We start from the raw sequence: 41269 nt of genomic DNA, 5'->3' as shown, positions 1-41269 counted from the left end.
TCGCATCCTGTCAGTCGCCGCGCAGGGTGAGCACCTAAAGACCATGTTAGTCACATTTTCGCGGAACAGAACAAGCTGCAACGCTTTTCAGGCGCTCGTGACTCTGGGGAGGGGATTGCTGGACATGGGCATCACATCCGATCGCGAGCGCTATGAAGCCGCGTTGAAGCGAAATCGAGATCTGATGGCGCGATCGAGAAACTTGAACGCGCTCGCTGTGCATGAAGCATGGATTAAATTCTATGCGGGACTATTGCAGGTCCGATCACCCCGCTGAGTGTCTTCTGCTTGACTGTCTCGCCGGGCAGCTTCTGCAAGAGGCGCCCCCGTCCTGGTCGTTGAACAAGGTGGCGCACGCTCGATTGGGTAGTGGGGGCCTTATGCTCGAGTACCCCGCAGCACCGGCGAATGCTCGACTTAAGAATCGGCGATCCGGCTCAAGCTGACAGGTGATCATTGATGCAGCATGATCGCCATCTAACAAAATAGTACCGCCACCCTCCCCACCGATAACGGCGGAGCCTTGGTATTCGAAGATAGGTGATGCATAACTCTGCACGGGCCCAGCTCACCGACACACGTTCCAGGCCCGCCGGAGAGTAGCATGGCGTTTCGTGACATCATTCTGCAGATGAACAGCTATCCCGAACCGACTCCGGCTTGGGCTGTGGACAATGCGGCGGCTCTCGCCAGTAAGCTTGGCGCCAAGCTTTCGGTAGGGGTGTGCCAAGTCCACATTCCTCCTGTCTCGAATTGGCTGGCCAATCAGCTGATCAATGCCGCCGGGATGATCGCTGCCGAGAATCAAAAAAGTGCGGAAAATGCAAAGGCGCTGCTTTCTCATTTCTCCGCCGCTGTCGATGAAGGCATGAGAGGCGAGGCACTGCTAGTGGAATGCACAGGTATGATGACCACCTACTGGCAGCTTGCCAGAAGAGCGCGCGCCTATGACCTTCTTGTCGTCCCCGTCTATGGGCACGAACGCGCATTATCCTTAGAAGGCCTGACCTTCGAAACAGGTCGCCCGCTTCTTCTGCTGACCCAAGGAGCGCAGAACGGGCAGTTCGATCATGTGGTAGTCGGCTGGGACGGGAGCGCGACCGCCACTCGCGCTCTGGCGGACTCGCTTTGCATCTGCGCCGCGGCAAAGACGGTCAAGATCATAGTCATCACTGGCGAGAAGGATTTAACGCCGACCACGCCAGCTTCAGACGTCATTCGTCATCTTGGGCGCCACGGCATCGCTGCCCAGGCGATCGAAATACCGGCCGCCGAGCGTGATGCTGGGCAGGCACTCCAAGCCTATTGCATGGAGGCGGGGAGCGACTTGCTGGTCATGGGTGCCTACGGGCATTCGCGGGTTCGGGAGTTTGTCCTGGGGGGCGCAACCAAGTCGGTGCTCGAACATCCTACGCTTCCCATTTTTCTCTCACACTGACCCGGGATCTCGGTACCGCTCACGGCACGGGCCTGCGGCTCACCGGCACATCTGACCTGAGGTGGAGAACTACAGTGATCGATCCAAAGTCTGCCAAAGCGCGCCTGGAGGCGCAGCTCTCGGAACTTGAGCATCGCCAGAGAAACATTGCCGCGGATCTTGCTGAGCCGCTGGATCCGGATTCATCAGAACAAGCCGTTGAGAAGGAAGACGATGCCGCGCTAGAAGCCCAGGCCACCTTGATCGCGCAGGAGATCGGGTCCGTGCATCGTGCGCTTTCGAGAATTGAGAAAGGAACCTATGGCGAATGCGTGCGCTGCGGCGCCGATATCGCGCAGCAGCGCTTGGAGGCCCGCCCCGAGGCGGCCTTGTGCATCGAATGCGCGCAGAAAGATAGCCGATCAGCATGATGGCGGGAAGGATATAACACAAACCCTTTGTACAGACCGATTTCCCGACGCCAGTCTGCCCTCCCGGGATAACCCCCCACAGTCGCTGGTCTCGATCACATGGCCTCGTCGCCCCTGTTAGTGCAAATGACACCGTCGGTCGGGCGGCGAACCAGCAAAGGGCTCACCGCACTATAAGTACGGGAATGTCGCTGTGGTTCACCACCTCCGATGCCTTACTGCCAAGCATTAACCGCCCCAGTCCCCTCCGCCCATGCGAAGCCATGACGATGAGGTCACAATTACGTTTGTGCGCAGCCGCAATAATTGCCTCGGCTATCTCTGCGTCAGGAACATGGAGCGTTTCGGCCTCCACTCCGAGACGTTCAGCAGACTGCCTCGCGGCAGCAAGAATGCTGGCTGCCGCCATTTTCTGGCCTTCCGTATATTCGCTCAGCGCGGCGCCACTCCAAGCAAAATCATAGCTCGCGCCGCCTGAATATACTGGGAAGCGTTCGGTTACCGTGATGATAGTAACTTCGATCCCCAAGGCCTTCGCCAGGGCAAGGCCATGATCAACACCCTTTTGTGCGAGATCTGACCCGTCCGTTGAGATGAGAATCCGATTATACATGGCACTCGCCTTTCAATAGATCAATCAACGCAGTCGCCAAATTCATTCGTCTTTCAGTCTTCGTCAAGCTGAGACATGGCACAGTGGTCGCACCCCAAAATGTAAGCCAGTTTCGGCAATTGTCCCTATTAGGAGAAGGCGGGTCTTTCCGGTATTCTACGTAGGTGAGGGTTGGTGAAGGGCGCAAGGCCAGAGGCAGCGAAGATGGATATCGCCGTTTTCAGTACGCGGTCTTATGACCGTACATTCCTTGAGGCAGCCAATGCAAAGGCCGGAAATCCGCACGATCTCAGGTTTTTCGAGGCGAGCCTCACCCTGCCAACCGTTCCACTCGCTGCAGGGGCAGCGGCCGTGTGTTGCTTCGTCAACGACCGGCTTGACGGGCAGGTTATCGAAGCGCTCTCCCGCCTTGGCGTGCGTCTCGTCGCCTTGCGCAGCGCAGGCTTTAATAACGTCGATTTGAAAGCCGCAGAGAACGCAGGGATTTGTGTAGCACGTGTTCCCGCCTACTCTCCCGAGGCGATCGCGGAGCATACGCTCGCGCTCATTCTTTGCCTGAACCGAAAAATCCATCGCGCCTATGTTCGCGTTCGCGAAGGTAATTTCGCACTTGATGGACTCCTCGGCTTCAATCTGGCCAGCCGGACTATTGGGATCATCGGCACCGGTAAAATCGGTTGTGCGCTTGCCAAGATCCTCTCAGGTTTCGGCTGCAAGGTCATGGCGTACGACCCGTTTCCCAACCCCTTGCTGGCAGGCACGGGGCTGGAGTACATCCCGCTCGGCGATCTTCTTGCAACTTCGGACATCGTCAGCTTGCATTGCCCGCTAACACCTGAGACCCATCACATGGTTGATAAAGCAGCGATTGCTCGCATGCGGGACGGCGTGATGCTCATAAACACCAGTAGAGGCGGGGTAGTAGACACGCGAGCGCTGATCGAGGCTTTAAAGGCCGGCAAGATTGGTGCGCTTGGTCTCGATGTCTACGAAGAAGAAGGAGATCTGTTCTTCAGGGATCTGTCAGGGCAAATGCTTCAGGACGACGTATTTGCGCGACTACTGACTTTCCCCAATGTGCTGATCACCGGCCATCAAGGTTTCTTCACACAGGAAGCGCTTGAAGCGATCGCGGATGTGACCATCGAGAATGTCACCAATTTCGAGGCATGTGGGAGAGCCCTTCATCCGATCGGCACAGAGCGACTGGCGTAGCTGCCTCCTTGTCGCCGCCGCCAGTCGGGCCTGCGCGCCTCCTTGCCCCTGGCTTTTTCGGTCTTTGCTGAAGCCGACCCTGGCCACTGGACCCTGCTTGATTGTGAAATTGAACTAAAGGGAGCCGGACGTCTTCGGCGTCGAACTAATCTGCTTACTGAACACTGAATGTTTGGTGGCGAGCAGCGCCACCGAGGCCAGCGCCGCTGAGCGGTTGACAGCATCGACATAGGCGAGATTCCCGATCACGCTCAAGCCCTTGAATGGGTTGCCGACCACGTCCAGTTCGACACCGCGTGAGCGCGGTTCATCATTGTCGTCGGCGACGATCAGCCATCGCTTTACAGCCTCTGCGGCATCGCCGCCCGGAGCAGCGGCTCGCGACCCTGCCGGTGCAGCGCGCGGCGTTGAACGCCGGCACGCTGGATCGGCCCACTAGCTGCTCGGTGTGCGGCTTTTATCCGCGCGAGCAGCCGGGCACGACCAACCGCGTGTGGATGCACAACGAGGATTATGGCGATCCGCTCGCCACCTATGCGATTTGCCGCCGCTGCCACTGGGCGCTGCATGAGCGGTTCGATGATCCCGCGTCCTGGCTCGCCATCGTGGCGCGCCATGGCACGGGCGGCCAATGGTTCGCGCATCTTAGCATGGACCCGGCGTCCAAGTATCTGCCGTTCCGCGAAACCTATCCTCAGGGTCTCCCCCTTCCCTAGCCGTGTTCCCATCGGCGCGGAGAATGTCTCGACACCGCTCTCTTTCCACTCGACTTCGCTGCCGAACGGAGCGAACGCTGTGTGCAGGACGACGCGGCCGAGAACGAGGCCGCTGCCCCGGGAGCTGCCAGGCCACGGGGCTTTGGGTGGTGGGAGCGGCAATGCCGCCGCTCCTCAACCGGAGACCACCCATGAACAGCCTTGTCCGCCTCACCGACATCCAGCTCGTCCTGCTCGCCACCGCCGCCCAGCGGGAGAATGGCAGCCTGCTGCCGCCGCCCGACACGCTGGGCGATGGGCCCGCTCGCATTCGCAAGGTCGTCGAGCAGCTCATCCGCCGGGGGCTCGCGGAAGAGGTTGCGCTCCCCTCGGGCGCCGATGCCTGGCGCACGGAGGGCAAACGCTTGATCGGGGTCGTGATCACCGACGCCGGCCGCGCCGCCATCGCGGTCGAACCGGAGGAACCGGAAACACCCGCACCGGAATTGACCTCGCCAGAAATGACAACCGACGCCTCGGCCGCCGCCGACGCGGAGGAACATGAAGACCCTGCCCCAACTCCAAGCACAGGGAACGAAGCGGCCACTGGCGACAACCCCACCGAACCGCCGAACGCCGCTCCACAGCTCCCCGCGGCCCACACCAAGAGCGCCCTTGTGCTCGACATGCTGCGGCGGGACCGCGGCGCCACCCTCGATGAACTGACCAGCGCCACCAACTGGCTGCCCCACACGACCCGGGCCGCGCTCACCGGCTTGCGCAAGAAGGGTCATACGATCGACAAGCACAAGCGCGGCGAGGTCAGCTGCTATCATCTGGGGAGCCAAGCCTGATGAAGCTGGAAGCGCGGATCGCTGCCCTGGCGGCGATGAAACCGACGCAGGTCAAGGCTGAGTGGCACAAGGCGCATGGGGTAAAACCGCCACGAATCGCCGCCAGCCTGCTCGCCCGAGCGCTGGCGCATGATCTGCAATGCGCCGCGCATGGGGGACTGGCCGAACGGGTGCGCGAGCAACTTGCGGGTGCGGGAGTGGCGCGGGCTGCTCCCGCGCCCAAGCTTGCGCCGGGCACGCAGCTCGTGCGTGAATGGGGCGGGACCAGCCATCATGTGCTGACGGAGGAGAAGGGCCGCTGCACCTATAAGGGCAAGAGCTTCGCTTCCCTCTCCGCTGTCGCCCGGCACATCACCGGCGCGCACTGGTCTGGGCCTCGTTTCTTCGGGGTGAAGCCATGACCCAGAAAAAACGGCTGCGCTGCGCCATCTACACCCGTAAATCGACCGAGGAGGGACTGGACCAAGCATTTGATAGTCTCGACGCGCAGCGCGAGGCTTGCGCCGCCTATATACAGAGTCAGAAGAGTGAAGGCTGGATACTGCACCCCACCCTCTACGATGATGGCGGCTTCTCCGGCGGCAGCATGGAGCGCCCCGCCCTCGCCCGGTTGCTCGCCGACCTGCGCGAGGGCAAGGTCGATATCGTCATCGTCTATAAGGTCGATCGCCTGACCCGCAGCCTCAACGACTTTGCCCGCATCGTCGACGTGTTCGACGCGGCTGGCGCGTCGTTCGTATCGGTCACCCAGCAGTTCAACACCACCACCAGCATGGGACGACTAACGCTCAATGTTCTGCTCAGTTTTGCCCAGTTCGAGCGTGAGGTAATTGCCGAGCGTATCAGAGACAAGATCGCCCAGTCGAAGGCCAGAGGCATTTGGATGGGTGGCCCCGTGCCGCTGGGCTATGATGTTGTCGATCGGAAACTCGTGCCCAATGTCAAAGAAGCCAAGATCGTAGAGCATATCTTCCAGCGCTATCTGGCGGTACCATCGGTCATGGCGCTGATGGAGGAGCTGAAGACTGAGGGCATCGTCACCAAGCGGCAAACAATGCGCGACGGTTCGGTGCGCGGCGGACAGCCCTTCGTGCGCGGTCCTCTTCATCATCTGCTCGCCAACCCGATGTACATCGGAAAGATCCGTCATTGCGACCGGGTCTATGACGGCGAGCATCCGCCGATCATTGATCAAGCGCTTTGGGATGCGGTGCAGGCGAAACGCGCGGGGGCGATCGGCGTCCGCCGTGAGCGCGGCAATAGTGAGCATCGCAGCCTGCTGACCGGCATGATCCGCGATCATGTGGATCGGCCGATGTCGCCCAGCCATGCCGTGAAGCAGAAGCGTCGCTATCGCTATTATGTCTCCAGCATGACAGCGGTGGTTGATGACGCGACGATCAAGGCTCCCGCCCTGCGGCTGCCTGCCGCCGAGCTGGAACAGGCCACTATCGATGCAGCCGCCTCGCTCATTGCCGATCAGCGAACCATTATGGCGCTGCCAGAGGTTGATGCGCAGAGCACACGTCGGCGGATCGATGCTGGTCCAGCGCTTGGGTCAGCGATGCAAGGCGGACGGAAGAATGAAGTTCGGCAGTCGCTTCAAGCTCTCGATCTTGCGATCATTGTCCGCCCTGACGGAATCGAAGCCTCGATCAGCCGCCGACGTCTTGTTGCGTTGCTGGATGGCGCGCCGCCGATTGCCGAAGATGATGGCGCCCGCCTGCCGCTCCTCATCGAAACGGCGCCTGATAAGCGCGGGCGCAATCTCAAGCTCGTACTGCGATCGCACGAAGAGCGAAAGCCGAACCTCGATCTGGAGTTGGTCGCTCTGATCCGCAAAGCCGAAGCGGCTCGGCTGCAGCTTTTCGCGCAAACTTCCGTCACGAACGATCGGACGGCCGAACGGGTCGCCCGCCTGGCATTTCTCGCTCCCGACATCATCACGGCCATCCTGGAAGGCCGGCAGCCGCCATCGCTAACGCCCAGGCGTCTCATGAAGCATGCTGCAATTCCGCTCGACTGGAAAGATCAGCGCAAGGCACTCGGCTTTCGATAGGCCGCTCACAAAACCCGGTGCCACTCGAAGAGGCCCCGTGAGACGCGGGGCCTTTTTTATGGTTCTGGGGCCGAAAGGTGCGTCTCAGTGGCACCCGGTTCGTCACCGCCTCGGCGAAATGGCGCGGAACTGCGCCATTCTGGAGGTCACGCCGAGACCATGCCCAATAGGCCTCGCAATGTGAAAATGCGTGGTGCGCCCAACAGGATTCGAACCTGTGGCCTTCGGATTAGGAATCCGACGCTCTATCCTGCTGAGCTATGGGCGCGCGCTACAGGCTCTATTGCGGGAGAGGCCCCTGGTCAATTCTTCGCTGTAGGCGGGACGACCGGGAATGGCAGGGGTGCTACGTCCACCCCTTCGGCAAGCAGGGCGCGGGCTTCCTCTGGCGCGACTTCGCCGTGGATGCTGGCGCGGTCCTGCTCGCCATAATACATGGCCCGCGCCTGATCGGCGAAGTCGCGGCCGACCCAGGTCGATCCTTCCAGCACCTTGGCCTGCGCCTGCGCCATCGCCTCTACCAGAGCGCGCATCCGTGTCTCGTCGCCGGGCATGACGATCGGCGCCGACGCTTCGGGAGCAGTTGCGGGCGCGGATGGGCGGCTGTTCCCCTTGGGCGAGACGGCCGGCGCCATCAGCGCCTTGCCCACCTGCACGTCGCCGCACATCGGGCAGGCCAGCAGGCCGCGCGCTTTCTGGTCTTCATAGTCGGCGCCGGAGCCGAACCATGCCTCGAACACATGGCCTTGCGCTTCGCATTTAAGGTCGAATACGATCACGACACTGTCACATCCATGGGCAGAATACGCCGGTTGGCGAGCGCGGGAACGCGCTGGCGCACGTCCTCTATGCTGGAGAGGTCCAGTTCCGCAAGAGCAAGACCGGCCTCGCCTCCCATGTCGAGCAGCACTTCCCCCCAGGGACCGACGATCAGACTGTGGCCGTAGGTGGTACGCCCGTCGGCATGATGCCCGGTCTGCGCCGCCGCGATGACGAAGCACCCCGCCTCGATCGCCCGCGCGCGGAGCAGTACGTGCCAATGCGCCTCACCCGTGGGCACGGTGAAGGCGGCAGGCATCAGCAGGATCTTCGCGCCGGCGTTGGTAAGCGCGCGATAGAGATCGGGGAAACGCATGTCATAGCAGACGGACAGACCCATGCGGCCCCAGGGCGTGTCGACCGCGACCAGCTGCTCGCCCGGCCCATAGACCGATGACTCGCGCCAGCTTTCGCCGGTGGCGAGATCGACATCGAACAGATGAATCTTGTCATACCGAGCACGGATTTCGCCGCTGTCGTCGATCATGAAGCTGCGATTGGCCCAGCGCCCGTCCGACCGCTCCTCCTTGAGCGGGATCGAGCCGAGATGCACCCATAGCCCGTGCTTCGCCGCCGCGTCCCGCACCTGCGCCAGCACCGGGTCATCGGCTTCCCGCCGCAAGGTAGCCGCCGCCCGGCCACGATCCCGGTCGAGATAGCCCGCCATCTCCGGCGTGAAGAGGATGTCCGCGCCTTCCCCTTTTGCGCGCGCGGCCACCTCCGTCATGGCGGCGGCGTTAACGGCGGGATCGATCCCGCTCGTCATCTGGAATATCGCCGCACGCACCTGTTCAGAGCCCCAGCAGCCGGTCGAGCTTACCCTGCCGGTCGAGAGCGGCCATGTCGTCGCTGCCGCCGATATGGCGACCGTCGATGAAGATCTGCGGCACGGTGGTCCCGCCATTGGCGCGGTCGAGCATCTCGGCGCGCTTGGGGCCGCCCATGGTGATGTCATATTCCTCGAAGTTGATGCCCTTGCCCTGGAGCAAGGACTTTGCCCGCGCGCAATAGCCGCACCAGGCCTTGGTATAGATTTCGACCTTCGCCATATTCTCGATCACTCCTTGGGCGCCGAAATTGTGGCTCGGCACGCTTTTGTCAATCGGCCTCGTCGGGCAGGACCCGCGCCCAGCACAGGAGATGAACGCTCGTGGCGCCGCTGCGTTTCAGCGCCCGCGCGCACGCTGCCGCTGTCGCCCCGCTGGTATGCACATCGTCGATCAACAGCACCGCTCTGCCCGCCAGATTGTGATCCGGCTCCACGGCGAAGGCGCCGCGCACGGCCTTGGCCCTCACGCGGGGGTTCATGCCGCGCAACGGCTGGGTGCGCCGGGTGCGCCGCAGAGCATGATTGTCGACGGCAAGTCCCGTCAGCCGGCCAAGATGCTTCGCGATCAATGCCGACTGGTTGAAGCCGCGCCACCACAGCCGCCAGCGGTGGAGCGGCACCGGGATGATGACGGGCAGCTCTGCGGTCGGGGGCACCCGCCGCGCCATCTGCCCGGCGATCAGACGCGCAAGGCCGATCCGCCGGCCATATTTGAGCCGGAGCGCCACCGCACGGGCGACATCGCCATAGGCCAGCACGGCCCGGGCGCTGTCGAACGGGGGCGGCTCCGCGATGCAGGCGCCGCACTCGGCGCCCTCCCCCCGGTCATAGTCGAACGGCACGCCGCAGCGGGCGCAACTCGGTTCGCTCAGGAACCGCATCCCGCTCCAGCAGGACAGGCAGAAGCTATGGTCGGCCTCCACAATCACGCCGCAGCCGGGGCAGCGCGGCGGCAGGGCATAGTCGACCGCAGGGCGCAGCGCGGCCTTCAACAGGGGAACGGTCTTGCTCAGGCGGGCCATGCTCATGTTCGCCCTTGTTCCCGCTCCTTGCCCGATGCACAAGGCCCGCCATGACCAGCCCCGACATCTTCGACAGATCGCTGCGAGCCCGGCGGCGCGACCGGATGATGCTGCATTTCGCCGAGCATGATTTCCTCTATCGCGCGATGCTGGACGAACTGCTCGACCGGCTGCGCGACGTGCAGCGCGACCTGCCCGAAGCACTGGTGATCGGCTGCCCGGATGACAGCGCGCGCAGGGCGTTGGAGGCGACGGGCAAGCAGGTCGTCTGCGTCGATCCCGGCTTCATCGCCGCACGCGCTCAAGGGGGCGTGCAGGCGGATGAAGATGCCCTTCCCTTCGCTGACGACAGTTTCGACCTGGTGGTGGCTTGCGGCACGCTCGACAGCGTCAACGACCTCCCGGGCGCGCTCATCCTGATGCGCCGGGTACTGCGGCCCGACGGACTGATGCTGGCGGCCTTCACCGGCGCTGGCACGCTGCCCAAGCTGCGCGCCGCGCTGATGGCGGGCGAAGGCGAGCGGCCGGGCCAGCATGTGCATCCGCAAGTGGATGTCCGGTCGGCGGGCGACCTGCTGAGCCGTGCGGGCTTTGCCATGCCGGTCGCCGACAGCGAGACGCTGAGCGTGCGCTATGGCGATGTGCTGCGGCTGATGCACGATTTGCGCGGCATGGGCGCGGGCAATGTGCTGGCGTCCCGCCCGCCGATGCTGCGGCGGGAAGCGCTAATCGGGGCGGCGCAGCATTTTGCCGGCGCGGCCGATGCCGACGGGCGGACTGCGGAACAGATGGCGATCCTTTATCTGAGCGGGTGGAAGCCCGATCCCAGCCAGGCGAAACCCGCCCGGCGGGGCAGCGCTACCGTGTCGCTGGCGGAGGCGCTGAAGAAGAAGCCGGAGTGACTGCCGCGCGCATCGGGCTATCCAACGGCCATATGCTTCCCTAAATGGCCTGCCATGGCCCGCCTGCGATCCCTCCTCGATCCGTTTCTGCTTCTGCTGCTGGCGACCATAGCGCTTGCCTCGCTCCTGCCCGCACGCGGTGACGGCGCGCGGATAGCCGGCGCGGTCGCCGACGCGGGCATCGTGCTGCTCTTCTTCCTCCATGGCGCGAAGCTTTCGCGGGAGGCAATCTGGAGCGGCGCCAGGGCGTGGAAGCTGCATCTGGCGACGCTTGCGACCACCTTTCTGGTCTTCCCGCTGATCGGCCTCTCGCTGCAGCAGATCGAAACGCTCCCGCTCTCGATGCGCGCGGGCTTGCTGTTCCTGACGCTGCTGCCCTCCACGGTTCAGTCCTCCATCGCCTTTACCGCGATCGCGCGCGGCAATGTGGCGGCGGCAGTGGTCAGCGCCTCCTTCTCCAACCTGCTCGGCATCCTGCTCACACCCTTGCTGGTCGCGCTGCTGATGGGGAAGAGCGGCAGCGGGAGCCTTGTGTCCTTGTCCTCGGTCAAGGACATCATGCTCCAGTTGCTGCTGCCCTTCGTCATAGGGCATCTTGCCCGTCCCTGGATCGGCGGCTTCGTCTCGCGGCACAAGGCGCTGATCGGGCGCGTCGACCGATCCTCGATCCTGCTCGTCGTCTATGCCGCCTTCAGTGCAGCGGTGGTGGAAGGATTGTGGCACAAGATTTCGCGGACCGAACTGGCGCTGCTCGCGCTGATCTGCGTCGTCCTATTGATCTTGGTCCTGCTGTTCACCCTGCTGCTTGGGCGGTTGCTCGGCCTGCCCAGGGCTGACGCGATCGTGCTGCAATTCTGCGGTTCGAAGAAGAGCCTGGCATCAGGCGTGCCGATCGCGGGCGTTCTCTTCCCGCCGAGCATTGTCGGGCCGATGCTGCTGCCGATCATGCTGTTCCACCAGATCCAGCTCATGGCCTGCGCCATTCTCGCCCGGCGATATGGCGCGGCCGCTGATGCGGAAGGTGCGCTCGCGACCGCGCATTGATCCGCCGAGGCAAGGCTTGCCGCGCCCGGCCCTCTGTTATACACACGTATAATATTGCATTTGATCGAGCGCGCTTATGATCGAAGTCGATCTCCGCCACGATGATCCGACGGGGCATGACCCGGCACTATGACGCCGTCATCATCGGCGGCGGGCATAATGGGCTGGTTTGCGCCTTCTACCTCGCAAGAGCGGGGTATAAGGTGCGCATCCTCGAACGGCGCGGCATCGTCGGCGGCGCGGCGGTAACCGAGGAGTTCGCCCCGGGCTTCCGCAACTCGACCGCCAGCTACACCGTCAGCCTGCTTCATCCCAAGGTCATCCGCGACATGAAGCTCGTGGAGCATGGCTATCGCGTGATCGAACGGCCGATCGCCAACTTCCTGCCCCAGCCTGACGGCCGCTATCTGAAGCTCGGCGGCGGCATCGGGCGGAGTCAGGCGGAATTTGCCAAGTTCAGCGTCAGGGACGCAGCCGCCCTGCCCACTTATCATCAGGCGCTGGAGGCCGTCGCCGATGTGCTCCGCGGCCTGATGCTTCGGACGCCGCCCAATGCCGGCGGCGGCCTGCCGATGCTGGTCGCCGCGCTCAGGCAGGGCCGAGGACTCGCAAGACTTTCGCTGCAACAGCAGCGCGATGTGCTGGACCTGCTGGCGAAATCGGCGCGCGGCTTCCTTGACGGCTGGTTCGAGAGCGATGCCGTGAAGGCTGTCTTCGGCTTCGACGCGGTGGTGGGCAATTATGCTTCCCCCGACACGCCAGGCAGCGCCTATGTGCTGCTGCATCATGTTATCGGCGCGGTGAACGGAAAACGCGGGTCTTGGGGCCACAGCGTCGGCGGCATGGGCGCGATCACGCAAATCATGGCGCATGTGGTGCGCGCCATGGGCGTGGACATCAGCCTGGAAGCCCCCGTCGCCTCCGTGCTGGTCGACGGGGCCCGGGCAGTCGGCGTCCGGCTGGAAAGCGGTGAGGAAGTGACGGCGCGCGCCGTCATCGCCAATGTCGGACCCAAATTGCTGTACGAGCGGCTGATGAACGCGGCCGACCTCCCCGCCGATTTCCTGAAGCGCGTGCGCGGTTTCAAGACCGGATCGGGCACCTTCCGCATGAACCTCGCTCTGTCCGCGCTGCCCGACTTCACCTGCATGCCGGGCCCGGGGGAGCATCACCAGTCCGGCATCATCCTGGCCCCCACGCTCGACTATATGGACCGCGCCTTCATGGATGCGAAGCGGGAGGGCTGGTCGCGTCAGCCGATCGTGGAAATGCTGATCCCCTCTACCGTGGACGACAGCCTCGCGCCGAAGGGCTGCCATGTCGCGAGCCTCTTCTGCCAGCAATTCGCGCCGCAGCTGCCAGACGGACGCAGTTGGGATGATGAGCGGGAGGTAGCGGCGGACCATATCATCGCGACGGTGGACGGCTATGCGCCCGGTTTCGCCCGTTCGGTGATCGCGCGCGATATCCTCTCGCCGCTGGATCTGGAGCGCAAGTTCGGTCTGGTCGACGGCGACATCATGCATGGCAATATGACGCTAGACCAGCTTTGGGCGGCGCGGCCGGTGCTCGGCCATGGCGCCTATCGCGGGCCGCTCAAGGGGCTTTATATGTGCGGCGCGGGCACCCATCCGGGCGGCGGGGTGACGGGCGCTCCGGGCCACAATGCCGCCCGCGAGGTGCTGAAGGACGGCGCGCTGCTCGGACGCTGGCTCGGCCGCGCTTGAGCTTCCGCCTCTCCTCGCCTAAAGGCGGCTCATGCCCGACATCACCGTCCCATCCGCCTCGCCTGACCTTGCTGGCCGGGCGCTGTTTCCGCATCGGCATCTCCTCTCCATCGCAGACCTGAAACCGTGGGAAATACGGTTCCTGCTCGATGAGGCGGAACATTGGGCGAAGAGCAACCGGGGTGGCGCGCGCAAGCATGACGACCGGCTGAAGGGCATGACCCAGATCAACGCCTTTTTCGAAAATTCGACGCGGACCCTGCTGTCCTTCGAGATCGCGGGCAAGCGGCTGGGGGCGGACGTGGTCAACATGGCGGCCGCCACGTCCAGCGTGAAGAAGGGCGAGACGCTGATCGACACGGCGATGACGCTCAACGCCATGGCCGCCGACGTCATCGTCATCCGCCATGCCAGTTCGGGCGCGGTAGCGCTGATCGCCGACAAGGTCGACTGCCCCGTCCTGAACGCGGGCGATGGCTGGCACCAGCACCCGACGCAAGCGCTGCTCGACGCGCTCACCATCCGGCGGCGCAAGGGGGGCTTCGAAGGGCTGATCGTCGCAATCTGCGGCGACGTGCTGCACAGCCGGGTGGCGCGCTCGAACATGCTCTGCCTCGCCGCCTTGGGAGCGCAGGTCCGCGCGGTCGCCCCGCCGACGCTGATGCCGCCGGAGGTCGAGATGCTGGGCGCGACACCCTTCCACCGCATGGACGAGGGGCTGGAAGGCGCGGATGTGGTGATGATGCTGCGCCTCCAGAATGAGCGGATGGACGGGGCCTTCATCCCCTCTCCGCGCGAATATCATATGCTCTACGGCCTCACGCCGGAGCGCCTCGCCATCGCCAAGCGCGACGCACTGGTGATGCACCCCGGCCCCATGAATCGAGGCGTCGAGATTTCGAGCGTTGTCGCGGACCATCCCGACCGCTCCGCCATTACCGAGCAGGTCGAAATGGGTGTCGCCATCCGGATGGCCTGTCTGGACGTGCTGACACGCGGCGCACGCGGTGTGGAGGGATGGGCATGAACTGCCTCAGCCCCCTCCGCGGGAATGACGATGTGAAGATTGAGGTGCACGCGAAATGACAAAGCTCGCCATCATCAACGGCAAGCTTGCCGATCCCGCTGGCAGCGACCTCGCGAGCGGCGCCATCCTGATCGAGGACGACCGCATCATCGCGACCGGTGACGTATCCCTGCCGCCAGACGCCCAGACGATCGACGCCAGCGGCTTGGTCGTGGCGCCCGGCCTCATCGACCTCGGCGTCTTCGCGACCGACAAGCCCGCCTTCCACTTCGGCGGCATCACCCGCGCCGCATTGATGCCGGACCAGTCCTCCCCCCTCGACGAGGCGGCTCTGATCCGTCACGCAACCCGTGCGGGCAAGCCGGACTTCTGGGTCCACCCGATCGCCGCCGCCACGCGCGGGTTGAAGGGCATAGAACTGGCCGAAATCGGCATGATGCAGGCTGCCGGCGCAAAGGCCGTCGGCACCGGGCGCCAGTGGATCGCCGATTCAGGCGTGATGATGCGCGTGCTATCCTATGCATCCGGCCTTGGCCTCACCGTCATCACCCACGCGGAGGATGGCGGCCTCGCGGGCAAGGCTGTCGCCACCAGCGGCGAGACGGCAACCCGCCTCGGCCTGCCCCATGCGCCAGCCTGTGCCGAAGCGATGGCGATCGCCCGTGACATCATGCTCGCCCGCACGACCGGCGCCGCGATCCACTTCCGTCTGGTGACGACCAGGGCCGGCTTCGACCTGATCCGCGCCGCCAAGGCGGAGGGACTGAAGGTCACCTGCGGCATCAGCCCGGCCTATCTGTTCCTGGCCGACAATGCGGTGACCAATTTCCGCACCTTCGCGCGCCTTTCGCCCCCGCTGCGGTCGGAGGATGACCGCAAGGCCTCGATCGCGGCGGTGGCGGACGGCACCGTCGATGTCATCACCTCCAGCCACGACCCGCGCGGGCCGGAGGACAAGCGCCTCCCCTTCGCGGACGCGGCGCCGGGGATGGCGGGCGCGGAAACGCTGCTCGCGCTGTCGCTCAACCTGGTGCGCGAGGGGCATGTCTCGTTCAACCGCCTGATGACGCTGCTCAGCGCCAATCCGGCACGGATATTGGGTGTGGACGCAGGCAGCTTCGTCCCCCGGAGCGCGGCAGACCTCATCTTCATCGACCCCGACGCCCCCTGGATCGTCGATTCCGGGAAAATGGCGGCGCAGGCCGGCAACACCCCCTTCAACCGCGTGCCGGTACAGGGCCGTGTGCGCAGGATCATGAAGGGCGGCGTCTTCCTCTAAAGTTTCCCGCTTGCTCTCCCCGACAGGCCACGCTAAAGCGCCCTCCTTCGCCGGCACAGGAGTGTAGCTCAGCTGGTAGAGCGTCGGTCTCCAAAACCGAATGCCGGGGGTTCGAGTCCCTCCACTCCTGCCAAGCATTGGGCCGCGAAACCTTGATAAACCAAGGGTTCGCGGTTAAGTGCGCAGGCGAAGATGGGTCGCGAAGTCAGCGGCCGCACCCCCGGACGCCGACAAGGGCGGGATCGGGAGGGCGGACTGTTGCTTCGCGCTTTGGTGTTGGTTCGAAGGGTTTGGGACAGGCGATGGCGAAGGTTTCTCCGAGCGATTTCGTCAATCAGGTGAAGACCGAAGCGTCGAAGATCGTGTGGCCCACCGGCCGCGAGACGATCATGACCGGCGTTATGGTGGTCATCATGACTTCGCTGCTGGGCCTGTTCTTCTTCGGCATCGACACCTTTTTCGGCGCGGTCGTTCAGTGGCTGCTGAGCATCGCCGCCGGACAGGCCTAAACGGCGAAACTGGGAGTTTGAAACGGAAACATGGCGCGCTGGTACATCATCCACGCCTATTCGGGCTTCGAAAGCAAGGTCAAGGAATCGATCCTGTCCGAAGCCGAGCGCATGGGCCTTTCCCAGCTGGTCGAGCAGGTGGAAGTCCCCACCGAGACGGTGACCGAGGTGAAGCGCGGCAAGAAGGTGCAGGTCGAGCGCAAGTTCATGCCGGGCTATGTCCTCGCCAAGCTGGCGATGAACGACGACATCTACCACCTCGTCAAGAACACGCCCAAGGTGACCGGCTTCCTGGGCTCCTCGGGCAAGCCGCAGGCCATCAGCGAGAGCGAAGCCGCCCGCTATTTCGGCGCCCAGAAGGAAGCCGAGGCCGCGCCCAAGCACAAGGTCAATGTCGATTACGAAATCGGCGACAGCGTCAAGGTGCTGGACGGCCCCTTCGCCAGCTTCAACGGCACCGTCGAGGAACTGGATTTCGAAAAGAACCGCGTCAAGGTGTCCGTGTCGATCTTCGGCCGCGCCACCCCGGTCGAACTGGACTTCGAACAGGTCGAACTGTCGAAGTAAGAATTACGCTCGTCACCCCGGACTTGATCCGGGGTCCCGCTTTCTCATCGCGAGAAGCGGCATGACGAAGAGAGAAATTTCCGGGTGACCGGAAATAGCTGCGGGAGGATCGCTTCGGCGCTCCGTCAATACCGCTAAACTTGAACCGGAAGGTCGGCTTGCCGTCCTTCCAGCAACAGAGTGAGTGAAAATGGCCAAGAAGATTACGGGCTATATCAAGCTCCAGGTGCCCGCTGGAGCCGCCAACCCCTCGCCGCCGATCGGTCCGGCGCTGGGTCAGCGCGGTGTGAACATCATGGAATTCTGCAAGGCGTTCAACGCCTCGACGGAAAAGATGGACAAGGGCACGCCGCTGCCGACCATCATCACCGTCTATGCGGACCGTTCGTTCAGCTTCGTCACGAAGCAGCCGCCCGCCACCTACCTGATCAAGAAGGCCGTGAATCTCAAGTCGGGCTCGAAGGAGCCGGGCAAGGTTACCGCCGGCAAGATCACCCGCGCCCAGCTCGCCGAAATCGCGCAGGCCAAGATGGCCGACCTGAACGCGAACGACATCGACGCTGCGACGAAGATCATCGAAGGCTCCGCTCGCGCGATGGGCCTCGAAGTGGTGGAGGGCTAAGACATGGCAAAGCTGACGAAGAAGGCGAAGGCTCTCGCCACTGCCGTTGACCGCGAAAAGCTGCACGGCGTTGACGAGGCGCTGGGCCTGATAAAGACCCACGCGACCGCCAAGTTCGACGAAAGCGTCGAAATCGCGATCAACCTGGGCGTTGATCCGCGTCACGCCGACCAGATGGTCCGTGGCGTCGTCACCCTGCCCGCCGGCACCGGCAAGGACGTTCGCGTCGCCGTGTTCGCCCGTGGCGACAAGGCTGAAGCCGCGACCGCCGCTGGCGCCGACGTGGTGGGCGCCGAAGACCTGCTCGAATCGATCCAGGCCGGCAACATCGACTTCCAGCGCGTGATCGCCACCCCCGACATGATGGGTCTGGTCGGCCGTCTGGGTAAGGTTCTTGGTCCCAAAGGCCTGATGCCGAACCCGAAACTCGGCACCGTCACCCCGAACGTCGCCGAAGCGGTCAAGGCCGCCAAGGGCGGTCAGATCGAATTCCGCGTTGAAAAGGCCGGCATCATCCACGCCGGTCTCGGCAAGGCAAGCTTCTCGGCCGAAGACCTGCGCAAGAATTTCGACGCCTTTGTCGACGCCATCGTCAAGGCGAAGCCGTCGGGCTCGAAGGGCAAGTACGTCCGCAAGATCGCCCTGTCTTCCTCGATGGGCCCGGGCGTGAAGGTCGACGTGGCGGAAGTCGCTTCGGTCTGATCCGACGCACTTAATCGATAGGGGAGCCTCCTTCCTCCACGCGGGGAAGGAGGCTTTCGCTTTTTATGCTATAGCTCAACGTGCTCCCGCGAAGGCAGGAGCACCGTGTTTCCAAGCACCTTTGGGATGTACCAACAACGGTGTGAACTTCGGGGTGAGTGACCTTCCACCCCGGTTCCGGCAATGGCCGGAGCGCCAGCAGGTCATCATGTATCCGTCGGGAATGGCGGGTCGCCTACCGATGGAAAAATAGAATGTCTTTCGAACATCTCCCCGCCCTCCTCTCCGACGCGTTGAAGCGAAAAGGCTATGAAAGCCTGACCCCCGTTCAGGCCGAAGTAACCCAGGCGCAAGCCGAAGGCCGCGACCTCGTCGTCTCGGCGCAAACCGGTTCCGGCAAGACCGTCGCCTTCGGCCTGGCGATGGCGGGCGAACTGCTCGGCGAGCAGAACCGCCTCCCCGTCGCGGCCCAGCCGCTGGCGCTTGCCATTGCGCCCACCCGCGAACTGGCGTTGCAAGTCGCCCGAGAGTTGGAGTGGCTCTATGGCGAGGCCCGGGCCCGCATCGCCACCTGCGTCGGCGGCATGGACGCGGCCAAGGAACGCCGCGCCCTCTCCCACGGGGCGCATATCGTCGTCGGCACGCCCGGCCGCCTGCGCGACCATCTGGAGCGCGGCGCGCTGGACCTCTCCGGCCTCAGGACCGTGATCCTCGATGAAGCCGACGAAATGCTCGACATGGGCTTCCGCGAAGATCTGGAGGAAATCCTCGACGGCGCGCCGGAAGGCCGCCGCACGCTGCTCTTCTCCGCCACCATGCCCAAGCCCATCGTGGCGCTCGCCAAGCGCTACCAGAAGGACGCGCTGCGCATCTCCACCGTCAGCGACGAGCGCGGCCATGGCGACATCAGCTATCAGGCCGTGACGGTCGCCCCCGCCGATATCGAGAACGCCGTGGTCAACCTGCTGCGCTATCATGAGGCGGAAACGGCAATCCTCTTCTGCGCTACCCGCGACAATGTGCGCCACCTCCACGCCAGCCTCACCGAGCGCGGTTTCGCCGCCGTGGCGCTGTCGGGCGAGCATAGCCAGAATGAGCGCCACCATGCCCTGCAGGCCCTGCGGGATCGCCGCGCCCGTGTTTGCGTCGCTACGGACGTCGCGGCCCGTGGCATCGATCTCCCTAATCTCAGCCTCGTGGTCCATGTGGAAATTCCGCGTGATGCCGAAACCATGCAGCACCGTTCGGGCCGCACCGGCCGCGCGGGCAAGAAGGGCACGGCGGTTCTGATCGTCCCCTATCCCCGCCGCCGCCGCGTCGAATCCATGCTGCGCGGCGCGAAGATCCCGGTCGAATGGGGCACTCCGCCCAGCAAGGAGGCGATCCAAGAGCAGGACAATGCACGCCTGCGCGAGCGCCTCATGGAGCGCGCCGAGTTGGACGAGCAGGATTGGGCGCTCGGCGCCGAACTGCTGGAGACGAAATCCGCCAAGGAAATCGCCGCCATGCTGGTGAAGAGCGCCCGGGCATCGCTGCCCGCTCCAGAGGAACTGCTGGACGCCAGCGAAGCGCCGCCGCGCCGCGACGGGCCGCGCCCGGGCTTTGAGGACACGGTCTGGTTCCGCATGGACATCGGCCGCCGGCAGAACGCCGACCCGCGCTGGATACTTCCGCTGATCTGCCGCCGCGGCCATGTATCGCGGCAGGACATCGGCGCGATCCGCATCGCCGCCAACGAAACCTTGTTCGAGATCCCCAGCGCCATCGCCTCGCGCTTCATCGGCGCGCTGAAGCGGACCGGCGAAGCCAGCGACGATGGTGCCGAAGTCGCCTTCGAACAGGTAGAGGGCACACCCCGCGAGGCCGCGCGCGATAACCGTCGCGAGGGCCCGCCGCGTGGCAAGGGCCGTCCCAATGAAGGGCGCGGTCCCAAGCCGGCCTATGGCGCCCGTCCCTTCAAGGGCGGTCCGCGCAAGGGAGCCCCACGCAAACCGCGCGGCTAGTCAGGGGAGCCGGGCGGCCTCTCAGGCATTGGGGATGAATGGCCGCCCCTCTCCTCATCCCGATCCTCGGCGATCAACTGACGCCGGACATCGCCTCGCTCCGGGGCGCCGATCCCGAAAACAGCATATTGCTGATGATGGAGGTGGCGGACGAGACCACCTATGTCCGCCATCACAAGGCCAAGATTGCCTTCATCCTCTCGGCCATGCGCCATCATGCCGAGCGGATGAGGCGGATCGGCTGGACAGTCGATTATGTCCGGTTGGACGACCCCGCGAACAGCGGCAGTTTTACCGGCGAAGTCGCCCGCGCAATCGAAGGCCATCGCCCTTCCGCCATCAACGTCACCGAGGCCGGCGAATGGCGAGTGAGGGCGATGCTGGAGGAATGGGACGGTCGATTCGGCTTGCCGGTCACGATCCATGAGGATGACCGTTTCCTCTGCTCCCATGCCGAGTTCGACACCTGGGCGGCAGCGCGCAAGCAGTTGCGCATGGAATTTTTCTACCGGGACATGCGCCGCAAGACTGGCCTGCTGATGACGGAGGCGGGCGAGCCCGAAGGCGGCAGATGGAATTACGACACGGAAAACCGCAAGCCGCCGCCACAGCGCGATCTGCTGATGCCGCAACCAATCCCCTTCGAGCCGGACGGGATCAGCCGCGAGGTACTCGCGATGGTGGCGGAGCGGTTCGCCGATCATATCGGCTCGCTCGACAATTTCCACTTCGCCGTCACCCATGAGGACGCGCTCCGCCAGCAGGACCGGTTCCTGGACGAAGCACTCCCTCGCTTCGGCGACTATCAGGACGCGATGCTGACCGACGAACCGTTCCTGTGGCACTCGGTCCTCTCGCCCTATATCAATGCCGGCCTGCTCGACCCGCTGGCGCTGGCGCAAGAGGTAGAGCAGCGATACCGCGCCGGTACGGTCCCGCTCAACGCCGCTGAGGGCTTCATCCGGCAGCTCATCGGCTGGCGCGAATATGTGCGCGGCGTCTACTGGCATGAGGGCCCGGATTATGGCCGTCGCAATGCGCTGGGGGCGACGCGCGACCTGCCGGGCTTCTACTGGACGCGCGAGACGGACATGCACTGCATGGCCCAGGCGATCGGCCAGACGATCGACCATGCCTACGCCCACCATATTCAGCGGTTGATGATCACCGGCAACTTCGCCCTGCTCGCCGGGATCGATCCGCACCAGGTGCATGTCTGGTATCTGGAGGTCTATGCCGACGCCTATGAGTGGGTAGAGATGCCCAACACGCTCGGCATGGCGCTATTCGCAGACGGCGGACTGCTGGGGTCCAAGCCCTATGCGGCGGGTGGCGCCTATATCAACCGCATGTCGGATTATTGTGGGAAATGCCGCTATGATCAAAAGCGCCGAGTAGGGCCGGACGCTTGCCCGTTCAACGCGCTCTATTGGGACTTCCTCGCCCGCAACGAGCGCAAGCTTGCGCGCAATCCGCGCCTTTCCATGCCGTACCGGAACTGGGATCGGATGAGCGAGGAAGACCGCACCGCCATCCGGGCTCAGGCGGCGCGCTTCCTCAAGGACCTTGGCTAGTCCTCAGCCTGCTCCGCACAGCGACAGCATCCGTGCTGCCAGTTCCCGCTCCCCCATCACGACATGGGGAACGCCCATAGCTTCCAGATGCATGACCTCCGCATCGGAATGCGCGCGGGCAATCACCTGAAGATCAGGGTTGAGGTGGCGTGCGTGCTGGTGGATCGCTCCCCCTTCGAAGCCCTCCGGCACCGCGATCAGCAATCGGCGGGCTTCCTGGATACCGGCGGCGAGTAGATGACGGTCCTCCAGCGCGCTACCGCGCACAACCGACAACCCCGCCTCCTCTGCCTCGCTTGCGCGGTCCGGGTCGGCCTCCATAACCACGAAATGCGCCTTCGTTTCAGCGAGGCGCTCTCCGATGAGCTTGCCCACCCTGCCGTAGCCGACAAGGATGACATGGCCCATCCGCCGCTGCTCGGGCGCCCTTTCCCCCTCTTCCTCTTCCGGCTTTTGACTCCGCACGATCATCGAGAAGATCAGTGGATTGAGGAAGATCGACACGATCGCACCAGCCAGGATCAGGTCGCGCGCTTCGTTGGGCAATATGCCAAGCCCCGTCCCCAGCGATGCCAGGATGAAGGAAAATTCGCCGATCTGCGCAAGGCTCGCGGCGATGGTCAGCGCAGTATCACCCGGATGGCCGAAGGCGCGGACGATCGCGAAGGCTGCGATCGATTTGCCCACGACGATGATCGCCACGGTCGCGAGCAAGGGAAGCGGCTGTTCGATCAAGACCGCCGGATTGAACAACATGCCGACTGAAACGAAGAACAGCACCGCGAAGGCATCGCGCAGGGGCAGCGTTTCTTCGGTGGCGCGGCGGCTGAGTGGCGTCTCACCCAGAATCATGCCCGCGAAAAAGGCGCCGAGCGCAAAGGAGACGTCGAACGCAACGGCCGCCCCGAACGCCACCCCCAGCGCGATGGCAAGCACGGCAAGGCGGAACAGCTCGCGCGACCCGCTATGCACAACCCAATGCAGCGCCCAGGGAATGACGCGGCGGCCGACGATCAGCATGAGGGCGACGAATCCCGCCACCTTGAGCAGGGTACCCAGCAGCGGAGCGAGCAAGGCGCCTGCCCCGCCACCTGCGTCGGCATTGTTCATGACCCCGGCCAGCGCGGGGAGCAGCACGAGCGCCAGCACCATCACCAGGTCCTCGACGATCAGCCAGCCGACAGCGATACGCCCACGCCGCGTCTCCACCAGATTGGCGCCCTGCAGCGCCCGCAGAAGGACCACGGTACTGGCGACGGAGAGGGCAAGGCCGAATACCAGGCCGCCGAGCAGCGGCCAGCCCATGAAATGCGCTAATCCCATGCCCATCAACGTGGCGACGGCGATTTGCCCGAGAGCGCCGGGGACCGCGATATTCTTGACCGAGAGCAGGTCGCGCAGGGAAAAATGCAGACCGACGCCGAACATCAGCAGGATGACGCCGATCTCCGCCAGTTCATTGGCAAGGCTCGCATCCGCGACGAAGCCGGGGGTGAAGGGACCGACCATGATGCCGGCGATCAGATAGCCGACGAGCGGCGACATTTTCAGGCGGTGGGCGATGGCGCCCATGATGAAGGCAACGACGAGGCCCGCTACGATCGTACCGATCAGGGGCGTGTGATGGGGCATATATGTCTTCCCTGTGCGCCGGCGGGCGCGCTGGCCCGGACGGCTGCTACTTCGTTCATTCAGCGACGGTCAGTACGGCCATCGACAGCAGTGCGCCGGCCAGCCCTAGTCCAGCTACAACGGTGGGCATGAACCACCAGGGCGGACGCCGGTTGCGGCGGCGCGATCTTCTCTGAATCATCTTGAGCTCCTTGGCTAAAGGACGATGCTTTCAGCAAAGGAGGGGAGGCGCTCGGGCTTGTCGAGGAGAGGAACGTTCAGCGGGTCTGCGCAAGGGAGCGCCGGTGAACAGTTTAGCGGGAAGCGGCAGCACCCGGAGCGAGAGTGCGGCGATCCATAGCAAGCACATAACCGCCAAGGCACTGAAAGGCGCGCGTCCATCTCCATCGGGATCGACGGTTCGGATCACCACAGGGTCGGCATGGGCACGGCCCTTGAGGACCACGCTCAAAGTCGCGGGATTGAAGGCGGAGCCGGTCAGCCTGCTCGACGGCGGCCCGATCGGGGCCAGCGCGCTCAGCAGCGCCACACCGAGGCTCGCCCACAGGGTCAGGATGAAGAGCAGCCGGCCCTTCATGCCTCTATCCCTGTGTCGTGCTGGGGTCATGCGTACTAAGGTCCCTTCGGCGGCGAAGATAGGCGCTGAGCACCGTAAAAACCAGTCCCCGAAGGGGGGCTTGGCGGTTGACAGAAGCGAGTCATTCCAGTAGCGGGCCACATTCCCACGCGGGTCGGAAGGACTCTTTGTCCTCTCTCGATTTGCGTAAAGCAGATTTGAACGAGAAGAGAAGAGCCATGTTCGCAGTTGTGCGCACGGGCGGCAAGCAGTATCGCGTCGCCGCCGGAGACAAGATCGTCGTAGAGAAGCTGGCCGGTGAGGCTGGTGATAAGGTGACCCTGGACGACGTCCTGTTCGCCGGTGAAGGCAAGGACGTGAAGGACGCCAGCAAGCTGACCGTCGCTGCTGAAATCATCGCGCAGGCGAAGGGCGAGAAGGTCATCGTCTTCAAGAAGCGTCGTCGTCACAACTATCGCCGGAAGAACGGCCATCGCCAGAACCACACGATCCTGAAAATCGTGTCGATCGGCGCCTGAGCCGCTAGCTAAGATTCGAGGAGTTTAGGTCATGGCACATAAGAAAGCTGGCGGTTCGTCGCGTAACGGTCGCGATTCGGAATCGAAGCGCCTTGGCGTGAAGAAGTTCGGCGGTCAGGAAGTGATCGGCGGCAACATTATCATTCGCCAGCGTGGTACCCGCGTCTATCCCGGCCGCAATGTCGGCATGGGCAAGGACCACACGCTGTTCGCCCTGGGCGAAGGCCGCGTGGTATTCCACACCGGCAAGCTCGGTCGCAAATATGTGTCGGTCGACGCATTGGCCGAAGCAGCCGAATAACGGACGATCGATGACGGATCGTCCCTCGCTATCGGGGCGATCCTGCCGGTAAAGTGTCTTTCAGATGCTCTTCCGGGTCGAGGGAAAAAGGGGCGCCCCAGACGGGAGCGCCCTCTTTTTTTGCTTGAAGGTGTCTCCCCTGTAATTTCCCTCAAAGCTCTGGAACCACGGGTCTTTTCACGCGTCATGGAGGCGGGGCTCAGCCAGAGAATAGTCGTCAAGCCGTAACTTTCTGCGGCCATGGACGTACCGGAAATTAGGAGACGTTTGATGTTTGCCCGTACCCCCCGCCTGCTGCTTCGGCCCGGCTGGATGGAAGATGCGCCTGCCCTTGCTGCCGCGATCGGTGATTCCGCCGTTCTGCGCAATCTCACGCGCGTCCCCGCCCCCTACGGCGTGGCGGATGCGGAGGCGTTTCTGGCTCAACCGCAGCATTCCCGCCTCCCGCGCCTGCTGGCATTCACCCGCACCAAGGGCGCGCCACGACTGGTCGGTAGCTGTGGCATCCATGAGGCTGAGGACGGCACGCCGGAACTGGGCTTCTGGATCGCCCGCCCCTATTGGGGCCTCGGGTTCGCGACGGAGGCTGCCCGGGCGGTGCTGAGCATGACCGCTGCGGCCGGCGTCAGAGACATTCGCGCGGCGCATTTCGCGGACAACCCTGCCTCGGGCAATGTGCTGCGCAAAATCGGCTTCCGCTATACGGGGAAGGTCGAGAAGCGCTTCAGCGTTGCGCGCGGCGGCGCTGCGGACTGCTTCGTCTTCGAACAGGATGAAGCAGCCCGAATGACTTTTGATCCTGCGATGGATCTTTACGGCGACTCGCTGCCCGCTTTGGCAGCCTGAAAACAGGGAAAGGGAGGGAGCAGCACGGGCACTGCCCCCTCCCCACTCCCCAAAATTGCGGTACGCGTGGTTTAACTTCGCCGCATTAGCGGCTATGGGCGCGCGATGCACTTTCTCGATCAGGCCAAGATTTACATCAAGTCCGGCTGGGGCGGCCCCGGCGCGGTCAGCTTCCGGCGTGAAAAATATGTCGAATATGGCGGCCCGGACGGCGGCAATGGCGGCAAGGGCGGCGACATCATCTTCGAAGCAGTCGCCGGCCTCAATACGCTGATCGATTTCCGCTATACCCAGCATTTCAAGGCGCAGCGCGGCCTGCCCGGCGCGGGCAAGAACCGCTACGGAGCGGGCGGCGAAGACCTGGTCATCAAGGTGCCCGTCGGCACGCAAATCCTTACCGACCCGCAACCCGTCGAGGGGACGGAGGATGAGGACGGCTATCCGGAATATGAGGACCAGGAACTGCTGGCCGACTTCACCGAGGTGGGGCAGCGCGTCGTGCTGCTGCGTGGCGGCGACGGCGGGCGTGGCAACCTGTCCTACAAGACCAGCACCAACCGGGCACCGCGCCAGCATGGCACCGGCTGGCCGGGCCAAGAAATGTGGGTTTGGCTGCGGCTCAAGCTGCTGGCCGACGTCGGCCTGGTGGGCATGCCCAATGCCGGCAAGTCGACCTTCATCAATCAGGTCACGAATACCAAGGCAAAGGTCGGCGCCTATGCCTTCACGACGACCAAGCCGCAGTTGGGCGTGGTGCTGCATCGCGACCGGGAGTTCGTGCTGGCCGACATTCCGGGCCTGATCGAAGGCGCGGCCGAAGGGGCGGGGATCGGCGACCGCTTCCTGGGTCATATCGAACGGTGCCGCGTGCTGCTGCACCTGATCGACGCGACCGGAGACGATCCGATCGAGCAGTGCCGAATCGTGCAGGATGAACTGGCGGCCTATGGCGAAGGGCTCGACGAAAAGCCGCAAATCGTCGCGCTGAACAAGGGAGACTTGCTCGGGCCGGAACTGATGGAAGACATCGCCGCACAGCTTCGGGAGGAAGCTGGCGTCGATGATCTGTTCATCATCTCCGGTGCGACCGGCGAAGGGGTGCCAGCGCTGCTGGACGCGGTCCTGCCCTTGCTGGATCAGCCCGCGGGCGAGAGCGAGGCCGATGATGAGGGCGAAGAAGACGCGCCGTGGTCGCCGATTTGATCGTCGAACATCCCAACCCGTTCGGTTTTGGCTCTGACAGATGAACCCTTCTCCCCTCTCCGGCTTCCCACCGTCTCAAATCCGCCGCTTGGTCATCAAGATCGGGTCCGCGCTGCTGGTCGATCCGCAAGGCGAGGTCCGCGAGGCATGGCTGCGTACGCTCGTGGCCGATGTTGCCAAGCGCAAGGCGGCCGGGCAGCAGATCATCATCGTCTCCTCGGGCGCGATCGCGCTTGGCGCGCGACGGCTGAAACTTCCAAAAGGCGGGCGGGGCAGTCTGGAGGATGCGCAGGCGGCGGCGGCGACCGGACAGATCGCGCTGTCGCAATGCTGGGCCAGCCTGCTTCAGGAAAATGGCATCACAGCCGCTCAGATGCTGGTGACGCTGGACGATCTGGAGCATCGGCGGCGCTATCTCAACGCTTCGGCGACGCTGGACCGGCTGATGGCGCTGGGCGTGGTACCCGTGGTCAATGAGAATGACAGCGTGGCCACGGCCGAGATCCGCTTCGGCGACAATGACCGGCTGGCGGCGCGTATCGGACAGGCGGCACGGGCTGACGCAGTTGTGCTGCTGTCCGATGTCGATGGGCTTTACACCGCCAACCCGCATGTCGATGCGAACGCCATGCTGATAGAGACAATCGAGCGCATCGACACGCGCATCGCCGGGATGGCGGACAGCGGTTCCGCTTCGGGCATGGGCTCGGGCGGCATGACCTCCAAGATCGAGGCGGCGCGGATCGCGACGGGCGCCGGGGCGCATCTGGCGATCATCTCCGGCAAGGTGGATGCGCCGCTCTCGCGCTGGAGCGAAGGAGGCCGTGGCTCCATCTTTCTCGCAGCGCCGGCGAAGCGCGCGCGCAAGGGATGGTTGGCCGGGCGACTGACGGTGCGGGGGCGGATCGTGATCGATGCTGGCGCGGAGGCGGCGCTGCTGCGCGGCAACAGCCTGCTGCCGGCCGGCGTGGCGCGGGTTGAAGGTGTTTTCGCGCGGGGAGACGTCGTCGATATACTAAGCTCGGATGAACGGGTGATCGCACGCGGCCTGATCGAATATGACAGCGAAGAGGCCTTGCGCATCGCAGGGAAGCGCAGCGAGGACATCGCCGCGCTGCTGGGGCATCTCCCTCGGTCGGTGCTGGTCCACCGCGATCATATGGCGATGGTCTGACGCTCATGAGCTTACGTATTGCGATGACCGGCGCGACGGGGTTCGTCGGCGCCGAAACCTTGAATCAGGCCCTGGCGGGCGGTCATCACGTGACCGCGATCACGCGGCGCGCCCAACCGCCGCGCGCGCACCTGAAATGGGTGCCGGGCTCGCTGGAGGACCGTGCCGCGCTGAATACGCTCGTCCGGGATGCCGATGTCGTCATTCACATCGCGGGCGTGGTCAATGCGCCGGACCGGGACGGTTTCGAACTGGGCAATGCGCGCGGCACCATGGCCGTCATCGACGCGATGCGCCAGCGCGGCGTGCGGCGGTTGATCCATGTGTCGTCTCTGGCGGCGCGGGAGCCGGGGCTGTCCGACTATGGCTGGTCCAAGGAGCTGGCGGAGCGGCACGTGAAGGCGAGCGGCCTCGACTGGACGATCGTGCGGCCGCCGGCAATCTACGGCCCGGGCGACCGGGAAATGCTCGAGCTATTCCGGATGGCGAGGCGCGGCGTCATGCTGATGCCGCCCGAAGGGCGCCTTTCGGTGATCGAGGTCGGCGATCTGGCCCGGTTGTTCCTGGCGCTCACGATGGAACGGGAGATGCGTAGCCTGACCCATGTCTATGAGGTCGACGATGGGACGCCCAATGGCTGGGACCATCAGGATTTCGGCCAGGCGATCGGGCGAGCAGTGGGCCGGTCCGTGCGAACCTTCGCCACCCCCAACTGGCTGCTCGGCATGGGCGCGCGGGTGGACCGGATGTTTCGTGGCAAGGGCGCCAAGCTGACGCCCGACCGGGTCAGTTATTTCTGTCACCCCGATTGGGTGGTGAAGAAGCGTAAGCAGCCGCCCAAACGGCTGTGGGTGCCGCTGGTCCCGACCGAAGAAGGGTTGAAGGCGACCGCCGACGCCTATCGGGCGAAGGGCTGGCTTTAGGAAGCGGCCGGCTTGTGGGCGCGGCGTTCGGCGACGAATTCGCTGATCGCCTGACCGCTGGCGTTCAGCAGCGGATAGGTGCGGGCGTCCGACATCCAGTCAGGACGGCGAGCGCCGCTGCCATAGAAGGTGTCGTAGACCAAGCTGAAGGCGAGAAAGACGAGGGTCGCGCCGATCAGCCCCTTGATGGCGCCAAAGCCCGCACCCAGCACACGATCGACCGGCCCAAGGATCGATTGACGGGTACGGCGGCCGATGGCGTGGGCGAGGAGCTTGCCGGCACCGAAGGTTACGCCGAACACCAGAAGGAATGAGAGAATTGCAGCGCCACTTCGCGTTCCGACGAAGGGTGTCAGGATTTCCGTGGCGGAGCTGTGGAAAAGGCGAATGGCGAAGATGCCGAGGACCCAGGCGATGAGCGACAGGGTTTCCTGAACGAATCCGCGAAGGAGTCCGAAAACGGCGCATCCGCCGAGCAGGAGAAGGACAAGGATATCAACCGCGTTCATCGCAACGCTGGCTATCCGCGGCCGAGCATCTGGTCAACAAGCTGTGACAGGGCGCGGTAGCCGCTGACCGATATGCCCTTCACCCCGTCGGCAGCGGCGGAGGGCACGAAGGCGCGGTTGAAGCCGAGCTTGGCGGCTTCGCGCAGCCGCAGCGGAGAATGGGCGACGGGACGGATTTCACCCGACAACGCGATTTCACCGAAGAGCACGACGTCGGCCGGCACCGGCCGCTCCGACAAGGCGGACATAAGCGCGGCGGCGACGGCAAGGTCGGCGGCGGGGTCGGACAGGCGATAGCCGCCCGCGACGTTCAGATAGACTTCGCAGGTCGAGAAGCTGAGGCCGCAGCGCGCCTCCAGCACGGCAAGGATCATGGCGAGGCGGCCGCTGTCCCAGCCGACCACCGCGCGGCGGGGGGTGGCGCCGCTGGAAAGGCGGACGACCAGCGCCTGTATCTCCACCAGCACGGGCCGGGTTCCCTCGAGTGCGGGGAAGACGGTGGCGCCGGTCACCGTCTCGTCGCGGTGGGTCAGGAACAGGGCGGATGGATTGGAGACTTCCTCCAGCCCTTCGGCGACCATAGCGAAGACGCCGATCTCGTCCGTGCCGCCGAAGCGGTTCTTGATCGCGCGCAGGATGCGGTATTGATGGCTGCGCTCGCCCTCGAAGCTGAGCACCGTATCGACCATATGTTCCAGCACGCGCGGGCCGGCGATGCTGCCGTCCTTGGTCACATGGCCGACGAGGATGACCGCCGTGCCACGCTGCTTGGCGAAGCGGATCAGTTCCTGGCTGGAAGCGCGCACCTGGCTGACGGTGCCCGGCGCGCCCTCGATGAGGTCGCTGTGCATCGTCTGGATGGAGTCGATGATGAGCAAGGCGGGCGGATCGCCCTCCCCCAGCGTCGTCAATATGTCGCGGACAGAGGTGGCGCTGGCGAGCTGGACCGGCGCGGTGCCAAGGCCTAGGCGCTGCGCGCGCAAGCGGACCTGGTCGGACGCCTCCTCCCCGCTGATATAGGCGACGCTGTGCCCAGCCGAAGCGATGCGGGCGGCCGCTTGCAGGAGCAGCGTCGATTTGCCGATGCCGGGATCGCCGCCGATGAGGGTCGCGGACCCCGAGACGATGCCGCCTCCCAGCGCGCGGTCGAACTCGGCAATGCCGGTGGTGGTGCGTGGCGGCAGCTCGACCTTGCTGTCGAGGGCCACCAGCGTCAGCGCGCGGCCGCCGCTTTGCAGGTCATGACGCGCGGAAAAGATGGTTTCGGCGGCTTCCTCGACAATGCTGTTCCATTCGCCGCAATCCTCGCACTGGCCCTGCCAGCGATTGGTGACGGTGCCGCATTGCTGACAGACGAATTTGCGCTTTGCCTTTGCCATCAGCAGGGTATGGCCGCTTCAAGTGAACGTTTCAAGAACAAAGCTGCGTGGGCGGGAGAGAGCTGGGCGGCAGAGCCGGGGCTGGCAACCGATCCTCAAGTGGCGCATTGTTTCGCTATGAAATCTTTTCGCGTCGCCAGCTATAATATCCGCAAAGCCATAGGAACCGATCGCCGCCGGATGCCGGAACGGGTGATCGACGTGCTGAACGAGGTGGATGCCGACGTCATTGCGCTGCAGGAGGCGGATCGGCGCTTTGGCGTGCGGTCGGCGGCGATCCCGCCATGGCTGCTGGAAGCGCTCAGCCCCTACAAACCTGTGCCGCTCAATGTGCAGGCGGATTCGATGGGCTGGCACGGCAACGCCATATTGGTCCGGAAAGAGGCGGAGATCGGTCATCATGACGTGCTGCACCTGCCCTGCCTGGAGCCGCGCGGCGCGACCATGGCGGAGGTGACGCTGGGCAAGCGAACCCTGCGAATTTTCGGAATGCATCTGGACCTCTCTGGCCTGTGGCGGCGCAAGCAGGCGGCAGCGGTGATCCATGCGGCGGGGCTGCGGGATGCGATGCCGACCGTGCTGATGGGCGACCTCAACGAGTGGAGCGCCGGTCGCGGCTGCCTGGCCGACTTTGCGCGCCATTATAGTTTCGCGCCGTGCGGCCGCAGCTTCCACGCGCAGCGGCCCGTGGCGCGGCTCGACCGGATCATGCATTGCGGGCAGTTGAAGCTGGTCGACAGCGGCGTGCATGAAAGTGCCGCAGCGCGGCGGGCGTCGGACCATCTGCCGATCTGGGCGGAGTTTTCGGTGCGGTGAGGGAGGCACGAGGTCCGGATGGAAGCGACAGCCCCGCCATAGCTGCTCTGGCCTGCCTCCGTTCGGTTCGAGCTTGTCGAGAACGGCGTGCCGACTTCGCAACAGACGCTTCTCGACTTCGCTCGAAGCTGCTCGAAGCGAACGGATGGAGGGATATTTCGCTACTATGAAAGAGCGGGAACTGAGGCTCGCACTGGTCTGCTATGGCGGGATCAGCCTGGCCGTCTACATGCACGGCATCACCAAGGAAATCTGGCGGCTGGCCCGCGCGAGCCGGAGCTTCCATGATGGGGCGCCGGCAGGCGACAGCAGCGAGGCGGTGTATCGCGGGCTGCTTGAAGCGCTGGAGGAGCAAAGCGGCATCAGGTTGCGGGTGATGCCCGATATCATCGCAGGCGCGAGCGCGGGCGGGATCAATGGCATATTCCTGGCGCAGGCGATCGAGACGGGCCAGTCGCTCGAACCGCTGACCGCCATGTGGCTGGAGAATGCCGATGTCGAAAAGCTGCTGGACCCCGATGCCCGGCCGGCGCGGCGGCTGACCAAATTCTGGGCGACCCCGCTGGTGTGGATGGCGGCACGGCATCCGGGCGACACGGTCGAGCGCACGGTGGCGCCCGACACGCGCGAGGAGGTGCGGCACAAGCTGTCGCATTTCATCCGCTCCCGCTGGTTCGAGCCGCCCTTTGGCGGCGACGTCTTCACCGCGATGATCCTGGATGCGTTCGACGCGATGGAGGCGGCGGAGCGCGGGCCGACGCTGCTGCCGGAAGGGCATCCGCTGGACCTGTTCGTCACGGTCACCGATTTCGAAGGCCATCCGCAGAGCCTCAACCTCAACAGCCCGCCGCAGGTGATCGAGACGGAGCATCGCCTGTCGATCGGCTTTCGCGCACGCGGCCGCGGCGAGCGGGTCTTCGCCGATCCGGCCGAACTGGTCTTCGCCGCGCGGGCGACGGCGAGCTTTCCCGGTGCCTTCCCGCCCTTCACCGTGCGCGAGCTGGACCGGGTGCTGACCCGGCGGCATCGCGCCTGGCCGACGCGTGACAGCTTCCTCGCGCGCGCCCTGCCCCGCCATGCGGCGCAAGGGAAGGCGGAGGATGCCGTGCTGATCGACGGGTCGGTGCTGGCGAATGCACCCTTCGCGCAGGCGATCGGCGCGCTCAAGAACCGTCCCTCGCGGCGGGAGGTCGATCGCCGCTTCGTCTATATCGACCCCAAGCCCGGCCATCGGTCGATCCAGCTCAACCGGCAGGGCGACGCGGAAGATGCGCCGCCGGCCAATGAAGGCGCGCAGCTTCCGGGATTTTTCCGCACTATCTTCGGCGCGCTCAGCGATATTCCGCGCGAGCAGCCGATCCGCGATAATCTGGACGCCATCGACCGGCACAGTTCGCGCATCCGGCGCATGGCGCGGATACTGAACGCATTGCGGCCCGGCATCGAGGCTGAGGTCGAGAGCACGATCGGCGGCCTGATGTTCCTCGACCGCCCGACCCCCGCGCGGCTGTCGGCCTGGCGCAGCAAGGCGCAGCAGCGCGCCGCCAGTTCGGCGGGCTTTGCCTTTCCCGCCTATGGGCACCTGAAGCTGTCGGGCATCGTCGAGGATCTTGCCGACCTGCTGTTCCGCCTCAGCAGCGAGGAAAGCCCGCTGATGCGCGAAACCTACCGCCAGACGCTGTGGAGCCATGTTCGCTCGATCGGGGCGGATCAGTTGACGGAGGATGTGGGGCCGAACTCCGCGCCCGTGGGGTTCTTCCGCACCCATGATCTCAGCTTTCGCATCCGCCGCCTGCGTTTTCTGGCGCGGCGGCTGGCCGACACGCTGGAGGTGGACAGCAAGGCTGGCGAGGATGTCATTCAGAAGATGCACGACGCCATCTATTCGGCCCTGTCCCATTATACCGAATGCGAGGGGATCGACTTCTACAATGGCGAGATCCGTGCCGCCGCTGGGCAAGTGCCGAACGATCCGGGCGCGGCGCTGGCCGCGCTGGCGGACCTACGCGGCCTGCGCGAGCGCGACGACCTGGCCGACATGGTGCTGGCGGACGGGCTGGCCGCGCTGCCCAAGGCGGAGCGGCGCACGATGCTGCTCGCTTATCTGGGCTTCCCCTTTTACGATATCGCAACCCTACCGTTGCTCCAGGGCCACGCCATGGACGAATATGATCCGGTCAAGGTGGACCGGATTTCGCCCGAGGATTGCAGCGCGATCCGGGCGGGCGGCGCCGAAGCGACTCTGAAAGGCATAGAATTCAACAATTTCGGCGCCTTCTTCAGCCGGGCCTATCGGGAGAATGACTATCTTTGGGGCCGGCTGCATGGGGTGGAGCGGCTTCTGGACATCGTGATTTCAGCATTACCCGCGGCAAGCCGTCTTTCCGAAGAGACGATCCATGCGTATAGGCGGGCCGCTTTTCTGGCGATCCTCGACGAGGAAGAGCAGCGACTGGGGCATGTCGCTGATCTGATAGCCAGTTTGCGGGAGGAAATCGGGTGATCACGGGGGTGAGGCTGGTTCCGATGGTGATGATGCTGGCGCTGGTCGCCGGCTGTCGCCTGTCGTCAGAGGAGGACAGTTCCGCCGCCAACCAGACGGCGGCGGTCGCTGCCGTGCCGCCCGCCCCTGCCCTGCCCGAGCCGCCCGCCGAGCAGCCGGCGCTGCCCCCAGCCCGTCCCTCCGCCGAAGTCACGGTGCGCGCGCACCCCGCGCCGCTGGGCTCGCTGGACCTGCCGCCTTCGCAGGACGCGGCGGCGGCGACGCCCTTCCCCGACGAGGTGGCCCGCTACATGGTCGATCGCGACAGCTGCGATCATTTCCGGGGCGAGGAACCCTATGATGCGGAGCGGCGCGCCTTTCTGGAGGAAAATATCGCGGAACTGTGCATCGGCACGGACGCGAAGCTGGCGATGCTGCGGCGTCGTTACGCGGCCAATGGCACGGTGATCGCGGCGCTGCGCGGCTATGAGAGCCGGATCGAGGGCGAGTAGCGTTCAGAGCAGGGAAACCAAAGACCTCCTATTCCCGTCACCCCAGACTTGATCCGCGGCCCCGCTTATTTGTTCGCATAGCTGGAAGATAAGCAGGATCCCGGGTCAAGCCCGGGATGACGACTTCCAAAACAGCAGGTTCCGCATTCACGCCATCAAGCAACCAGTGCGTCGATCGCCCTTGCAAGCTCGATGTCGCGGCGGGACAGGCCGCCTGCGTCATGGGTGGTCAGCGTGATCGTAACGCGATTATAGACGTTCGACCATTCGGGGTGATGATCCGCCTTTTCCGCGAGCAGTGCGACACGGCTCATGAAGCCGAAGGCCCCGTTGAAATCGGGGAAGGTGAAGAGGCGGCGAATGCCGTCGGGCTCCTGAACCGGCGTCCATTCCGGTAACTGCTGGAGGGCTTGCGCGCGCTGCGCATCGTCGAGCCTGGCGATCATGGGCGATCCTTTCCTGATGCGGGCGAAATTAACCCATTTTGCGAATCGTCGGCGGTTTTCAGATGATTCGGAACATGCTTTATGTGTGTCCCATGGACGATGCCGGTCAACCGCTCCGTTTCGCGCCGACGCGCGAAGAAATAGAAGCCTTGGCGCTGAAGGCGCTAACGCGGCTGCCCGATCCGTTTCGGGCCCACCTGTCGAACATCGTCCTCTTCGTCGAGGAATTCGCCGATCCGCAAGTGCTCAAGGAAATGGAGATCGACGATCCTTTCGGCCTCACCGGCCTTTATACCGGGCGCACGGTAGGCGAAGCCGCGCAGACCGGGGATGCCCCGCCCACCGTGCATCTGTTCCGCCGGCCGCTGCTGGACGAATGGGTAGAGACGGGCGTGCCGCTGGACGCGCTCATCACCCATGTGGTGGTGCATGAGATCGGCCATCATTTCGGCCTCTCCGACCTCGACATGCATGTGCTGGAGGACATGGTCACCCTATGAGCCGGGTGGCATTGCGCCTCTCGGGCGTCGCCTGCGTGCGCGGCGGGCGGTTGCTGTTCCGCGGCGTCGATCTGGCGCTGGAGCCGGGCGGCTGTGCCCTGCTGAAGGGGCCGAACGGCGTCGGCAAGTCCAGCCTGATACGCATTTGCGCGGGGCTGCTGCGGGCCTCCGCCGGGACGGTCGATCGGCATGGGCGGGTGGCGCTGGCCGACGAGCGGCTGGCGCTGGACATGGAGCAGCCTTTGCGGCACGCGCTGGAATTCTGGGCGCGGCTGGACGGAGCTGGCCAGCGAACGCTGGACGGCGCGATGGAAGCGATGGCGCTGGAGACGCTGGCCGAGGTGCCGGTGCGGATGCTCTCGACCGGGCAGCGCAAGCGGGCGGCGCTGGCACGGGTACTGGCGTCCGGCGCGCCGATCTGGCTGCTGGACGAACCCGCCAACGGGCTGGATGATGCGGCGCAGCTGTTGCTGGGGGATTGCGTCGCCGAGCATCTGGCACGCGGCGGGATCGTGCTGGCGGCATCGCATCAGCCGATTGCGCTGGTGACGCCGGTGGTGCTGCACATGGCGGACCATGTCGCCGAGGATGCGGAATGAACCTGCTGGTGACGCTCGCGGCGCGGGACCTGCGGCAGGCGTGGCAGTCCGCCGGGCTGTGGCTGCCCGTCGCCTTCCTGCTGCTGGTGGCGAGCCTTTACCCCTTTGCTGTCGGCCCCGACGCGGCGCTGCTGGGGCGGACCGGCGGAGGGATGCTGTGGATCGCGGCGCTGCTGGCGAGCCTGCTGCCGGTGGATCGGCTGGTCGCACCGGATCGAGATGCGGGCGTGCTGGACCAGCTGGCGGCGCGCGGGATCGGGGAGGAGATGGTGGTGCTGGCGCGGCTGGTTGCGCACTGGCTGGGCTTCGGGCCGGCGCTGATGCTGGCTACCCTTCCCGCTGCCGCACTGCTGAAGCTGGACGGCGCGACCATCAGAGCGCTGGAGCTGGGCCTGCTGATCGGGACGCCGGCGCTGGCGGCCCTGGGGCTGCTGGTGGCGACGCTGACGGCGGGCCTGCGATCGAGCGGCGCGCTGTCGGGATTGCTGGCGCTGCCGCTGGCGGTGCCGCTGCTGATCTTCGGCGCGGGCACTTTGGCCGATGGGAGCGGCGCGGCGCTCAAGTTCCTGGGCGCGGCATCGCTGCTGCTGGTGGCGATCACGCCCATCGCGGGGGGAGCGGCGATCCGCGCGGGCCGGGAATAGCTCGACAGGCGATGCGCCTTCGGCCAAAGGCGCGGCCATGATCGCGCTGCTCGCTTCCGCCCTGTTCGTGGCAATCTGGTCGACAGGGTTCGTCGTCGCGCGGGCGCTGGTGCCGCATGCAGCGCCTGAACTGGCGTTGGCGATACGGCTCAGCCTGACGACGCTGGTGCTGAGCGGGGCGGCGCTCTACGCCCGGCAGGCGCTGCCGCGCGGCCGGCGGTTAAGGCTGCACCTGATGGCCGGCGCCATGCTGCACGGCATCTATCTGACCGCAAGCTGGTGGGCGGTGAGCAACGGCATGCCGGCCGGGATCATGTCGCTGCTGGGCGCGCTGCAGCCGCTGATGGTGGCGGTGGCGAGCGTTGCGTTTCTTGGCGACCGGCTGCCGGGGCGCGCCTGGGCAGGACTTGCAGTCGCGATCGTCGGGGTTGCGTGCGTGCTGATGCCCGCGATCGAAAGATCGGGCGCGAACGCAATCAGCCTCTTCCCCGCGATCGTCGGCATGCTGGCGGTGCTGAGCATGGCCGGCGGCACCTTGATCCAGCGGGGATCGATCGCCGGAGACGGCATCGCCATTTCCGGCGCGGTGCAGAATGCCGGCGGCACGCTGGTGGCGGTCACCGCAACGCTGCTGGCTGGCGATTATCGCTGGGACGGCGCACCGATCCTGTGGCTGGGCATCGGCTGGTCGGCGCTGGGCCTCTCGGCGGCAGGCCTGTCATTGCTGGTCTGGCTGGTGCGGCATCAGGGGCCGACGCGCATGTCGATGTTGCTGCTGCTCGTCCCGCCGCTCGCCGCCATAGAGGCATGGCTGCTGTTCGGGGAGCGGCTGGGGCCGGTTCAGCTTGCCGGCTTCGCGCTGGCGCTGGGCGGCGTGATGCTGGGCAGATCGACGCGACCAGCGCTCAGCGGGGAAGTGGCGGAGCCGGCTTGATCGGGCCATCGCTCGTCCAACCGAACGAAGCCTCTATTCATACCCAAGGCCGTGCGTCGCTGGAGGCACAATGGATGCTGAAACAAGTTCAGCATGACGGTGGAAGGAAATTCAGCCCTCGCGCAGCCGCTCGTGGTGGCGGATCACCTCGTCGATGATGAAACGCAGGAATTTCTCCGTGAAATCCGGGTCGAGATTGGCATCAACCGCGAGCTGGCGTAGCCGGGCGATCTGCCGTTCCTCGCGACCGGGATCGGCGGGGGGCAGATCGTGCGTCGCCTTATACTCGCCCACGGCCTGCGTGACCTTGAAACGCTCCGCCAGCATGAACACCAGCGCGGCGTCGATATTGTCGATGCTTTCGCGATAGCGTTTCAGGGTCTGGTCCACATGCGTCCTCCGATAGAATGGCGTGCTTTTTGCCGCTTCCCGCCGCCCATGCAAGCTATTCCCGCTTGCCTTTAGCTTTTCCCCTCGCCACATGGCGCTAGTCATGACAGCATCCGCTACCGGCAATGTCCATCCCATCGGCCGCGCCAACAGCGCGCCCTCGCTCGCCCCCATGATGGCGCTGGTCGCCGAGGGGATGAACCATGTGAATGCGGTGATCCTGGACCGGATGCAGTCGCGCATCCCGCTGATCCCCGAACTGGCGGGCCACCTGATCGCGGGCGGCGGCAAGCGGCTGCGCCCGATGCTCACCCTCGCCTGTGCCGACCTGGTCGGCTATGCCGGGTCGCGGCATTACAAGCTGGCGGCGGCGGTGGAGTTCATCCACACCGCAACGCTGCTGCATGACGATGTTGTGGACGGATCGGGCCTGCGCCGGGGGCGCAAGACCGCCAACATCATCTGGGGCAACAGCGCCAGCGTGCTGGTGGGCGACTTCCTCTTCTCGCGCTCCTTCGAGCTGATGGTCGAGGCGGAATCGCTCAAGGTGCTGAAGATCCTTTCCAACGCGTCCGCCGTCATCGCCGAAGGGGAGGTCAACCAGCTCACCGCCCAGCGCAAGATCGACACCAGCGAAGAACAATATCTGGATATCATCGGCGCGAAGACCGCCGCGCTGTTCGCCGCCGCCTGTCGCATCTCCGCCGTGGTCGCCGACCGCAAAGAGGCGGAGGAGCAGGCGCTGGACGTCTATGGCCGCAACCTCGGCATCGCCTTCCAACTGATCGACGACGCCATCGACTATGAGTCCGACGGGGCGACCATGGGCAAGGATGCGGGCGACGATTTCCGCGACGGCAAGGTGACGCTGCCGGTGATCCTGGCCTATGCGCGCGGCGGCGAGGAGGATCGCACCTTCTGGAAGCAGGCGATTGCCGGCAACCGGGTGAGCGACGAGGATCTGGCCCACGCGACCGGCCTGCTCCGGGGTACGGGCGCTATTGCCGATACGCTGGCGCGCGCGCGCCATTATGGACAGCGGGCGATCGATGCGCTCGGCATGTTCGATAATGGCAAGGCCAAGGCGGCGCTGACCGAAGCGGTCGAATTCGCGATCGCACGAGCTTATTGAGGGTTTGGCGTCGCTCGTCCGTATTGGATGTACGAGCGTTATTCCTGAAAGAAAGTAAGGGGGCTTCGACAGGCTCAGCCCGAACGGGATGAGATGGGCGGTCCCGACCCCGCATGATCCTTGCCCCTGAAACCATCGCTTTCCTGATCGTCGCCGGCCTGACCGCCGGCTGCATCGACGCGATGGCGGGCGGCGGAGGGCTGATCTCGCTTCCCGCTTTGCTGGCAGCGGGCGTTCCGCCCGTACCAGCCGTCGCGACCAACAAGTTGCAGGGTGCTCTCGGCACCTTCGGCGCCTGCATCTCTTATGCGCGGGCGGGGCATCTGGACCTGAAAGCCTGCCGCTGGCCCGTGCTCGCGGCCTTTGTCGGATCGATCGGCGGGGCATGGCTGATCCAGCGTGTCGATCCGTCGATCCTCGCGGGCCTGATGCCCGCGCTGCTGATCGCGCTCGCGGCCTATTTCACATTCTCCCCCAAGATGGGCGAGATGGACCGGCATCAGCGGATCGGCATCGCTGCGCTGAGCCTGCTGGTCGGGGTCGTGGGCTTTTACGACGGCTTTTTCGGGCCGGGCGCCGGGGCCTTCTACACCACCATCTTCATCGCGCTGGGCGGGCTGGGGCTCGTGCGCGCGACGGCGCAGACCAAGGCGGCCAATCTGGCGAGCAATGTCGCGGCGCTGGCGACGATGATCCTGGGCGGTCATGTGCTGTGGGTCGCGGGCCTGCTGATGGCAGTGGGCAGCATCGCGGGCGGGCAGATCGGATCGCGGCTGGCGATGCGTTTCGGCAGCCGGCTGATCCGGCCGCTGCTGATCATCATGTCGCTCGGCCTGACAGCCAAGATGCTGCTGGACCCCAAGAACCCGATCCACGCGCTGCTGTTCGGCTGATCGAAAGCGGCCATTGCGCTTGGCCGCGAATGGCGCGAGAGGAACGGCGATGACCGCCCTGCCGATCCATGCCGTGCTGCCCGAACTGCTCGCCCATCTGCGGGAGGCGAGCAGCGCCGTTCTGGTGGCGCCGCCGGGCGCGGGCAAGACCACGGCGGTCGCCCCTGCCCTGCTGCCCGAGCCATGGTGCACGGGCCAAGTGCTGCTGCTCTCACCCCGGCGGCTCGCGGCCCGCGCGGCGGCGGAGCGGATCGCCGAACTGATGGGCGAGCAGCCCGGTGGAACGGTCGGCTATGCGACGCGCATGGACTCGCGCCAGTCGGGACGCACGCGCATCCTCGTCCTTACCGAGGGCATTTTCGTCCGGCGCATTCAGGATGATCCGGAGCTGTCGGGCGTGTCGGCCGTGCTGTTCGACGAAGTGCATGAGCGCAGCCTGGACAGCGACTTCGGCCTGGCGCTGGCGCTGGATGCGCAGGGCGCGCTGCGGCCGGACCTGCGGATCATTCCCATGTCGGCCACCTTGGACGGGGCGCGCTTTGCCGCGCTGCTCGGCGGGGCGCCCGTGATCGAGAGCGAGGGGCGCATCCAACCGCTGGAGCTGCGCCATGTCGGGCGCGCGGCGGAAAAGCGGATCGAGGATGAGATGGCCGCAGCGATCAGGCGCGCCCTTGGCGAAGAAGCCGAGGGCGACCTGCTCGCCTTCCTGCCCGGCGTCGCGGAGATCGAACGGACGGCAGAGCGGATCGAGGGCGGCGATGTCGAGGTGCATCGGCTGCATGGATCGCTTGATCCCGCCGCCCAGCGCGCGGCGATCCGGCCATCGCGCGAGGGGCGCCGCAAGGTCATTCTCGCTACCTCCATCGCCGAAACCAGCCTGACCATTGATGGCGTGCGGATCGTCGTGGACTCGGGATTGGCGCGGCGGCCGCGCTATGACCGCGCGGCG

General features: G+C 65.0%; 48 protein-coding genes and 2 tRNA genes. 36 read left to right on the top strand and 14 right to left on the bottom strand.

Annotated elements, in window-relative coordinates; genetic code table 11:
- The 3 genes from L858_RS22245 to L858_RS0110710 all read left to right on the top strand — a co-directional run.
- Positions 1 to 277, top strand: a 277-nt coding sequence (locus L858_RS22245; protein WP_028056025.1) for a hypothetical protein, incomplete at its 5' end; no start/stop codon positions are given.
- A gap of 327 nt (positions 278 to 604) precedes the next feature.
- Complete coding sequence (locus tag L858_RS0110715) at positions 605 to 1438, top strand: universal stress protein (protein WP_022683151.1); 834 nt, start codon at positions 605 to 607, stop codon at positions 1436 to 1438.
- A gap of 74 nt (positions 1439 to 1512) precedes the next feature.
- The gene (locus L858_RS0110710; protein ID WP_022683150.1) at positions 1513 to 1848 is read left to right on the top strand and encodes a TraR/DksA family transcriptional regulator; all 336 of its coding nucleotides are present in this window, start codon (positions 1513 to 1515) and stop codon (positions 1846 to 1848) included.
- 163 nt (positions 1849 to 2011) lie between these two features.
- On the opposite strand, the gene L858_RS0110705 is transcribed toward L858_RS0110710, so the two are convergent.
- Positions 2012 to 2461, bottom strand: coding sequence for a universal stress protein (locus L858_RS0110705; protein ID WP_022683149.1), 450 nt, complete (start codon positions 2459 to 2461; stop codon positions 2012 to 2014).
- A gap of 204 nt (positions 2462 to 2665) precedes the next feature.
- Here L858_RS0110705 and L858_RS0110700 point away from each other — a divergent pair, with 204 nt between their 5' ends.
- Positions 2666 to 3676 (top strand): 2-hydroxyacid dehydrogenase, encoded by a 1011-nt coding sequence (locus tag L858_RS0110700; protein ID WP_022683148.1) that lies wholly within the window; start codon positions 2666 to 2668, stop codon positions 3674 to 3676.
- Positions 3677 to 3790: 114 nt separating this feature from the next.
- Here L858_RS0110700 and L858_RS22425 read toward each other — a convergent pair whose 3' ends face one another.
- On the bottom strand, positions 3791 to 3925 hold the full coding sequence (locus L858_RS22425) for a hypothetical protein (RefSeq protein ID WP_274518604.1): 135 nt from the start codon (positions 3923 to 3925) through the stop codon (positions 3791 to 3793).
- 47 nt (positions 3926 to 3972) lie between these two features.
- Here L858_RS22425 and L858_RS0110690 point away from each other — a divergent pair, with 47 nt between their 5' ends.
- The 4 genes from L858_RS0110690 (at position 3973) to L858_RS0110675 (ending at position 7284) form a co-directional block, all read left to right on the top strand.
- Positions 3973 to 4392 (top strand): hypothetical protein, encoded by a 420-nt coding sequence (locus L858_RS0110690; protein ID WP_152639806.1) that lies wholly within the window; start codon positions 3973 to 3975, stop codon positions 4390 to 4392.
- Positions 4393 to 4583: 191 nt separating this feature from the next.
- On the top strand, positions 4584 to 5225 hold the full coding sequence (locus L858_RS0110685) for a DUF3489 domain-containing protein (protein ID WP_022683145.1): 642 nt from the start codon (positions 4584 to 4586) through the stop codon (positions 5223 to 5225).
- Positions 5225 to 5626 carry a DUF2924 domain-containing protein gene (locus L858_RS0110680; protein WP_022683144.1) on the top strand — a complete coding sequence of 134 codons (402 nt, stop codon included), beginning with the start codon at positions 5225 to 5227 and terminating at the stop codon, positions 5624 to 5626. The genes L858_RS0110685 and L858_RS0110680 overlap by 1 nt, the downstream gene beginning before the upstream one ends.
- Positions 5623 to 7284: a recombinase family protein gene (locus L858_RS0110675; RefSeq protein WP_022683143.1), complete on the top strand. Its 1662-nt coding sequence runs from the start codon at positions 5623 to 5625 to the stop codon at positions 7282 to 7284. Before L858_RS0110680 ends, L858_RS0110675 begins: the two co-directional genes overlap by 4 nt.
- A gap of 191 nt (positions 7285 to 7475) precedes the next feature.
- On the opposite strand, the gene L858_RS0110670 is transcribed toward L858_RS0110675, so the two are convergent.
- The 5 genes from L858_RS0110670 to L858_RS0110650 all read right to left on the bottom strand — a co-directional run bounded on the left by L858_RS0110670 (position 7476) and on the right by L858_RS0110650 (position 9960).
- A tRNA-Arg gene (locus L858_RS0110670) sits at positions 7476 to 7552 on the bottom strand.
- 34 nt (positions 7553 to 7586) lie between these two features.
- Positions 7587 to 8063, bottom strand: a complete 477-nt coding sequence (locus L858_RS0110665; protein WP_022683142.1) for a DUF1178 family protein — start codon at positions 8061 to 8063, stop codon at positions 7587 to 7589.
- On the bottom strand, positions 8060 to 8890 hold the full coding sequence (locus tag L858_RS0110660; protein ID WP_022683141.1) for a carbon-nitrogen hydrolase family protein: 831 nt from the start codon (positions 8888 to 8890) through the stop codon (positions 8060 to 8062). The genes L858_RS0110665 and L858_RS0110660 overlap by 4 nt, the downstream gene beginning before the upstream one ends.
- A gap of 4 nt (positions 8891 to 8894) precedes the next feature.
- Complete coding sequence (gene grxC / locus L858_RS0110655) at positions 8895 to 9152, bottom strand: glutaredoxin 3 (protein WP_028056023.1); 258 nt, start codon at positions 9150 to 9152, stop codon at positions 8895 to 8897.
- A 49-nt stretch (positions 9153 to 9201) separates the two neighbouring features.
- Positions 9202 to 9960 (bottom strand): double zinc ribbon domain-containing protein, encoded by a 759-nt coding sequence (locus L858_RS0110650; RefSeq protein ID WP_022683139.1) that lies wholly within the window; start codon positions 9958 to 9960, stop codon positions 9202 to 9204.
- A gap of 44 nt (positions 9961 to 10004) precedes the next feature.
- Between L858_RS0110650 and L858_RS0110645 the strand changes: the two genes are divergently transcribed.
- From L858_RS0110645 to L858_RS0110590, 12 genes are all read left to right on the top strand, one after another.
- Positions 10005 to 10856, top strand: a complete 852-nt coding sequence (locus tag L858_RS0110645) for a class I SAM-dependent methyltransferase (protein WP_022683138.1) — start codon at positions 10005 to 10007, stop codon at positions 10854 to 10856.
- A 54-nt stretch (positions 10857 to 10910) separates the two neighbouring features.
- The gene (locus L858_RS0110640) at positions 10911 to 11900 is read left to right on the top strand and encodes a bile acid:sodium symporter family protein (RefSeq protein WP_022683137.1); all 990 of its coding nucleotides are present in this window, start codon (positions 10911 to 10913) and stop codon (positions 11898 to 11900) included.
- A gap of 116 nt (positions 11901 to 12016) precedes the next feature.
- On the top strand, positions 12017 to 13627 hold the full coding sequence (locus tag L858_RS0110635) for a phytoene desaturase family protein (RefSeq protein ID WP_022683136.1): 1611 nt from the start codon (positions 12017 to 12019) through the stop codon (positions 13625 to 13627).
- Positions 13628 to 13658: 31 nt separating this feature from the next.
- The gene (locus tag L858_RS0110630) at positions 13659 to 14654 is read left to right on the top strand and encodes an aspartate carbamoyltransferase catalytic subunit (RefSeq protein WP_022683135.1); all 996 of its coding nucleotides are present in this window, start codon (positions 13659 to 13661) and stop codon (positions 14652 to 14654) included.
- Between the two features lie 55 nt (positions 14655 to 14709).
- The gene (locus tag L858_RS0110625; protein WP_022683134.1) at positions 14710 to 15933 is read left to right on the top strand and encodes a dihydroorotase; all 1224 of its coding nucleotides are present in this window, start codon (positions 14710 to 14712) and stop codon (positions 15931 to 15933) included.
- Between the two features lie 57 nt (positions 15934 to 15990).
- Positions 15991 to 16066 (top strand) — tRNA-Trp (locus L858_RS0110620).
- A gap of 169 nt (positions 16067 to 16235) precedes the next feature.
- Positions 16236 to 16442, top strand: coding sequence for a preprotein translocase subunit SecE (gene secE / locus L858_RS0110615; protein ID WP_022683133.1), 207 nt, complete (start codon positions 16236 to 16238; stop codon positions 16440 to 16442).
- Between the two features lie 30 nt (positions 16443 to 16472).
- The gene (nusG, locus tag L858_RS0110610; protein WP_022683132.1) at positions 16473 to 17009 is read left to right on the top strand and encodes a transcription termination/antitermination protein NusG; all 537 of its coding nucleotides are present in this window, start codon (positions 16473 to 16475) and stop codon (positions 17007 to 17009) included.
- Positions 17010 to 17199: 190 nt separating this feature from the next.
- Positions 17200 to 17631 (top strand): 50S ribosomal protein L11, encoded by a 432-nt coding sequence (rplK, locus tag L858_RS0110605; protein WP_022683131.1) that lies wholly within the window; start codon positions 17200 to 17202, stop codon positions 17629 to 17631.
- A 3-nt stretch (positions 17632 to 17634) separates the two neighbouring features.
- Complete coding sequence (gene rplA, locus L858_RS0110600; protein ID WP_022683130.1) at positions 17635 to 18333, top strand: 50S ribosomal protein L1; 699 nt, start codon at positions 17635 to 17637, stop codon at positions 18331 to 18333.
- 254 nt (positions 18334 to 18587) lie between these two features.
- Positions 18588 to 20336, top strand: a complete 1749-nt coding sequence (locus L858_RS0110595; protein ID WP_022683129.1) for a DEAD/DEAH box helicase — start codon at positions 18588 to 18590, stop codon at positions 20334 to 20336.
- Positions 20337 to 20374: 38 nt separating this feature from the next.
- Positions 20375 to 21910 (top strand): cryptochrome/photolyase family protein, encoded by a 1536-nt coding sequence (locus L858_RS0110590; protein ID WP_022683128.1) that lies wholly within the window; start codon positions 20375 to 20377, stop codon positions 21908 to 21910.
- Positions 21911 to 21913: 3 nt separating this feature from the next.
- Here L858_RS0110590 and ybaL read toward each other — a convergent pair whose 3' ends face one another.
- From ybaL to L858_RS22240, 3 genes are read right to left on the bottom strand one after another with little or no spacing between them, the layout of a single operon-like run.
- Positions 21914 to 23542, bottom strand: a complete 1629-nt coding sequence (gene ybaL / locus L858_RS0110585) for a YbaL family putative K(+) efflux transporter (RefSeq protein WP_022683127.1) — start codon at positions 23540 to 23542, stop codon at positions 21914 to 21916.
- 55 nt (positions 23543 to 23597) lie between these two features.
- Complete coding sequence (locus L858_RS22420) at positions 23598 to 23723, bottom strand: hypothetical protein (RefSeq protein ID WP_274518603.1); 126 nt, start codon at positions 23721 to 23723, stop codon at positions 23598 to 23600.
- Positions 23724 to 23753: 30 nt separating this feature from the next.
- Positions 23754 to 24119: a hypothetical protein gene (locus L858_RS22240; RefSeq protein ID WP_028056021.1), complete on the bottom strand. Its 366-nt coding sequence runs from the start codon at positions 24117 to 24119 to the stop codon at positions 23754 to 23756.
- 218 nt (positions 24120 to 24337) lie between these two features.
- On the opposite strand from L858_RS22240, the gene rplU reads away from it, so the two are divergent.
- The 6 genes from rplU (at position 24338) to L858_RS0110550 (ending at position 29084) form a co-directional block, all read left to right on the top strand.
- Complete coding sequence (rplU, locus tag L858_RS0110575; RefSeq protein ID WP_022683125.1) at positions 24338 to 24637, top strand: 50S ribosomal protein L21; 300 nt, start codon at positions 24338 to 24340, stop codon at positions 24635 to 24637.
- 31 nt (positions 24638 to 24668) lie between these two features.
- Positions 24669 to 24938, top strand: coding sequence for a 50S ribosomal protein L27 (rpmA, locus tag L858_RS0110570; RefSeq protein ID WP_022683124.1), 270 nt, complete (start codon positions 24669 to 24671; stop codon positions 24936 to 24938).
- Between the two features lie 270 nt (positions 24939 to 25208).
- Entirely contained in the window at positions 25209 to 25784 is a 576-nt protein-coding gene (locus tag L858_RS0110565) for a GNAT family N-acetyltransferase (RefSeq protein WP_022683123.1), read from the top strand.
- A 105-nt stretch (positions 25785 to 25889) separates the two neighbouring features.
- Positions 25890 to 26987 carry a GTPase ObgE gene (gene obgE / locus L858_RS0110560; protein WP_022683122.1) on the top strand — a complete coding sequence of 366 codons (1098 nt, stop codon included), beginning with the start codon at positions 25890 to 25892 and terminating at the stop codon, positions 26985 to 26987.
- A gap of 40 nt (positions 26988 to 27027) precedes the next feature.
- Positions 27028 to 28161 (top strand): glutamate 5-kinase, encoded by a 1134-nt coding sequence (proB, locus tag L858_RS0110555; protein WP_022683121.1) that lies wholly within the window; start codon positions 27028 to 27030, stop codon positions 28159 to 28161.
- A 5-nt stretch (positions 28162 to 28166) separates the two neighbouring features.
- Positions 28167 to 29084, top strand: a complete 918-nt coding sequence (locus L858_RS0110550; RefSeq protein ID WP_028056020.1) for an NAD-dependent epimerase/dehydratase family protein — start codon at positions 28167 to 28169, stop codon at positions 29082 to 29084.
- On the opposite strand, the gene L858_RS0110545 is transcribed toward L858_RS0110550, so the two are convergent.
- Entirely contained in the window at positions 29081 to 29593 is a 513-nt protein-coding gene (locus tag L858_RS0110545) for a CvpA family protein (RefSeq protein WP_022683119.1), read from the bottom strand. The two genes, L858_RS0110550 and L858_RS0110545, sit on opposite strands and share 4 nt — an antisense overlap.
- An 11-nt stretch (positions 29594 to 29604) precedes the next feature.
- Positions 29605 to 30972 (bottom strand): DNA repair protein RadA, encoded by a 1368-nt coding sequence (gene radA / locus L858_RS0110540; protein WP_022683118.1) that lies wholly within the window; start codon positions 30970 to 30972, stop codon positions 29605 to 29607.
- Between the two features lie 117 nt (positions 30973 to 31089).
- On the opposite strand from radA, the gene L858_RS0110535 reads away from it, so the two are divergent.
- The 3 genes from L858_RS0110535 to L858_RS0110525 all read left to right on the top strand — a co-directional run bounded on the left by L858_RS0110535 (position 31090) and on the right by L858_RS0110525 (position 34782).
- Positions 31090 to 31788 carry an endonuclease/exonuclease/phosphatase family protein gene (locus tag L858_RS0110535; RefSeq protein ID WP_022683117.1) on the top strand — a complete coding sequence of 233 codons (699 nt, stop codon included), beginning with the start codon at positions 31090 to 31092 and terminating at the stop codon, positions 31786 to 31788.
- A 166-nt stretch (positions 31789 to 31954) separates the two neighbouring features.
- Entirely contained in the window at positions 31955 to 34291 is a 2337-nt protein-coding gene (locus L858_RS0110530; RefSeq protein ID WP_022683116.1) for a patatin-like protein, read from the top strand.
- A 29-nt stretch (positions 34292 to 34320) separates the two neighbouring features.
- Positions 34321 to 34782, top strand: coding sequence for a hypothetical protein (locus tag L858_RS0110525; RefSeq protein WP_028056018.1), 462 nt, complete (start codon positions 34321 to 34323; stop codon positions 34780 to 34782).
- A 155-nt stretch (positions 34783 to 34937) separates the two neighbouring features.
- Here L858_RS0110525 and L858_RS0110520 read toward each other — a convergent pair whose 3' ends face one another.
- Positions 34938 to 35228, bottom strand: a complete 291-nt coding sequence (locus L858_RS0110520; protein ID WP_022683114.1) for a 4a-hydroxytetrahydrobiopterin dehydratase — start codon at positions 35226 to 35228, stop codon at positions 34938 to 34940.
- Positions 35229 to 35320: 92 nt separating this feature from the next.
- Between L858_RS0110520 and L858_RS0110515 the strand changes: the two genes are divergently transcribed.
- From L858_RS0110515 to L858_RS0110500, 4 genes are read left to right on the top strand one after another with little or no spacing between them, the layout of a single operon-like run.
- Positions 35321 to 35728, top strand: a complete 408-nt coding sequence (locus tag L858_RS0110515) for a metallopeptidase family protein (RefSeq protein ID WP_193742862.1) — start codon at positions 35321 to 35323, stop codon at positions 35726 to 35728.
- On the top strand, positions 35725 to 36327 hold the full coding sequence (gene ccmA / locus L858_RS0110510; RefSeq protein WP_022683112.1) for a heme ABC exporter ATP-binding protein CcmA: 603 nt from the start codon (positions 35725 to 35727) through the stop codon (positions 36325 to 36327). Before L858_RS0110515 ends, ccmA begins: the two co-directional genes overlap by 4 nt.
- Positions 36324 to 36971 carry a heme exporter protein CcmB gene (locus tag L858_RS0110505; protein ID WP_022683111.1) on the top strand — a complete coding sequence of 216 codons (648 nt, stop codon included), beginning with the start codon at positions 36324 to 36326 and terminating at the stop codon, positions 36969 to 36971. The genes ccmA and L858_RS0110505 overlap by 4 nt, the downstream gene beginning before the upstream one ends.
- Before the next feature lie 37 nt (positions 36972 to 37008).
- Entirely contained in the window at positions 37009 to 37905 is an 897-nt protein-coding gene (locus L858_RS0110500; protein WP_022683110.1) for a DMT family transporter, read from the top strand.
- A 111-nt stretch (positions 37906 to 38016) separates the two neighbouring features.
- Here the strand turns inward: L858_RS0110500 and L858_RS0110495 are convergent, their stop codons facing one another.
- The gene (locus tag L858_RS0110495) at positions 38017 to 38295 is read right to left on the bottom strand and encodes a chorismate mutase (protein WP_028056017.1); all 279 of its coding nucleotides are present in this window, start codon (positions 38293 to 38295) and stop codon (positions 38017 to 38019) included.
- A 103-nt stretch (positions 38296 to 38398) separates the two neighbouring features.
- Between L858_RS0110495 and L858_RS0110490 the strand changes: the two genes are divergently transcribed.
- The 3 genes from L858_RS0110490 to L858_RS0110480 form a co-directional block, all read left to right on the top strand.
- Positions 38399 to 39427: a polyprenyl synthetase family protein gene (locus tag L858_RS0110490; protein WP_028056016.1), complete on the top strand. Its 1029-nt coding sequence runs from the start codon at positions 38399 to 38401 to the stop codon at positions 39425 to 39427.
- A gap of 113 nt (positions 39428 to 39540) precedes the next feature.
- The gene (locus L858_RS0110485; protein WP_022683107.1) at positions 39541 to 40320 is read left to right on the top strand and encodes a TSUP family transporter; all 780 of its coding nucleotides are present in this window, start codon (positions 39541 to 39543) and stop codon (positions 40318 to 40320) included.
- Between the two features lie 49 nt (positions 40321 to 40369).
- The coding region (locus L858_RS0110480; RefSeq protein WP_022683106.1) for a DEAD/DEAH box helicase at positions 40370 to 41269 on the top strand (900 nt) is incomplete at its 3' end.

The organism is Sphingobium bisphenolivorans, assembly GCF_000412635.1.
In the GTDB taxonomy this organism is placed as follows: Bacteria; Pseudomonadota; Alphaproteobacteria; order Sphingomonadales; family Sphingomonadaceae; genus Sphingobium; species Sphingobium bisphenolivorans.
Note: the sequence above shows the minus strand (reverse complement) of the source record. Positions and strands in the feature narration are given on the sequence as shown.

Bases quoted from the DNA above. Each gene is read 5' to 3' on its own strand.
- grxC (WP_028056023.1), bottom strand. From the start codon at position 9,152: ATGGCGAAGGTCGAAATCTATACCAAGGCCTGGTGCGGCTATTGCGCG.
- rplA (WP_022683130.1), top strand. From the start codon at position 17,635: ATGGCAAAGCTGACGAAGAAGGCGAAGGCTCTCGCCACTGCCGTTGAC.
- L858_RS0110645 (WP_022683138.1), top strand. From the start codon at position 10,005: ATGACCAGCCCCGACATCTTCGACAGATCGCTGCGAGCCCGGCGGCGC.
- rplU (WP_022683125.1), top strand. From the start codon at position 24,338: ATGTTCGCAGTTGTGCGCACGGGCGGCAAGCAGTATCGCGTCGCCGCC.
- L858_RS0110590 (WP_022683128.1), top strand. From the start codon at position 20,375: ATGGCCGCCCCTCTCCTCATCCCGATCCTCGGCGATCAACTGACGCCG.
- L858_RS0110705 (WP_022683149.1), bottom strand. From the start codon at position 2,461: ATGTATAATCGGATTCTCATCTCAACGGACGGGTCAGATCTCGCACAA.
- L858_RS0110680 (WP_022683144.1), top strand. From the start codon at position 5,225: ATGAAGCTGGAAGCGCGGATCGCTGCCCTGGCGGCGATGAAACCGACG.
- L858_RS0110625 (WP_022683134.1), top strand. From the start codon at position 14,710: ATGACAAAGCTCGCCATCATCAACGGCAAGCTTGCCGATCCCGCTGGC.
- L858_RS0110640 (WP_022683137.1), top strand. From the start codon at position 10,911: ATGGCCCGCCTGCGATCCCTCCTCGATCCGTTTCTGCTTCTGCTGCTG.
- L858_RS0110520 (WP_022683114.1), bottom strand. From the start codon at position 35,228: ATGATCGCCAGGCTCGACGATGCGCAGCGCGCGCAAGCCCTCCAGCAG.
- L858_RS0110530 (WP_022683116.1), top strand. From the start codon at position 31,955: ATGAAAGAGCGGGAACTGAGGCTCGCACTGGTCTGCTATGGCGGGATC.
- ccmA (WP_022683112.1), top strand. From the start codon at position 35,725: ATGAGCCGGGTGGCATTGCGCCTCTCGGGCGTCGCCTGCGTGCGCGGC.
- rplK (WP_022683131.1), top strand. From the start codon at position 17,200: ATGGCCAAGAAGATTACGGGCTATATCAAGCTCCAGGTGCCCGCTGGA.
- L858_RS0110490 (WP_028056016.1), top strand. From the start codon at position 38,399: ATGACAGCATCCGCTACCGGCAATGTCCATCCCATCGGCCGCGCCAAC.
- L858_RS0110685 (WP_022683145.1), top strand. From the start codon at position 4,584: ATGAACAGCCTTGTCCGCCTCACCGACATCCAGCTCGTCCTGCTCGCC.
- radA (WP_022683118.1), bottom strand. From the start codon at position 30,972: ATGGCAAAGGCAAAGCGCAAATTCGTCTGTCAGCAATGCGGCACCGTC.
- L858_RS0110525 (WP_028056018.1), top strand. From the start codon at position 34,321: ATGATGCTGGCGCTGGTCGCCGGCTGTCGCCTGTCGTCAGAGGAGGAC.
- L858_RS0110545 (WP_022683119.1), bottom strand. From the start codon at position 29,593: ATGAACGCGGTTGATATCCTTGTCCTTCTCCTGCTCGGCGGATGCGCC.
- nusG (WP_022683132.1), top strand. From the start codon at position 16,473: ATGGCGCGCTGGTACATCATCCACGCCTATTCGGGCTTCGAAAGCAAG.
- proB (WP_022683121.1), top strand. From the start codon at position 27,028: ATGAACCCTTCTCCCCTCTCCGGCTTCCCACCGTCTCAAATCCGCCGC.
- secE (WP_022683133.1), top strand. From the start codon at position 16,236: ATGGCGAAGGTTTCTCCGAGCGATTTCGTCAATCAGGTGAAGACCGAA.
- L858_RS0110505 (WP_022683111.1), top strand. From the start codon at position 36,324: ATGAACCTGCTGGTGACGCTCGCGGCGCGGGACCTGCGGCAGGCGTGG.
- L858_RS0110630 (WP_022683135.1), top strand. From the start codon at position 13,659: ATGCCCGACATCACCGTCCCATCCGCCTCGCCTGACCTTGCTGGCCGG.
- L858_RS0110650 (WP_022683139.1), bottom strand. From the start codon at position 9,960: ATGAGCATGGCCCGCCTGAGCAAGACCGTTCCCCTGTTGAAGGCCGCG.
- L858_RS0110635 (WP_022683136.1), top strand. From the start codon at position 12,017: ATGACCCGGCACTATGACGCCGTCATCATCGGCGGCGGGCATAATGGG.
- rpmA (WP_022683124.1), top strand. From the start codon at position 24,669: ATGGCACATAAGAAAGCTGGCGGTTCGTCGCGTAACGGTCGCGATTCG.
- L858_RS0110595 (WP_022683129.1), top strand. From the start codon at position 18,588: ATGTCTTTCGAACATCTCCCCGCCCTCCTCTCCGACGCGTTGAAGCGA.
- L858_RS0110675 (WP_022683143.1), top strand. From the start codon at position 5,623: ATGACCCAGAAAAAACGGCTGCGCTGCGCCATCTACACCCGTAAATCG.
- L858_RS22420 (WP_274518603.1), bottom strand. From the start codon at position 23,723: ATGATTCAGAGAAGATCGCGCCGCCGCAACCGGCGTCCGCCCTGGTGG.
- L858_RS0110485 (WP_022683107.1), top strand. From the start codon at position 39,541: ATGATCCTTGCCCCTGAAACCATCGCTTTCCTGATCGTCGCCGGCCTG.
- L858_RS0110550 (WP_028056020.1), top strand. From the start codon at position 28,167: ATGAGCTTACGTATTGCGATGACCGGCGCGACGGGGTTCGTCGGCGCC.
- obgE (WP_022683122.1), top strand. From the start codon at position 25,890: ATGCACTTTCTCGATCAGGCCAAGATTTACATCAAGTCCGGCTGGGGC.
- L858_RS0110565 (WP_022683123.1), top strand. From the start codon at position 25,209: ATGTTTGCCCGTACCCCCCGCCTGCTGCTTCGGCCCGGCTGGATGGAA.
- L858_RS0110700 (WP_022683148.1), top strand. From the start codon at position 2,666: ATGGATATCGCCGTTTTCAGTACGCGGTCTTATGACCGTACATTCCTT.
- L858_RS0110515 (WP_193742862.1), top strand. From the start codon at position 35,321: ATGGACGATGCCGGTCAACCGCTCCGTTTCGCGCCGACGCGCGAAGAA.
- ybaL (WP_022683127.1), bottom strand. From the start codon at position 23,542: ATGCCCCATCACACGCCCCTGATCGGTACGATCGTAGCGGGCCTCGTC.
- L858_RS0110535 (WP_022683117.1), top strand. From the start codon at position 31,090: ATGAAATCTTTTCGCGTCGCCAGCTATAATATCCGCAAAGCCATAGGA.
- L858_RS22240 (WP_028056021.1), bottom strand. From the start codon at position 24,119: ATGAAGGGCCGGCTGCTCTTCATCCTGACCCTGTGGGCGAGCCTCGGT.
- L858_RS0110715 (WP_022683151.1), top strand. From the start codon at position 605: ATGGCGTTTCGTGACATCATTCTGCAGATGAACAGCTATCCCGAACCG.
- L858_RS0110500 (WP_022683110.1), top strand. From the start codon at position 37,009: ATGATCGCGCTGCTCGCTTCCGCCCTGTTCGTGGCAATCTGGTCGACA.